The sequence below is a fragment of the Variovorax paradoxus genome, assembly GCA_016806145.1.
Lineage (GTDB): Bacteria > Pseudomonadota > Gammaproteobacteria > Burkholderiales > Burkholderiaceae_C > Variovorax.
Map to the genome: position 1 here is coordinate 165,902 of CP063166.1, position 57,054 is coordinate 222,955.

The following is a 57,054-nucleotide window of genomic DNA, read 5'->3' on the forward strand; positions in this document are numbered from 1 at the left end:
AACACGCCGCGGCCGGCGCGCTTCGCCTGGCGCTCGAACTGAGTGGCCACGCGCGCGGGCAGCTTCGGGCCGGCGACCGGGTAGTCCATCGCCTGCTCGAGCGTGACCGACGCCAGCCTGCGCAGCGGATGGCGCGGCTGCACGAAGAACGAGACCGGCACGTCGGGCAGCCGCATGGTTTCGAGGCCGCCCTGGCGCGCGAGGTCGCGCGTGTCGGCGATGAACAGGTCGATCTCGCGCCGGTGCAGCCGCTCGGCCAGGGTGGCGGTGTCGGCCACCTCGGTGCGCACCGAGAGCTGCGGATGCCGCTGCACCAGCAGCGTGAGCGCCGCGCGCCCGAGCATGCCGGCCGCGAATGGCCCCAGGCCCACCTGCAGGCTGCCGGCGGCCAGGCCCTCGAGCTGCAGCACGTCCTCCTTGAGCTGGCGCGCGTCGATGAGCAGTTCGCGGGCGCGCGCGAGCACCAGCTCGCCGGCCTGCGTGAAGCGCACCGTGCCGTAGGCGCGGTCGATCAGCCGGACCTGCAGGCCCTCCTCGAGCGCCTCGATGCTGCGCGAGAGCGCGGGCTGCGAGAGGTGCGAGGCCTGGGCCGCGCGGCCGAAGCTGCCCTGCTCGGCGAGGGCGACGAGGTGCTGGAGCTGGCGCAGCTGCATGGCGATCTTGTGTTTTTCTTCAAATCGATCGACGTATTTTGCATTTGCCAATGGTTTGGGGGCTGCCCAAAATCGCGCCACTTTCCAGCTTCGCGCCAGGCCGCACATGCATCTCCTCCACGTCTTCCCACGCGCACATCGCGCCGCCGCCGCCTGCGCCGCGCTGGCCTGCGCCATGGCCTTCGCGCAGCCTGCAGCGTCCCTCGCGCCCAAGCCACCCGAGCCCGCCACGCTGGCCGCCAATGCCGAATTCGCGAAGACGCTGCCCTTCGCCGACCGCCGCGATTTCGAGGACGCGATGCGCGGCTTCATCGGCACCGTGCCCGACGCGCTGGTGCCCGGCGCCGGCGAGCGCCCGGCATGGAGCATGAAGCCCTACGGCTTCCTGCAGGCCGACGCGCCGGCCGACAGCGTCAACCCGAGCCTGTGGCGTCAGGCGCAGCTCAATGCGATCCACGGGCTGTTCCGCGTGACCGACCGGGTCTACCAGGTGCGCGGCTTCGACATCGCGAACATGACCATCGTCGAGGGCGACAGCACGCTGATCGTCATCGACCCGCTGCTCGCCGCCGAGACCGCGCGCGCCGCGCTCGCGCTGTACTACCAGCACCGGCCGCGCAAGCCGGTCGGCATCGTGGTCTACACGCACGGCCATGCCGACCACTTCGGCGGCGTCAAGGGCGTGGTCGACGAGGCCGACGTGGCGGCCGGCAAGGTGCAGGTGATCGCGCCCTCGGGCTTCATGGAGACCGCGGTGGCCGAGAACATCCTCGCGGGCAACGCGATGAGCCGGCGCTCGCAGTACCAGTTCGGCTCGCTGCTGCCGCCGGGCGTGCGCGGCCAGGTCGACACCGGGCTGGGCAAGGCGCTGGCGCGCGGCACCGTCACGCTGATCGCGCCCACCGCCACCATCGACAAGCCGACCGAGGAGCGCACCATCGACGGCGTGCAGTTCGTGTTCCAGCTCGTGCCGGGCTCGGAAGCGCCGTCCGAGATGCTGATGTACCTGCCGCAGTTCCGCGTGCTCAACATGGCCGAGGACGTGACGCACACCATGCACAACCTCTACACCATCCGCGGCGCCGAGGTGCGCGACGGCAGCCTGTGGTCGAAGTACATCGACCAGGCGCGCGTGGCCTTCGGCGACAGGACCGACGTGCTGATCGCGCAGCACCACTGGCCCACCACCGGGCGCGAGCGCATCGTCGAGCTGCTGAAGAAGCAGCGCGACATGTACAAGTTCATCAACGACCAGTCGCTGCGGCTGCTCAACCACGGCTACACCGCGGCCGACATCGCCGAGACCCTGCGCATGCCCGCGAGCCTCGAGCAGGAATGGTCGGCGCGCGGCTACTACGGCACCCTGCGGCACAACGCGAAGGCGGTCTACCAGAAGTACCTGGGCTGGTACGACGCCAATCCCGCCAACCTCAATCCGCTGCCGCCCGTGGCCCAGGCCCGCAAGACGGTGGAGTACATGGGCGGCGCCGAGGCGGTGATCGCGCGCGCCCGTGGCGATTTCGCCAGGGGCGAGTACCGCTGGGTCGCGAGCGCGATGAGCCAGGTGGTCTATGCCGATCCCACGAACCGCGCGGCGCGCGAGCTCGGCGCCGACGCGCTCGAGCAGCTGGGCTACCAGTCGGAGGCCGGCACCTGGCGCAGCGCCTACCTGGTGGGCGCGATGGAGCTGCGCAACGGCGTGCCGAAGATCCCGTCGGGCGGCACCGCCAACGCCGACACGCTCAAGGCCGTGAGCAACGACCTGTTCTTCGACTACCTCGGCGTGCGCCTCGATGCCGCGAAGGCCGAGAGCAAGCGGCTGGTCATCAACTGGAACTTCACGGACTCGAAGCAGCAGTTCGTGCTGACGCTCGAGAACTCGGCCCTGACCCACATCGCCGGGCGGCAGCCGGATGCCGACGCCACGGTGACGCTGAGCCGCGCCACGCTCGATGCCGTGACGCTGAAGCAGACCAGCTTTCCGGCCGCGGTGCTGGCCGGCCAGGTGCGCATCGAGGGCGACCGCGCGAAGCTGGCCGAGCTGATGGCGATGCTCGACAGCTTCGAGCCGATGTTCCCGGTGGTGGAGCCGCGCTAGGACACACCGCTCACGCCTTTAGCAGCTTCAGCCGCACCAGGCTCTCGGCCGTCGCGACGATCGCCTCCTCGGCCGAGCGCGGGTTCCATCCGAGCAGCCGCCGGGCCTTCTCGCTGGTGGCGTTCATGTTCACGCCGAGCATCGGCACGACGGCCTTCATGCGCGGGTCGGTCTTCGCGCCGAGCCGCACCAGCCAGTTCGGCAGGGCCCGCGTCGACACCTTCTGTGCCGCCGCGCCCATGCGCTCGCGCAGGATGCCCGCCACGTCGGCCAGCCACAGGCTGTCGCCCGCGATCGCGAGGAAGCGCTCGCCCTTGCCGGCCGGATGCGTCATCGCGAGCAGGTGCAGGTCCGCGACATCGCGCACGTCGACGAAGCCCGAGTTGATCCTGGGCGAGCCGGGCTGGCCGTCCATCATTCCCTTGATGATCTGGATCGAGTGCGAGAAGTCGGCACCGAGCGCGGGGCCCAGCACCGCGGTCGGGTTGACGGCCGCGAGCTCGAGGCCGCGGCCTTCCTTCTCGACGAAGGCCCAGGCGGCGCGCTCGGACAGCGTCTTCGACCGCTGATAGGGCGCGACATCGCCCGCGAGGTTGCTCCAGTCCTCTTCATTGAAGGGCCGGCCCATCGGCCCATGGCCGACGCCGACCGCGCCGAAGGCCGAGGTGAGGACCACGCGCTGGACGCCCGCATCGCGCGCGGCGCGCAGCACGCGCAGGTTGCCGTCGACGGCCGGCCTGACCCAGTCCTCGTCGGTGGCATAGCTGCCCGATGGCGTGGGCGAGGCGCCGTGGATCACGTAGGTGCATCCCTTGGCGGCCTCGGCCCAGCCGGCGTCCGCGCCCAGGTCCGCGACCACGAAGCCCAGCCGCTTGCCCGGCTCGGCGCCGCCTGTCTTAAGGTGCTCGCGGACCTCCGCTTCCCGTGCGAGCGTGCGCACGGTCGTGCGGACGCGAAATCCCTGGGCCAGCAGCGCGAGGATGCAGTGCTGCGCGATGAAGCCGGTGCCGCCGGTGACCAATACCAAAGCCTGTTCCATATCCGTTCCTTGTTCGTCCTTGATTCGAGATGGGGAACGATATTTCGAGGGGCTCGGACTGTGAATGCTTGGGAGTACGCTTTGCTTGCGCGATAGTACGAAGATGAGCGCCGATCCCTTCTCCGACATCCTCAAGTTGACCCATGCGCAGAGCCTGGTGACCGGCGGCTTCACGGCCGGCGGCACCTGGGCGATCCGGTTTCCGGCGCCCGACAAGATCAAGTTCTTCGCCGTCGTGAAGGGCCACTGCTGGGTCCGCATCGAGGGGGAGCCCGAACCCGCGCGCTTCGAGACCGGCGACGTGGGGCTGCTGTCGGCGCACCGCTGGTCGATCCTGTCCAGCGATCCCGAGGCCGAGCCCGTCGATGCCATGGGCCTGTTCTCGGGCGCGGGCCGCTCCTCGGCGCAGCTCGGCGACGGCAGCGAGTTCGCGCACATCGGCGGCCATGTGCTGCTCGACCCGGTCAGCGGGCCCTTGCTGCTGAATGCGCTGCCGCCGTGGATCCATGTCCGCGCGTCGGCGCCGCAGGCCCCGGTGTTCCGCTGGCTGCTCGATCACCTGATGGAGGAGCGCACGCAGGCACAGCCGGGTGCGCAGCTCGCCGCGGCCCAGCTCGCGCAGCTGCTGTTCATCCAGATCCTGCGCGCGCACCTGGGAACCTCGGGGCCGCTGGTCGCGGGCTGGCTGCGCGCCCTGAGCGAGCCGCGCATCGCGCCGGCCCTGCGGGCCATGCACGACGATCCGGCGCGTGCCTGGCACCTGGAGGAGCTGGCCAGCGCCTGCGCCATGTCGCGCACCACCTTCGCCTCGCACTTCAAGGCCGTGGCCGGCATCGCGCCGCTGGGCTATCTGACCGAGTGGCGCATGCGCCTGGCCGAGCGCGCCCTGGGCGAGGACGACACGCCGGTCGCGCTCGTGGCGCAGAGCCTGGGCTACACCTCCGAGAGCGCGTTCAGCCATGCCTTCAAGCGCGTCACCGGGAGTTCGCCGACGGCCTACCGGCAGGCGCTGCGCGCGGGGGCGAGGGTAGGACTCACGAGCCGCGAGGCGGTGCCGCAGGAATCCTAGGCGCCCGCCGCCCCCTTCAATCGCGCGACCACTGCAGGGTCGCGTCGACGGGCACGCGCGAGGTCCTGTAGCCGTTCGCCGGATCGTCCGCATCGGCGTGGCCGAAGGAGATGCCGCACACGACCTGCTGGTCGGCGGGCAGGCCGAAATGGGCGCGGATCGCCGCGGCGTGCCGCGCCAGCGCGGCCTGCGCGATGGCCGCGACGCCGTGCGCCTCGGCCGCCAGCAGGAAGTTCGCGACCCAGCCGCCGGCGTCGACCAGCGCATAGGGCCCGAGCTCGGCCGGCACGGTGACGACCAGCACATGCGGTGCGCCGAAGAAGTCGAAGTTGCGCAGCGCCTGGGCCGCCGAGGCGTCGCGGTCGCCGCGGCGCACGCCGACGGCGTCGTAGAGCTGCAGGCCGGCTTCGCGGCGCCGCTCGAGGTGCACGCCGCGGTACCCGGCGGGAAAGGGAAAGTCGCTGGCCGGCGGCTGCGCGCGCGCCGCGGCCTGCATGGCCGCGCGGAAGCGCTCGGTGCCCGCGCCGCGCGTCACGACGATGCGCCAGGGCTGCGTGTTGCACCACGAGGCCGTGTGGCGCGCGGTCTCGAACAGGCGCTCGATGGTGGCGTCGGGCAGCGGCTCGCCCAGGAAGGCCCGGCAGCTGCGGCGGCGCGACGCGAGGTGCGCGAGGATCCGGGCTTCGGATGGGCTCAAGGCCGCCTCACTCCGCCTGGATGCCCGCATCCTTGATGCGCGTGCCCCAGGCCGCTTCCTGCTCGACCATGAAGCGCGCGAACTCCTCGGGCGGCGCGGGATAGGGCTCGAGGCCCAGCGCCGCGAAGCGTTCCTTGATCGCGGGCTTGTTGAGCGACTTGACGACTTCGGCGCTGAGCTTCGCGACGATGTCCGGCGGTATGCCGGCCGGCCCCATCAGTCCGCCCCAGGCGATGTACGAGAAGCCCGGAAAGGTCTCGCCCAGCGCCGGCAGGCCCGGCATCAGGATCGAGCCCTTGTCGGCCATCATGGCCAGCGGCCGCACCTTGCCGTCCTTGACCAGCCCCTGCGACGAGGCCAGGTCCACGAACATGAAGTCGAACTGGCCGCCCACCAGGTCGACCAGCGCCGGCGGCGTGCTGCGGTAGGGCACCGCGATCGCGGAGAACTTGCCGACGTTCATCAGGTGGGCGCCCGCCACCTGGCCGGTGGCGTTGCCGTAGCCCATGGTGTTCTTCGCGCCGCCGCGCACGGTCTTGAGGAAGTCGGCGACGTTGGTCACGGGCGAGGTGCCATTGACCACCAGCACGAACGGAAAGTTGGTGGTGCGCGCGATCGCGGTGAAGTCCTTGATCGGCGCGTAGTTGAGCTTCTTGTAGAGCCAGGGATTGGCCGAGTGGGCCGAGCTCGTGCCGAGCAGCAGGGTGTAGCCGTCGGGCGCGGCCTTGCTCACGGCCTCGGCGGCGATCGAGCCGTTGGCGCCGGGCTTGTTGTCGATCACGATCGGGGCGCCGAGTCCCTTGTGCACGTCCTCCATGAGCACGCGCGTCATCACGTCGGTGCCGCTGCCCGCGGCGAAGGGCACGACGACGCGGATCGGCTTGGCCGGATAGGGCTGGGCCGAGGCCGCGGCACAGGCCAGGGCGAGCGCGCCCGCGGCGAGCGCCTTCGCCAGGAAGGAATCCAGAATCTGCATGCGTGTCTCCTGTGCCGCTGAGGGCTTGTTGTGGGTCCGGTCGGTCGATGCGTGGCGAGCGTGGCGTGTGCCTCAGTAGGACTTGGGCAGCCCCAGCACCTTCTCCGCGATGAAGCACAGCACCAGCTCGGGGCTGATCGGCGCGATGCGCGGGATCATGATCTCGCGCAGGTAGCGCTCCACGTGGTATTCCTTCGCGTAGCCGAAGCCGCCGTGCGTCATCACCGCCTGCTGGCAGGCATTGAAGCCGGCCTCGCCGGCCAGGTACTTGGCGGCGTTCGCGGCCGCGCCGCAGGGCAGTCCGCTGTCGTACTGCCAGGCCGCCTGCATCACCATGAGCCAGGCCGCCTCGAGCTCGATCCAGTTGCGCGCCAGCGGATGCTGGATGCCCTGGTTCTGGCCGATCGGGCGGTTGAAGACCACGCGCTCGTTGGCATAGGCGGTGGCACGCTCGAGCGCGAGCTGGCCCAGGCCCACGGCCTCGGCGGCGATCAGCACGCGCTCGGGGTTCATGCCGTGCAGGATGTATTCGAAGCCGCGGCCTTCCTCGCCGATGCGGTCCTCCACCGGGATCTCGAAATCCTCGATGAACAGCTCGTTCGAGTCGACGCACTTGCGGCCCATCTTCTCGATCTCGCGCACCTCGACGCGGCTGCGGTCGAGGTCGGTATAGAACAAGGTGAGCCCGTGCGTGGGCTTCTCGACCTCTTCCAGCGGCGTGGTCCGCGCGAGCAGCAGCACCTTCTGCGCGACCTGGGCGGTCGAGATCCAGACCTTGCTGCCGTTGACCACGTAGCGGTCGCCGCGGCGCTGTGCGCGCGTGCGCAACTGGGTGGTGTTGAGGCCGGTGTTCGGCTCGGTCACGGCGAAGCAGGTCTTGACCTCGCCGCGCGCCATCGGCGGCAGCATGCGCTGCTTCTGGGCCTCGCTGCCGAACACGACCACGGGGTTGAGCCCGAACACGTTGATGTGCACCGCCGAGGCGCCCGACATCCCGGCGCCCGAGCGCGAGATGGTCTGCATCATCACGGCCGCATCCGCGATCGACAGCCCCGAGCCGCCGTACTGCTCGGGAATGCAGATGCCCAGCCAGCCGTCCTTGGCCAGGCTGTCGGCGAACGCCGTGGGGAAGCCGCCTTCCCGGTCCCTTTCGAGCCAGTAGGCATCGTCGAAACGGCGGCAGATCTTCTGGATGGAATCGCGGATGGATTCCTGTTCGGCGCTGAGCTGGAAATTCATGGACGGGCGACAGGTTGAAAACCCAATCATTCATCTATGTGTTTAATATTGACATGAGGGAGAACACCTAGACTCATCGCTGATGGAGGAGCTCTTCCTCTGAAGGCGAGCAAAAATCCGAAGTCGAAAGAGTTTGTCGCGTCAGCAAAAGCGTTTCAGGAGCTTGGCGATATTGTTCATGTATGTGTACTATTCGTACACGACAAAGAACAATCCTCAGGAGACGCATGACAGTTCCCCCCACGCCCGCGCCGCTCGCGGGCTTCCGCATCGTCGACATGAGCACGGTGCTCATGGGCCCGGTCGCGACCCAGGTGCTGGGCGACTACGGCGCCGACGTCATCAAGGTCGAGCCGCCCGAGGGCGACGTGATGCGCCACGCCGGCATGGCGCGCACGCCGCGCATGGGGGCGATGTATCTGGCGAACGGCCGCAACAAGCGCAGCATCGTGCTGGACATCAAGCAGCCGGCCGCGAAGGAGGCGCTGTTCGCGCTCTGCCGCTCGGCCGACGTGTTCATCCACAACGTGCGTCCGGCCGCAATGCAGCGCGCCGGGCTCGGCTACGAGGACCTGCGCGCGATCAATCCGTCGATCGTGTACGTCGCGCTCGTGGGCTACAGCGAGCACGGCCCCTATGCCAACCAGCCGGCCTTCGACGACATCATCCAGGCCGGCGCCGGCGTGTCGGGGCTGTTCGTGCGCGCGGGCCTGGACGAGCCGGTGTTCGTGCCGATGACCGTCGCCGACCGCGTGACCGGGCTGACCGCGGCGCACGCCACGCTGGCCGCGCTGCTGATGCGCGAGCGCACCGGCATCGGCCAGGCGATCGAGGTGCCGATGTTCGAGACGCTGGTGCAGACCGTGCTCGGCGACCATCTCAACGGACAGGCCTTCGAGCCGCCGATCGGCGAGTCGGGCTACAGCCGCCTGCTCACGCCGCACCGCCGGCCCTACAGGACGCTCGACGGCTACATCGCCGCCACGCCCTACAACGACAAGCAGTTCCGGGCCTTCTACGCCGCGATCGGCCGCGCCGACGAGATCGACAGCAATCCGCTTTTGGGCAGCCAGAGCGCGCGCGCCAGCAACTACCACGCGACCTACGCGCAGCTCGCCGAGATCATCGCCACCCGCAGCACCGACGAGTGGCTCGCGCTGTGCCGCGCACACGAGGTGCCGTGCGCGCGCGTCAATTCGATCGACGACCTGCTGGTCGATCCGCACCTCGAGGCGGTGGGCTTCTTCGAGCGCGGCGAGCATCCGTCCGAAGGCCGCATCGTGCAGATGCGGCCCAGCACGCGTTGGAGCAGCGCCGACGTCTCGATCCGGCGGCATGCGCCGCGCATCGGCGAACAGAGCGTCGAGCTGCTGGCCGAGGCCGGCTTCGATGCCGAACGCATCGACGCGATGCTGGCCGAAGGCAGCACCGTCGACGGCCGACCTGGACCGCGCGACTGAGATCCGTTTTCCTCTTCCGCTTCCACCCACGCACAGGACCCACAGGACCCACCATGGCAGGCCTCTACTTCGAGCAGTTCGAGATCGGACACATCTTCCAGCACGCGACCACGCGCACCGTCACCGAAACCGACAACCTGCTGGCGACCGTGCTGAGCATGAATCCGCAGCCGCTGCACCTGGACGTCGAGTTCGCGGCCAAGACCGAGTTCGGCCGGCCGCTGGTCAACAGCACCTTCACGCTGGCGCTGGTCATCGGCCTGTCGGTCAGCGAGACCACGCTGGGCACCACCATCGGCAACCTCGGCATGCGCGAGGTCACGTTCCCGAAGCCGGTGTTCGCGGGCGACACGCTGCGCATCGAGACCACGGTCAAGAGCAAGCGCGTCTCGAAGTCGCGGCCCGACGCGGGCATCGTCGACTTCGAGCATCGCGGCTACAACCAGCGCGGCGAGATCGTCTGCGTGTGCCAGCGCGCCGCCTTCATGCGCCGGCAGCCCGAGCCGGCCCTCGCATGACGGGCGGCTCGTCGCCGGTCGACGCGCGCGATTTCGACCTGCGCGGCCTGCTGCGCGCGGACGACTGGATCGTCTGCGGCCAGGCCGCGGCCGAGCCGCTGACGCTGACGCGGCGGCTGCTGGCGGACGACGGCGCGGCGCTGCCGTCGACGGTGTTCCTCGGCACCACCCTGTCGGCGAGCTTCGACGGCCCGGTGCCGCCAGGCATGCGCTTCGTCTCGTACGGCGCGATGGCGCGCACCTGCGGCCTGGCCGACCGCGGCCTGCTCGAGGTGCTGCCCGAGCGCTATGCCCTGCTGGCCGGGTTGTTCGCCGAGGGCACGCTGCGCGCCGACGTGGTGCTGCTGCAGGTGGCGCCGGGCGGAGCGCACCGGCCGCCGAGCCTGGGCCTGGCCAACGACTACACGCTGGCCGCCGCGCGGCGCGCCCGCGTGGTGATCGCGGAGGTGAATCCGGCCGTGCCCTGGACCCATGGCGCGGCGCTGCCGGGCGACCTGCGTGTCGATCACTGGGTCGCGGCCGATGGCCCGCCGGTCGAGCTGGCGCCGGCCCGTTCCGGGCCGGTGGAGCAGGCGATCGCGCGCCATGTCGCGGCCGCCATCCCCGAGGGCGCCACGCTGCAGACCGGCATCGGCAGCCTGCCCGATGCCGCGCTGGCCGAACTCGGCGGGCACCGCGACCTCGGCATCCATTCGGGCGTGCTCGGCGACGCCGGTGCGCGGCTCGTGCGCGCGGGCGCGGCGAACAACAGCCGCAAGGGCATCGACGCCGGCATCTCGGTGACCAACACCGTGATCGGCAGCGCCGAGCTCTATCGCTGGGTCGACGACAACCGGGCCGTCGAGGTGCGGCCCGCCTGCTACACGCACGCGGCCGAGGTCATGGCGCGACTGCATCGCCTGTGCGCGATCAATGGTGCGCTCGAGGTCGACCTCTCGGGCCAGGTCAACTGCGAGGCCATCGGCGGGCGCCAGCGCGGCGGCGTCGGCGGCCTGCTGGATTTCGCGCGCGCCGCGCGGCAGTCGCCGGGCGGGCGCGCCATCACGGTGCTGCCGGCCACCGCCGAGGGCGGGCGGCGCAGCCGCATCGTGCTCGACCTCGCGGGCAACCCGGCCACCATCGGCCGCGCGGACGTGGACCTGGTCGTCACCGAATTCGGCGCCGCCGACCTGCGTCACGCCACGCTGGACCAGCGGGCCGAGCGGCTGATCGCGATCGCCGCGCCCGCATTTCGCGAAGCGCTGGCGCGCGGCTGGCGCGCATCCATCGGGGGGAGAAGGGCATGGCACTGACGCAGGGACCGCTCGCGGGCATTCGCGTGCTCGAGTTCGCGGGCATCGGCCCGGGGCCGCTGTGCGGCATGCTGCTCGCGGACATGGGTGCCGAGGTGCTGCTGGTCGAGCGCAAGGAGGCGGCCGACATCGGGCTGCCGCGGCCGCGGCGCTTCGAGCTGCCGCACCGCGGCAAGCACTCGATCGCGATCGACCTCAAGGCGCCCGAGGGTGTGGCGCTGGCGGCCGATCTCGCCGGCGCGGCCGACGTGCTGGTCGAGGGCTTCCGGCCCGGCACGATGGAGCGGCTGGGGCTCGGCCCCGAGCCCTGCCTGGCGCGCCAGCCGGCGCTGGTCTACGGCCGCATGACCGGCTACGGGCAGGACGGCCCGATGAGCCGCGCCGCGGGCCACGACCTCAACTACATCGCGCTGGCCGGCGCGCTGCATGCCATGGGCCGGGCCGGGCAGGCGCCGACGCCGCCGCTGAACCTGGTCGGCGACTATGCGGGCGGGGCGCTGAACCTGGCCTTCGGCATCGCCTGCGCGCTGGTCGAGCGCGGCCGCTCGGGCCACGGCCAGGTCATCGATGCCTCGATGGTCGAGGGCGCGGCCCTGCTCATGACCTCGTTCTTCGGCCTCTATGCGGCCGGCATGCACGCGGCGCCGCGCGGCTGCAACCTGCTCGATTCGGGCGCGCCGTTCTACGAGGTCTACCGCTGCGCGGACGGCGCCTGGGTCGCGTTCGCCGCGATCGAGCGCAAGTTCCGCGCGGTGTTCGCCGAACGCGCCGGCCTCGCGCCCGATGCGCTCGCGGGGCTCGACGATCCTGCCACCTGGCCCGCGGCCAAGGCCATGCTCGGCGCGCTGTTCGCGGGCCGCACGCAGGCCGACTGGTGCGCGCTGTTCGAGGACTGCGATGCCTGCGTCACGCCCGTGCTCTCGCACGAGCAGGCGGTGGCGCATCCGCACAACCGGGCACGCGCGAGCTTTGTGCGGGTCGACGGCGTCGCGCAGCCCGCGCCGGCGCCGCGGCTGTCGCGCACGCCGGGCGCCATCCAGCGCCCGCCACCCGAAACCGGCGCGGGCGGCCTGGCCGTCGCGCGCGCCTGGGGCATCGGTGGCGACCGGCTCGATGGCCTCCTGCAGGCCGGCGCGGTCGCCGGCGCCCTCGATTCCCAATCCCAAGAGATGCCCTGATGCGATCCTTCCTCTTCGTGCCCGCGGACAGCCCGCGCAAGATCGACAAGTCGTTCACGAGCGCGGCCGACGCGCTGATCCTCGACCTCGAGGACGCGGTGGCGCCGCAACGCAAGGACGAGGCCCGGCGGCTCGCGCGCGAGGCCCTGGGCCGCGAGCGGGGCGGGCGCCGGGTGTTCGTGCGCGTCAATGCCTTCGACACCGGCCTCACGCTCGCCGACCTCGGCGCCGTGATGCCCGGCGGGCCCGATGGCGTGGTGCTGCCGAAGTGCGCGGGGCGCGAGGACATCGTTCGCCTCGACCACGTGCTCGACGGCATGGAGGCGGCCCTCGGGCTGCCGCCGGGCCGCACCTCGATCGTTGCCGTGGCGACCGAGACGCCGGCCGCCGTGCTGGGGCTCGCCGGCTATGCGGGAAGCAGCGCGCGGCTGTGCGGCCTGATGTGGGGCGCCGAGGACCTGGCGGGCGCGCTGGGCGCATCGTCGAACCGCACGGACGGGCGCTACCGCGCGCCGTTCGAGCTCGCGCGCAACCTGTGCCTGCTCGGCGCCGCGGCCGCCGAGGTGATGGCCATCGACGCGGTCTACACCGACTTCGCCGATACCGAGGGCCTGCGCGCCGAGGCCTCGGCCGCGCGCATCGACGGCTTTCGCGCCAAGGCGGCGATCCATCCGGACCAGTGCGCCATCGTCAACGCGGCCTTCGAGCCCTCGGAGGCCGAGCGCCGCTGGGCCCGCGCCGTGCTGGACGCGCTCGCCGCCACGCCCGCGGGCGTGGCGAGCCTCGACGGCCGGATGATCGACCGGCCGCACGAGGTGCAGGCGCGCCGCATCCTCGGCCTGGCCGCTCCGGGCGGGCCGGTGGGCTCCGGCTAGACTTCCCGCCGGTACCGAGCCCCACTCCGTCGTCAGTCAGAAGGAAATTTTCATCCGTGGATGTCAAGCAGGTCGTCAACGCCCTGGAGCTGATCGAGTTCTTCGCGACGCATCGACGGCCGGCCACGCTGGCCGAGATCTCGAAGCATTTCGGCTGGCCGCGCTCGAGCACCTTCAACCTGCTGGGCACGCTGGCCAATCGCGGCTACCTCTACGAGCCGCGCGCGCGCGAAGGCGTCTATCCGTCGCCGCGCTGGCAGCAGCTCATCGATGCGATCGAGCGCGCCGCGCCGCTGCCGCCGAGCCTGCGCACGCTGCTGGAGGCGCTGTCGAAACGCACCCAGGAGACGGCCGTGCTGGGCGCCATCAGCGGCGGCCAGGCGTTGTTCATCGACGCGGTCGAGTCGCCGCATGCCGTGCGCTATTCGGCCGCGCCCGGCAAGCTGGTGCCGCTGCACGTCACCGCCACCGGCCGCGCGCTGCTGTCGCAGCTGTCCGACGCCGACCGCGCCACAGTGCTGCGCAAGGCCGTGTTCGAGCGCTACACGCCGACCACGCTGATGAGCGTGGAGGCGGTCGAGATCGAGATCGCGCGCTCGATCCAGCGCGGATGGTTCGAGGGCGCCGCGGAGTTCACGGCCGACCTCGGCGGCGTGGCGCTGCCGCTGCAGGTGGGGCAGCGCCAGTTCGCGCTGCTGGTGGGCGGGCCGATGTTCAGGATCCAGCCGCGCCGTGAAGAGCTCGCGCGCATCATGCGCGAGGAGATCGCGGCGCACCTGCCCGACGCCGGTCTTCAGCCGAAGAACCAGTAGCAGACCGCGATCGCCGCGACCACGCCCGCCAGCTCGGCCAGCAGCGCGCAGGCCACCGTGTGCCGCGCGCGCTGGATGCCGACCGCGCCGAAGTACACGGCCAGCACGTAGAAGGTGGTCTCGGTGCTGCCCTGGATGGTGGCGGCCGCGAGCGCGGGGAAGCTGTCGACGCCCTGGCTCTTCATGGTCTCGATCAGCATCGCGCGTGCCGCGCTGCCCGAGAAGGGCTTGACCAGCGCGGTCGGCAGGGCGTCGACGAAGCGCGCGTCGAAGCCGCCCGCATGCACCAGCCAGCGCACGCCCTCGAGCGCGAGGTCGAGCGCGCCCGAGGCGCGCAGCACGCCGATCGCGCACAGCATCGCGACCAGATAGGGCAGCAGGTTCTTCGCGATGTCGAAGCCTTCCTTGGCGCCCTCGATGAAGCATTCGTAGACCTTCACGCGCTTCAGCGCGCCGGCCAGCAGGAAGGCGACGAGCACGCCGAACAGCGTGAGGTTGCCCAGCAGCGAGGAGAGCGCGGCGATGGCCGCGGCCGAGAGCGTGCCCAGCAGCGCCATGAAGCCGCCGAGCAGCAGCGCGCCGGGCAGCAGGTAGGCCAGCACCACCGGGTCCCACAGCCGGAGCCGCTGCACCGCGGCCACCGACAGCAGCCCGACCAGCGTGGAGGCGCTGGTGGCCAGCAGGATCGGCAGGAACACCAGCGTGGGATCGGCCGCGCCCTGCTGCGCGCGGTACATGAAGATGGTGACCGGCAGCAGCGTGAGCGAGGAGGCGTTGAGCACCAGGAACAGGATCTGCGCGTTGGTGGCCGTGACCGGGTCGGGGTTGAGCCGCTGCAGCTCGCGCATCGCCTTCAGGCCGATCGGCGTGGCGGCGTTGTCCAGGCCCAGCGCGTTGGCCGCGAAGTTCATGGTGATCAGGCCCAGCGCCGGATGGCCGGCCGGCACGCCGGGCATGAGCCGGCGGAACAGCGGGCCGAGCATGCGCGCGAGCCAGGCCACGAGGCCGGCCGCCTCGGCGATGCGCAGGAAGCCCAGCCACAGGGTGAGGGTGCCGAACAGCAGCACCATGACCTCGACCGCGAGCTTGGCCATCGCGAACAGGCTCTCGACCAGCGCCGCGAAGACGGCCGGGTCGCCGCCGAACAGCCAGCGGCCGAAGGCGGCCAGCGCCGCCACCAGAAAGAAACCCAGCCACAAGCCGTTGAGCACTCTTTTCCGACCCCTTTTCTTAGCCTTCTCTTACCCTCGCACGCGCCCGTGGCGCCGCGTCGATCATAGGGGTGACGTTCGTCACCGCCGCGAGCTACATTTCGAGCCATGCCCGCCACCCCGCTTCGCCGCCGCCTTGCCGTGCTCGCCCTGTGCGCCGCGGCCGCATGGATCTCGGGCTGCGCGAGCCTGCCGCCGCCGCCCGACAAGCCGCCGACCCTGGCCTTCACCGACGTGCGGCAGACCGAGCTGGGCCAGCTCGCGTACAAGGACGCGCCGGGCGGCAGCGAAACCCCGCTGTCGGGCTTCCGGCTGCTGCCCGAGGCGGCCTTCGCCTTCGACGCGCGCATCTCGCTGGCGCGCCACGCCGAGAAGTCGCTCGACGTCCAGTACTACCTGATCGAGAACGACGACGTCGGCCTGCTGTTCCTCAAGGAGCTGCGCGAGGCGGCCGCGCGCGGCGTGCGCGTGCGCCTGCTGGTCGACGACCTCTACACCGGCGGCGCGGACGAGGTCTTCAGCACCTTCTCGGCCTTCCCGAACGTGGAGGTGCGGCTGTTCAACCCGCTGCCCTCGCGCTCGAGTTCGCTGGCCACGCGGCTGGCACTGTCGATCACCGACTTCGGCCGCATCAACCACCGCATGCACAACAAGCTGCTGATCGCCGACAACAGCTTCGCGGTCTCGGGCGGGCGCAACATCGCCAACGAGTACTTCATGCGCAGCACCGCGGCGAACTTCATCGACATGGACGTGATCTCGTGCGGCCCGGTGGTGCGCCAGATGTCGGACGGCTTCGACCGCTACTGGAACAGCCCGCACGTGCGCCCGATCGAGAACATCGCGCCGCTGGCGATGACGCCCGAGGCGGCGCAGCGCCGCTTCGACGAGATCGCGCGCACGGCGGTGCCCGACGTGCCGATCCGCCCGCGCGACATCCTCGACAAGTCGCCGGTGGGCGAGCAGCTGATCACCGGCAAGCTCGACCGCTACTGGGCGCCGTTCACGCTGTTCGTGGACGACCCCGAGAAGATCACGCGCAAGCCCGAGCTGGCCTACCGCGGCAGCGTGACCGAGGGCGCGCTCGGCGTCATCGACTCGGCGCAGCACGACGTGAAGATCGCTTCGCCCTACTTCATTCCGGGCGCGCGCGGCATGGCGCAGATGAAGAAGAACATCGCCTCGGGCGCGCGCATCACGGTGATCACCAATTCGCTGGGCGCCACCGACGAGCCGCTGGCCTACGCGGGCTACGAGCGCTACCGCGCCGACATGCTGAAGATCGGCGTCAACATCTTCGAGATCGCGCCGCTGCTCAGCGGGCGCTCGGGCCAGTTCGGCGACTTCGGCAAGACCATCAGCCGGCTGCACGCCAAGCTCGCGATCGTGGACGACGAGCGCTTCTTCGTCGGCTCGATGAACCTCGACCACCGCTCGGCCGCGGTCAACACCGAGATGGGTCTGGTGATCGACAGCCCCGACATGGTCAACGACTACGACCGGCTGATGCGCACCACCGCGCGCGTCAACATCGGCTACCGCCTGCGGCTGGGGCCCGACGGCCGCCGCGTCCAGTGGCTCGAGTACGACGACGCGGGCGGCGACATCGTCCACGAGGACGAGCCCGGCGAGTTCATCTGGCTGCGCTTCAAGAACTGGCTGCTGCTGCCGATCGTGGGCGAAGAGCTGCTCTGAAACGCCTCGGCGCGCAGGCAGAATCCCCGGCTGCGGGCTCGCGCCGGGTGCTACCACCGGGTAATAATTAAGTTTAAAGTCCCTGGCGCCTTCCGCCCCGGGCCGATCCTTGCCGGATCGTCGCGGCGGCGATGCCCTGTCCCGCCTCTTCTTTCGAAAGCTTCACGGATGGACCTGACCGACGCGACCGATGCCGCCCCCGTCGACGACCTCGACGCCACCTTCGACCTGGCGCCGGTCTCGCTCTGGATCGAGGACTACAGCGCGCTGCGGCGCATGCTCGATGGCTGGCGCGCGCAGGGCGTGACCGACCTCGTCGCCTTCCTGGCCGAGGACCCGCAGCGCGTGCGCGACTGCATGGCCTCGCTGAAGGTGCTGCGCGTGAACCGCCACACGCTCGAGCTGTTCGCGGCCGAGAGCGAGGCCCATCTGCTCGGTTCGCTCGACAGCGTGTTCCGCGGCGACATGTCGGCGACCGTGGTGCACGAGCTCGACCAGCTCTGGCGCGGCCAGATGCGCTTCGAGAGCGAGACCGTGAACTACGCGCTCGACGGCCGCCGGCTCGACGTGCGGGTGCGCGCGCGCGTGCTGCCGGGCCACGAGGCGCACTGGGACCGCGTGCTGGTCGCGCTCGACGACGTGACCGAGCGCGTGGCCGCGCAGCGCCGGCAGGCCGAGAGCGAGCGCTACGCGCGCAGCCTGTTCGACCATTCGCCGGTGTCGCTGTGGGTGGAGGACTTCAGCGCGGTGCGCGGCCTGCTCGACAACCTGCGCGCGCGCGGCATCACCGACTTCACCACCTTCCTCAAGGTGCATCCCGAGTTCGTGACCCGCTGCATGCAGGAGATCCGCGTCATCGACGTGAACCACGAGACCCTGCGCATGTTCGGCGCGCCCGACCTGCGCACCCTGCTGGGCAGCCTGTCGCGCATCTTCCGCGACGAGATGCGCGAATCCTTCGCCGAGCAGCTCAACGACCTGTGGAACCACAAGACGCTGCAGCAGCGCGAGGTGATCAACTACGCGCTGTCGGGCGAGATGCTCAACATCCACATGCAGTTCGCGGTGCAGGAGGACCGGCTCGACAGCTGGGACCTGGTGCTGGTCTCGCTGGTCGACATCACCGCGCGCAAGAAGGCCGAGGCCTACCTCGAGTACCTGGGCAAGCACGACGTGCTCACGCAGCTGTGCAACCGCACCTTCTACACCGAGGAACTCAACCGGCTGGCGCGCAAGGGGCCGTGGCCGGTGTCGATCGTGGCGATCGACCTCAACGGCCTGAAGCAGCTCAACGACCAGGAAGGCCACGCCGCTGGCGACACCATGCTGCGCCGCATGGGCGAGGTGCTCGACAAGGCGGTCGACACGCCGTCCTGGCCCGCGCGCATCGGCGGCGACGAGTTCGCGGTGCTGATGCCGCAGACCGACGAGCGCGGCGCCGAGGCGATGCGCGAGCGCATCCTCGCGCTGCTGGAGCTCAACAACCAGTTCCATGCCGGCCAGAGCGGCCATGCGCTGAGCCTGGCGATCGGGCTGGCGACCTGCCATGCGGGCGATTCGCTCGAGGCCGCGCTGCAGCGCGCCGACCGCGCGATGTACGCCGACAAGGCGCTGCACTACAAGGACAGCCCGCACGAGCGCCGCGGCGGCTGAGACCGCGACGGAATTCCTAGACCGGTTGGTAATTCCGCACTCGGGGTGTATGCAAGACGACGCGCGAGACTAGAATTTCGCCATGACCGTCCCGACCGCCAAGCCCTCGTTCAAGGAGCAGATGCTGGCTGCGCGGGAAGAGGCCATCGTGCAGACCGCCAACCGGCTGCTGGCCCAGAAGGGCTTCGAATCGATGACGGTCGACGAGGTCGCGGCCTCGGTGGGCATCGCCAAGGCCAGCCTCTACAAGCATTTCCCGAGCAAGGAAGACCTGGCGGCGGCCGCCATGGTGCGGCTGATGCAGCGCACGCTCGATCTGCTCGCGTCGCTGCCGGCCGACGAGCCGCCGATCGGCAAGTTGCGCGCCACGGTGCGCTGGGCGCTCGAGCTGCAGCTCGCGGGCGAGATGCCCTCGCTGCCGCACCAGAATTCCAGCCTGCGCGCGACCCTGCTGGGCAACCGCGGCTACATCGACCGGCTGGTGACCATCAGCGACACCCTCGGCGGCTGGATCCAGGCGGCCCAGGCCGACGGCTCGATGAATCCGAAGCTGCCCGCGATCGGCGTGCTCTACACGCTCTATGCGCGCGGCTGCGATCCGGTGCTGGGTTTCCTGCAGGGCGGCGGGCAGCACAGCGACGCGCAGATCGTCGAGCTGGTGCTCTCGACCTGCTTCGACGGGCTGGCCGCGCGCTGAAGCGCGGCTCGAATTCCTAGAGCCAGTTGCCGGTGCCCTGCGGCATCTGGATCGTGGTGGCCGGATCGCTGCCGCCGACGAAGGCGCCGATCAGGATGCTCAAGATCGAGACGAACAGGCTCGCGAACAGCGCGGTCCAGAAGCCCGAGACCCGGAAGCCGCGCACCAGCGCCGCCACCAGCAGGATCATCAGCGCGTTGATCACCAGCAGGAACAGGCCGAAGGTCACCAGCGTGAGCGGCAGGGTCAGCACGATCAGCAGCGGCTTCACGACCGCGTTCGCCAGGCCCAGCAGCAGCGCCGAGATGACCAGCGCGCCGGTGCTCTCGAAAGTCAGGCCCTTGAAGATGTGGCTCGCGATCCAGAGCGAGAGCGCGGTGATGGCCCAGTGGATGAGGAAGGGAGCGAGGTTGTCGAGCATGCGCGGGCGGCCGGGGCCGAAGGGCGGTGGTTGGAGGAGAAGTGCGGGCCATCATATCGACGGCCCGCCGCCGCGGATTCAGCGGATCTCGATCAGCAGCTCGGGCCGGAAGCCCTCCTGCTCGCCCTTGCTGCGGTAGCCCAGCGGATTGGCGACCACGCGGCAGCCGTCCTTCACGTAGTCGAAGGCGCAGTGCAGGTGGCCGTGCAGCCAGAGGCTGGCTTGCGGCAGCAGCTCGTCGAGCGAATTGCAGAAGCCCGCCGTGCCGGGCGTGAGCCCGTAGCGCGGATCGGCGCTGGCCAGCGAGGGCGCGAAATGGGTGATGGCGACCGTGGTGCCGTCGAAGGGCTGGGCCAGCGCCTCGCGCAGCCAGGCCTGGCAGGTGAGCCCTTGCTCTCGCAATTCGGCCGACAGGAAGGGCACGCCGTTGCGCCGCGAGGACATCTTCCCGAGATAGAAGTCGGCCGCGCGCATCGCCTTGCCGCGCTTCTTGAGCGCCTCGGCGAGGCCGTCGGTGGGCGTCACGAGCGCATCGAAGTCGGCCCACAGCGTGGTGCCGATGAAGCGGATGCCCTCGATCACCAGCGTTTCGCGCTCGAGCCAGAGGATGCCGAGCTCCTCGCACAGCGCGCGCAGCCGGGCATGGGTCTCGTCGAAATCGAGGTTGTCGTACTCGTGGTTGCCCGGCACGTAGATCACGGGCGTCGGCCAGCCCTTTTTGGGCGAGAAGCGGCCGAGGCCGAAGTCGGGCTCCTCCAGGCGCGAGCCTTCCTGGTAGGAGCCCACGTCGCCCGCGAGCACCAGCAGGTCGGCGCCCGGCACGGGCTCGGCGTGGAAGCGCGGATGGGATTCGAGATGCAGGTCCGACAGCAGCTGCAGTTTCATCAGGGTTTCTATCTAGGTGGATCAGCCTATGCGCATCGCGCATAGATCTGGCATTTTTTAACTAGGGTTAACCCCTAATCTATGGGGCATCAACCACTGCAGCGCAGCCAAGAGCCGCGCACCATCATGTTCAGCCTCATTGCCCAAGTGGCACGTTTCTTCCGTTCCTCCGCCAATTCTGCGCCGGCCAGCCACGCCGCGACGCTGATGGAAAGCGCCGATGTGCGCGCGGGCCTCGATGCCCACCACGCGCAGGAACTGCGCGGCGCGGCAGCCGCCTGGCTGCGCGTCGTTCGCTGACCCGCGAACGATTCCGACGCCGGGCGTTTCAGCCCGGCACCTGCTGCCCGAGTATCGAGCCCGCGAAAGCGGCCGCCGCCGAGCGCAGCAGCGATTGCCGCAACCATTCGTGCGAGTGGGCGTGCTGGGCGCGCCGGTGCCAGATGGCATCCACGTGCACCGGCGGCTGGTCGAAGGGCAGGTCGCGCAGCACCAGCTGGTCGCCGATGCCCGTGACCGTCACGAAATGGCGCGGCAGCACCGTCAGCAGATCGGTGGTCGCGACCACCTGGCCAGCCGTGAAGAACTGGTTCACCGTGACCACGATGCGCCGCTCGCGCCCGAGCGCGCCCAGCGTCTGGTCGATGAAGCCGTAGGGCCGGCCCGAGAAACTCACCAGCAGGTGCCGCGCGGCGCAGTAGTCGTCGAGCGTGAGCGGCTGCTCGGCCAGCGGATGGCCGCGGCGCATCACGCATACATATTGGCCCAGGTACAGCCGCTGGGTCTCGAAGGGCACGCCCACGCCCGACTGGCCGCGCGCCGCCAGGCTCGCGATCACGGCCGGGAAGTAGCCGATCGCCATGTCGACCTCCTCGTGCTCGAGCATGCGGCGCGGGTCGCGCGTGGTCAGCGGCAGCACCCGCATCGAAATGCCCGGCGCCTCGGTCTCGGCGATCCGCACCAGGCCCGGCATCAGCTCGGCCGCGGTGGCATCGGCCATCGCCAGCAGGAAGGTGGTGTCGGCGGTGCCGGCATCGAACTCGCCCGGCGCCAGCGTGTGCTGCAGCTGGCGCAGCGCGTCGCGCACCGTGGGCCACAGCGCCAGCGCGCGCGGCGTGGGCTCCACGCCGGCACCGGCGCGGCGCACCAGCTCGTCGCCCAGCACCTCGCGCAGCCGCCGCAGCGCATTGCTCACGGCCGGCTGCGTGATCGACAGGTTGCGCGCGGCGCGCGTGAGGTTGCGCTCCGCCATCACCTCGTCGAAGACGCGAAGCAGGTTGAGGTCGAGTGTGCGGAAATTGACGTCCATCAGTCTTGTGAATGATAAACATCAGAAAGATAAAGTGGAAACTTACTAGGGCAAACCCTAATATCGAGGCATCGGAAATAGAAACACGCCTTGGAGGGCATCATGACCAGCTTCGTACACGTCGACCAACCCACCGTCCACCCCGGCGTCCAGCGCGCCGAAGTCCTGTTCGGCCACCTGAAGGCCGCACGCGGCGGCAGCAGCGCCCGTCCGCTGATCCTGCTGCTGATCGTCGCCATCGTCTCGGCCGTGCTCGTGGTGGCCGACACCATCGTCAGCCACTGGGACGAAGGCGCGCTGCTCGCGGCCTGGGCCCTGGTCTGCGCCGGCGCCTTCGCGGTGATCGCGCTGTTCGCCGGTTCGCTGGCCAACGGTGCCAACAAGCTGGGCGCCACCTGGCTGGCCGCTTCGCGCCGCCGTGCCGCGGCCCGCGCCGACGCCCGCTTCCTCGAAACCGCGCACAGCGACCCGCGCGTGATGGCCGAACTGCAAGCCGCCGTCTGGCGCCAGCAGTCGGAAGGCACGGCGAGCGTGGCCGATGCGGCCCGGATCGACGCGCTGGCCGGCGCTGCCGCCCGTACGCAATCGGCTCGCATGCCCACGCTGTACGAAGCGATGCGCCGCATGAACAGCTCGCGCTACTACTGATCGGCGATCGCGCCCACGAAAAAGCCGCCCGAGGGCGGCTTTTTCGTGTCTGGAGCGCACCCCTCGCGGGGCGCGTCCACCTCAGGCCGCGAGGCGCTGCTCGATCGCCGCCTTGGTCGCGGGCAGTTCCTTCGGCAGGTGATGCGCCAGTTGCTCGAACAGCTCGTCGTGCAGCTTGAGCTCGGCCTGCCAGGCGGCCTTGTCGATGCTGGTGACGGTGGCGAACTGCTCGGCGCTGAAGTCCAGGCCGGTCCAGTTGAGGTCCTCGTAGCGCGGGCTCACGCCGGTGATGTGGTCGACGCCGTCGGCCTTGCCTTCGATGCGGTCGATCATCCACTTGAGCACGCGCATGTTCTCGCCGTAGCCGGGCCAGACGAACTTGCCGTCGGCGCCCTTGCGGAACCAGTTGGTGGTGTAGATGCGCGGCAGCGTGGCGCCCGAGGCCTGCAGCTTCTTGCCCAGGTCGAGCCAGTGCTGGAAGTAGTCGCTCATGTTGTAGCCCATGAACGGCAGCATCGCGAACGGATCGCGGCGCACCACGCCCTGCTGGCCGGCGGCCGCGGCGGTGGTTTCCGAGCCCATGGTCGCGGCCATGTAGACGCCCTCGACCCAGTTGCGGGCCTCGGTCACCAGCGGCACGGTGGTCGAGCGGCGGCCGCCGAAGATGAAGGCGTCGATCTTCACGCCCTTCGGATCGTCCCAGGCATCGTCGAGCGCGGGGTTGTTGGTGGCGGCCACGGTGAAGCGCGCGTTCGGATGGGCGGCCTTGGCGCCGGTTTCCTTGGCGATCTGCGGCGTCCAGTCCTTGCCCTGCCAGTCGATGCAGTGCGCGGGCGCGTCGCCCATGCCTTCCCACCAGACGTCGCCGTCGTCGGTCAGCGCCACGTTCGTGAAGATCACGTCGCGGTCGAGGCTGGCCATGCAGTTCGGGTTGGTCAGGTCGTTGGTGCCCGGGGCCACGCCGAAGTAGCCGGCCTCGGGGTTGATGGCGCGCAGCGTGCCGTCGGCCTGGGGCTTGATCCAGGCGATGTCGTCGCCGATGGTCGTGACCTTCCAGCCGTCGAACCCAGCCGGCGGGATCAGCATCGCGAAGTTGGTCTTGCCGCAGGCGCTCGGGAAGGCGGCGGCCACGTGGTGCTTCTTGCCCGCGGGGCTGGTCACGCCCAGGATCAGCATGTGCTCGGCGAGCCAGCCTTCGTCGCGGCCCATGTTCGAGGCGATGCGCAGCGCGAAGCACTTCTTGCCCAAGAGCGCGTTGCCGCCGTAGCCCGAACCGAAGCTCCAGATCTCGCGCGTCTCGGGGTAGTGGACGATGTACTTGGTCTTGTTGCAGGGCCAGGCGACGTCCTTCTGGCCGGCCTCGAGCGGCGCGCCCACGGTGTGCACGCAGGGCACGAACTCGCCGTCGGCGCCCAGCACCTCGTACACGGCCTTGCCCATGCGGGTCATGATCTTCATGTTGACCGCGACGTAGGGGCTGTCGGACAGCTCGATGCCGATGTGCGCGATCGGCGAGCCCAGCGGGCCCATGCTGAAGGGCACGACGTACATCGTGCGGCCCTTCATGCAGCCGTCAAAAAGCGGCTGCAGAGTGGCGCGCATCTCGGCCGGGGCCATCCAGTTGTTGGTGGGGCCGGCGTCTTCCTTGTTGGCGGAGCAGATGTAGGTGCGGTCTTCGACGCGCGCCACGTCGCTCGGGTCGGAGGAGGCGAGGAACGAGTTCGGGCGCTTGGCGGGATTGAGCTTCTGGAAGGTGCCGGCGTCCACCAGCTGCTGGCAGAGGCGGTCGTACTCTTCGTTGCTGCCGTCGCACCAGTAGATGGATTCGGGTTTGCACAGCGCGGCCATGTCGGCCACCCAGGCAATCAGCTTGGCGTTCTTGACGTAGGCGGGCGCCTGAATGCCAAGGCCCTTCGTGGGTGCGTTCATCGGAAATCTCCTAAGTTGAAAAATCGTCTTTCCGAACGGTGCGCCACGCCGCAAAGGCGTGGAGGTCCGTTTGAGAAAACGTTTCGGCTCGGGAGAGGAGGATGCGTCAGCGCGGGCCGCACGACCCGCGGACGAGAGCGCAAATGCCTGTCAGGCGAGGAAGACGGCGATCGATGCGAGCAGCAGCATCAGCACGCCGCCGGCGATCGGCAGCACGATCGGCATCAGGTGAACGATCGACTCGACCGTGTCTTGCTCGACGGCAGCGCCGTGCGCGGGCTCGACAGGAGTGGGGTGGGACATCGGGAATACCTCTGATACTTTGAATGACACGAACTGGTGGCATTTTACCGGTGGGGTGCATGCGCGCGGTCTAGGGGGTTGCGAGACCCCTGGAACCAGACGTAACCGGACGGCCGGGCCAGGGTCAGTGCTGCTCCTGCGCCTCGAAGCCCGCCGTGGCCAGCGCTTCCAGCACGCTGGCCAGGTGTTCGCGGCCGCGGGTCTGCAGCACCAGCTCGATGTCGACGTTCTGCGCCGCCAGCATGGTGAAGGCGCGCTGGTGGTGGACCTCGTCGACGTTAGCGCCCGCTTCGGCCACGGTGGCCGTGATCTGGGCCAGCGAGCCCGGCACGTCGCGCGCGCTGACGCGCACCCGCGCGAGCCGGCCGGCGCGCACCATGCCGCGCTCGATGATGGCCGCGAGCAGCAGCGGATCGATGTTGCCGCCCGACAGCACCAGGCCCACGCGCTTGCCCTTGAAGCGTTCGGGATGCCGGATCAGCGCGGCCAGCCCGGCGGCGCCGGCGCCTTCGACCAGCGTCTTCTCGATTTCGAGCAGCATCAGCACGCCCTGCTCGATGTCGCCTTCGTCCACCAGCACCAGGTCGTCGACATGACGCGCGATGATCTCGCGCGTCAGCACGCCCGGCGTGCCGACCGCGATGCCCTCGGCGATGGTGCTCTTGCCCTGCGGATGCTGCGTGCCCTGGACCGCGTTGACCATGGCCGGGAAGCGCGTGGTCTGCACGCCCACGATCTCGATGCCGGGCTTGAGCGCGCGCGCGGCCACCGCCATGCCCGCGATCAGTCCGCCGCCGCCGACCGACACCACCAGCGTGTCGAGCTCGGGCTCGGCCGCGAGCATCTCGAGCGCCACCGTGCCCTGGCCGGCGATGATGGCCTCGTCGTCGTAGGGATGCACGAAGGCCAGGCCCTCGCGCTGCGCGAGTTCGACCGCATGGGCGCGCGCCGCGTCGAGCGTGTCGCCGTACAGCACCACCTCGGCGCCGAAGCCGCGCGTGCGCTCGATCTTCACGCCGGGCGTGAAGCGCGGCATCACGATCAGCGCGCGCAGCCCGAGCCGCTGCGCGTGATAGGCCACGCCCTGCGCATGGTTGCCGGCCGACATCGCGATCACGCCGCGGGTGCCGCTCTCCGACAGGTCGACCAGCTTGTTGCAGGCGCCGCGTTCCTTGAACGAGGAGGTGAACTGCAGGTTCTCGAACTTGAGGAACACCTGCGCGCCCACGATCTCCGAGAGCGTGCGCGATTCCACGCAGGGCGTGTCGAGCACCTGTCCCGAAAGGCGTGCCGCGGCACGGCGTATTTCTTCGATTTCGACCATGGCGCGCATTGTGGACGGAATCGGACACCAGGGTTTTTACCCTTTCGGCGTCTTCCCGAAGCCAAAAGTCTGCGTTATGGTCTGGCCGGTAATTCCCCTCTCTGGAGGTTCGTCCGATGGTCAAGCGTGCGGGTGTCGATGTCGTGGCTGCTGCGGTTCGCGGGCAGGCATTGCCGTCGCCCGGTCTCAAGGAAGCACCGGTGCTCGAGCTCATGTGCTCGCACTTCGTGCTCACGCTCGCCGCCAAGCAGGGGCCGCGCTTCAACGTGCGGCGCGACATCAACGGATTGCTCTCGCTGACCGGCCGCCACCTGGTGTGGCCGGCCGCGGTGCTGCAGCGGCTGCGCGAATTCCTCGGCCGCCGCTGCGCGGGCAACGAGGCCTGGAAGGGCGTCGAGAACCTCGACGGCCGCACGCTGCTCGAGCGCCACGGCGTCTGGCGCGGCCCGTACGAGGAAGGCACGCTGTTCTTCTACCTCGACGAGTACGCGAAGGACCAGCCCAAGGACCTGCTCTCGGTGCTGGCCGTCACGCGCGACTGGCTCACGCATGCGCTGCGCAAGCAGTCCACGCTGGTCGAGAAGAACATCGATGCGCTCGCGGGCCTGCTGCAGCTCAACAAGGCCGAGCGCGCGCTGCTGCTGTACGGCACGCTCGCGCGCTACCAGCGCGACCTGCGCTCGCTGCTGGTCGAGTTCAAGGTCAACAACGCGCCCGAGGCCTATGCCGCGATCGCCGACATCGCGGGCGTGAACGCGAGCGAGGTCGGCGAGGCGCTGCGCGCCGGCTCGCGGCTCGAGCGCATCGGGCTGGTCGAGAACCTGATCTCCGAACACAACATCACCGACCTCGCCGACCTGATGAAGGTCAGCGAGAAGCTGCCGCCGGTGCTGATGCGCGAGTACCGCGACCACAACGAGCTGATGGCCGTGTTCACGCGGCCCTCGGCCAAGAGCGCGCTGCTGCCCAACGACTTCTCCTTCGTCGACGAGGAGGTGCGCGTGCTCGTGACGCTGCTGCGCGCGGCGGTCGCGCGCAAGGAGCTCGGCGTGAACGTGCTGCTCTACGGCCCGCCCGGCACCGGCAAGACCGAGCTCGCCAAGGTGGTGGCGCAGGCCGCGGGGCTCGAGCTGTTCGAGGTCGAGTACGCCGACCGCGACGGCAACTCGCTGTCGGGCCGCGACCGCTACCGCTCGCTGCAGATCGCGCAGGTCTTCCTCAAGGGCAGCGCCCAGGCCGCGCTGCTGTTCGACGAGGTCGAGGACGTGTTCCCGCCGATCAGCACCGAGGCCGCGCAGTACATGGCGCGCGCCGAACAGATTCCCGCGCCGGCCAACGGCAGCGTCAGCGGCAAGGCCTGGGTCAACCAGATCCTCGAAGCCAACCCGGTGCCCACGCTGTGGGTCACCAACCGCATCGAGCAGATCGATCCCGCGTTCCGGCGCCGCTTCGCCTACCACCTCGAGCTCAAGTCGCCGCCGCCGGGCGCGCGCGAGCAGCTCGTGAAGAAGACGCTAGAGGGCGTGACGGTGTCCGAGGCCTTCACCGCCAAGCTGGCCGGGCGCAAGGGCCTGACGCCCGCGCAGATCCGCACCGCGGTGCGCTTCGCGGGCCTGGCCCAGACCGACGACGCCTCGGTCGAGGCGCTGATCGAACGCCAGCTGCGCAATGCCGACCTCGCGCTGGGCACCACCGACACCGGCCGCGGCGAGCGCCGCACCGTGACCACCTACGACCTCGACATGCTCAATGTCGAGACCCGCTTCGAGATCCCGCGCGTCGTCGAGGCGCTGAAGGCGCGCGGCCACGGCACGCTGTGCTTCTACGGCGCGCCCGGCACCGGCAAGACCGCGCTCGCCGAGCACATCGCCAAGGCCATCGCGCGGCCGCTGATCGTGCGCCAGGCCAGCGACCTCATGAGCAAGTACGTCGGCGAGACCGAGCAGAACATGGCCGCCATGTTCCGCGAGGCCGAGAGCGAGAAGGCCGTGCTGCTGCTCGACGAGGCCGACAGCTTCCTGCAGGACCGCCGCGGTGCCCAGCGCACCTACGAGGTCACCGAGGTCAACGAGATGCTGCAGGGCATGGAGCGCTTCAACGGCATCTTCGTGTGCACCACCAACCTGCTCGACCGGCTCGACCAGGCTGCGCTGCGGCGCTTCACCTTCAAGATCAAGTTCATGCCGCTGACCGCGGCGCAGCGCGAGCGCATGTTCGTGACCGAGGCGCTCGCGGGCGATGCGTCGCTGCTCACGGGCGAGGTCCGCGCGCGGCTGACGCAGCTTTCGCAGCTGTGCCCCGGCGATTTCGCGGCGGTGAAACGCCAGACCGATATCCTGGCGACCGAGTTCTCGGCGGCCGAATTCCTCGACCAGCTCGAGGCCGAGCACCGCATCAAGCCCGAAGTGCGCGAATCGCGCGGCATGGGTTTCGTGCAGTAGCGGCCCCGCACGGCCGGAGCGCAGCAAGAACAAGGGCGGAAGGGAAGCCGCCGACAGGCCGGGAGCCACGTGCTTTCCGGGTTCCAGACGTCCGCCCGCGTCCGCGGGCCCGCATGAGGGAGATTTCGATGAGCTTTCGCAACCCAGGCCGTGCGCGGCCACACGCCGGGGCTTCGAGCCGCTGGGCCCTGGCCGGTGCGCTGGCCCTCGCGGGGCTGCTCGCCGGCTGCGGCGGTGGGGGCGGCGGCGGAGGCGGGGGCCTGCCGTTCCTGCCGGGAACGGGGACCGGAACCGGAACGCCCGGCACGGGCGACGACGACGCGATCGTCGCCTCCTCGAGCGTGGCCGGCCAGTGCGCCGCGCCACGTCCCGGCATCAATCCGGCCACCGGCCTCGGCTACCCCGACCGCGCCGGCTCGCTGGCGATCGAGAAGCGCTGGGTGCGCGCCTGGATCGACGAAACCTACCTCTGGTACAACGAGGTGCCGACCACGCTGAAGGCGGCCGACTACGCGACGCCGGTGGCCTACTTCAACGTGCTGAAGACCCCGCTCACCACGGCCTCGGGCCGCGCCAAGGACCGCTTCCACTACGTCTACGACACCGAGGTCTACCGCCAGCTCTCCGAGGCCGGTGTCTCGGCCGGCTACGGCATCGAGTTCGCGTTCGTGCGCAACTCGCGCCCGCGCGACCTGCGCGTGGCCTTCACCGAACCGAACTCGCCGGCGGCCAACGCCGGCATCGCACGCGGCGCCAAGATCCTCGAGGTCGACGGCATCAGCGTGGTCAACAGCACCAACACCACCGCCATCAACAACGCGCTGTCGCCCGCCGCGCTCGGCGAGTCGCACAGCTTCAGGCTCGAGGAGGCCGGCGGCGCCACGCGCACCGTCACGCTGGCCGCGGCCCAGATCACGCGCACGCCGGTGCAGAACGTGAAGACCGTCGACACGGCGAGCGGCCGCGTCGGCTACCTGCTGTTCAACGACCACATCACGACCTCCGAGGCGCAGCTGATCGCGGCCATGAACAAGTTCAAGGCCGACGGCGTGCAGGACCTCGTGCTCGACATGCGCTACAACGGCGGCGGCCAGCTCAACATCGCGAGCCGGCTCGCCTACATGATCGCCTCGCCGGCCGCCACCGCGGGCAAGACCTTCGAGCGGCTCGCCTTCAACAACAAGAATCCGTTCGGCTTCCAGGCGCCGCTGCCCTTCCTCGGCACCTCGCGCAACAGCCTGCCGCTGCCGCAGCTCGGCCTGTCGCAGGTCACGGTGCTCACCAGCCCCGACACCTGCTCGGCCAGCGAGTCGGTCATCAACGGCCTGCGCGGCGTGGACGTCCGTGTCAACCTCGTGGGCGGCACCACCTGCGGCAAGCCCTACGGCTTCTATCCGCAGGACAACTGCGGCACCACCTACTTCGCGATCCAGTTCCAGGGCGTGAACAACAAGGGCGCCGGCGACTACGGCGACGGCTTCGCGCCCAACTGCACGGTGGCCGACGACTTCACGCATGCGCTGGGCGATACCAGCGAGGCGCGCTTCTCGGCCGCGCTCGCGCTGCGCAGCACCGGCAGCTGCCCGGTGCCGGTCGCCGCCGCGGCGCGCGCCGCGCCGGAACTCGAGAAGGCGGACGCGGCACAGGACACGGGTCCGATGCTGCTGCTGCGCTCGTCGCTGCGCGAGAACCGGCTGATCGAGACCGACTGATCCACCGGCCGGCGCCCTTCTCGCCGAACCGACGAACGGGCCCGACGGGCCCGTTTTCGCGTGTCCGAACGCGCCGGCCGCGCCCCATCCTCCTCGCGGAAAACCCCTAGGCCACGGCCCTTGCCTGTGCCGTGCCCTCGCGCCCAGAATTCAGCAAACGTTTGCGCAAACGTTTTCGTTCGAGCGACCGTTCGACGGTTTCCCCCTCAAGACAACCACTATTCCAAGGAGAGAGAGATGCAGATGCCCAGAAGACGATGGATCGTTTCGGCCCTGTCGGTCGCGGCGCTCACCGCCTGCGGCGGCGGTGGCGGCAACGGCTTCGCGTTCGTGCCGACCGGCAGCGCGCCGCCGCCCCCACCGCCTCCGCCGCCGCCGCCGCCGCCCCCTCCGCCGGCGCGCAAGATCATCATCGACAGCGACTACAACACCATGAGCGACGACGGCCAGCTCGGCGCCATGGCCGCGCAGCTGCAGGCCGAGGGCAAGGTCGACGTGCTGGGCATCAGCGTGGTGTCGGGCAACAAGTGGCTGCGCCAGGGCGTGGCCGAGGCGCTGAAGTCGGTCGAGCGGCTCGGCGTGGGCGATCGCATCGGCGTCTACGTGGGCGAGAACTACGCGCTGAACCACACCAAGGCCGACATCGACGCCGAGATGAAGGCCGGTGCCGGCGGCGACGGCTACCTGGGCGCCTGGAGCTCGCCCGAGCCCAAGAGCGACGCCGAGCTGGTGCCGATCCCCGACGGCTTCGCCACCCACACCAAGGTGCAGGCCAAGGGCGCGGTCGACTTCCTGATCGACGCCATCAAGGCGAATCCGAAGGAGGTCAGCATCCTCGCGATCGGCCCGCTCACGAACATCGCGCTGGCCGCCAAGCGCGCGCCCGAGATCGTGCCGCTGATCAAGGAGATCATCTACATGGGCGGCGCTGTCCACGTGGCCGGCAACACGACCAAGACGGCCGAGTTCAACTGGTGGTTCGACCCCGATGCGGCGCAGTACGTGGTGCGCCTGCCGATCCCGCAGGTGGTGCTGCCGCTGGACGTGACCGACACCGTGCTGATGACCAAGGCCATCTACGACAAGATCGCGCACCCGGCCACGCCCACGCCGGTCACCGAGGTCTTCCGCAAGGAATGGTTCGCGGACTCGTTCGAGACCAAGCCCGGCTACACCTCGAACATCTGGGACACGCTGACCATCGCCTACCTGCTCGACCCGAGCTACGCGACCGAGGTCAGCGAGGAGTACGTCGACGTGATCGCCAAGCCCGGCGATCCCGAGAACGGCCGCTCGGTCGGCTATGCCACGCCGCCCGCGGGCGTGGCGCTGCAGAAGATGAAGGTGGTGAAGAAGTTCGACAACGCGCGCTTCTACGATCTCTACGTCGACCTGCTCACGCGGCCGGTGCCGGTGAAGCTGCCGGTCGCGAACTGAGGCCGGCTAGAACGCCGAGCACACCCGCAGCACCTCGCTGCCGTAGGCCTCGAGCTTCTTGGTGCCGATGCCGCTGATGCCCTTCAGGTCCTCGAGCGTGGCCGGCGCCCGCTCGGCGATCGCGGCCAGCGTGGCGTCGTGGAAGATCACGTAGGCCGGCAGGTTGTGCTCGCGCGCCACCTCGGCGCGCCAGGCCTTGAGCGCGTCGAAGCGCGACTGGCCCTGCGCGTCGAGCGTGGCCGCGGCCGGCGAGGGCGCGCCGCGCGCGGTCTTCTCGCGCCGCGCCTTGCCGCCGCGAGCCGTCGACGAGGAGATCGATTCGCGCAGCGACACCGTGGTCTCGCCGCGCAGCACCGCGCGCGAGCCCTCGGTGAGCTTGAGCGTGTTGTAGGCCTCGGCGTCGACCGCCACCGCGCCGATCGCGATCAGCTGGCGCAGCACGCCGCGCAGCTGCACCTCGCTGAATTCCGCGCCGAGCCCGAAGGTGCTGATGCGTTCGTGGCCGAACTGCTTGACCTTCTCGGTCTCCTTGCCGCGCAGGATGTCCATCACGTGGCCGGCGCCGAAGCTGATGCCGCTTTGCTGCTGCACGCGGTAGACGGTGGACAGCAGCTTGCGCGCTGCGTCGGTGCCGTCCCAGACCTGCGGCGGCGCGATGCAGTTGTCGCAGTTGCCGCAGGGCGTGCTCTGCTCGCCGAAGTAGCCCAGGAGGCGCACGCGCCGGCAGTCGCTGGCCTCGGCCAGCGAGAGCAGCGCGTCGAGCTTGCCGCGCATCACCTGCTTGAATTCCTCGCCGGCCGGGCTCTCGTCGATCATGCGGCGCTGGTTCACCACGTCCTGCAGGCCGTAGGCCATCCAGGCCTGGGCCGGCTCGCCGTCGCGGCCCGCGCGGCCGGTCTCCTGGTAGTAGCCCTCGATGTTCTTGGGCATGTCGAGGTGGGCCACGAAGCGCACGTCGGGCTTGTCGATGCCCATGCCGAAGGCGATGGTGGCGCACATCACGATGCCTTCCTCGCGCAGGAAGCGGTCCTGGTGCAGCTGGCGCACCGAGGCGTCGAGCCCCGCGTGGTAGGGCAGGGCGTTGATGCCCGCGTCGCGCAGCGCCACCGCCACGTCTTCCACGCGCTTGCGCGACTGGCAATAGACCACGCCGGCATCGCCCTCGTGCTCGCGCTCGATGAAGCGCAGCAGCTGCGTGGTGGCTTCCTTCTTCTCGACGATGGTGTAGCGGATGTTCGGCCGGTCGAAGCTCGAGACGAACTGCTGCGCCTGCTCGAGCTGCAGCCGCTCGACGATGTCGGCGCGCGTGAGCGCGTCGGCGGTGGCGGTCAGCGCGATGCGCGGCACGCCCGGGTAGCGCTCGTGCAGCACGGTCAGCGCGCGGTACTCGGGACGGAAGTCATGGCCCCACTGGCTCACGCAATGCGCCTCGTCGATCGCGAACATCGACAGCTTGCCGCGCGCGGCCAGCGCGTCCATCAGCTCGAGGAAGCGCGGCGTGGTCACGCGCTCGGGGGCGGCGTACAGCAGCGTGACCTCGGCGCGCGCCATGCGGCGCTCGACGTCCTGCGTCTGCTGCCAGTCGAGCGTGGAATTGAGGAAGGCCGCGTCCACGCCGGCCTCGTGCAGCGCGCCGACCTGGTCGTGCATCAGCGCGATCAGCGGCGACACCACCACCGCGATGCCGTGCCCGGCGCGCTGGCGCGCGATCGCGGGGATCTGGTAGCACAGCGACTTGCCGCCGCCGGTGGGCATCAGCACCAGGGCGTCGCCGCCGCCGGTCACGTGGTCGACGATCGGGGCCTGCGGACCGCGGAAGGCGGCGTAGCCGAAGACCTCGTGCAGGATCTGCGCGGGGTCGGCGGAAGGTGAATTGGACAAGGCGGCGGGCTGGGTGGCGACGGAAGGGGTCGATTGTCGCCGCAGCGCAGCAGGCGCGCCGCCGCGGTCGCGGGCCCGGGCGCGACCGCCCGTCGGCCTGGGTGGCGGCCTCGACGCGCGGCCCGGCTGGCACGCCGCTTGCAAGCGATCGGCATTCGCCTGAAATGCCTGTATAGACAGCATTCTGGTGCATGCCTCGGACGGTCCGCACCAATACAAGGTGCGCTCCACGACGGCTTGCACCGTTCCCACCGCAGCTTTTTCGGGTTATCCTGTATATACAGGGGTGTTCAGGCGAATGACACTGCGGCCGCGCACCACGGAAAGCTCCGACGGAGCGCTGCCAGCCGATTCAATTGACGCTTCACACGAACAGGAGGGCCTCGATGGCCAAGACAGTCGCAAAGATCGCCACGCTGCTGGCAGCCGGTGCATGCATCGCGGGCGCGGCCGGGGGCGCCGCCGCCCAGACCAGGATCACGCTCGGCATGTCGGGCTGGACCGGCTTCGCGCCGCTGTCGCTGGCCGACAAGGCCGGCATCTTCAAGAAGAACGGGCTCGACGTGGAGCTCAAGATGATCCCGCAGAAGGACCGCCACCTGGCGCTGGCCTCGGGCGCGATCCAGTGCGCCGCCACCACCGTCGAGACGCACGTGGCCTGGAACGCCAACGGCGTGCCGATCGTGCAGATCTTCCAGATGGACAAGTCCTACGGCGCCGACGGCATCGCGGTGCGCAACGACGTCAGGGGCTTCTCCGACCTCAAGGGCAAGACCGTCGGCGTGAGCGCGCCCGGCACCGCGCCGTACTTCGGCCTGGCCTGGATGCTGTCGAAGAACGGCATGAACATCAAGGACGTGAAGACGGTGTCGCTCGAGCCCCAGCCGGCCGCGCAGGCCTTCGTCGCGGGCCAGAACGATGCCGCCATGACCTACGAGCCCTACCTGTCGACCGTGCGCGCCAACCCGCAGGCCGGCAAGATCCTCGCGACCACGCTCGACTACCCGATGGTGATGGACACCGTGGGTTGCGCGCCGACCTGGCTCAAGGCCAACGCCAAGGCCGCGCAGGCGCTGACCGACTCGTACTTCGAGGCGCTCGAGATGATCAAGTCCGACCCGGCCAAGTCCAACGAGCTGATGGGCAGCGCGGTCAAGCAGAGCGGCGAGCAGTTCGCCAAGTCCTCGGCCTACCTGCGCTGGCAGGACAAGGCCGCGAACCAGAAGTTCTTCAGCGGCGAGCTGACCCAGTTCATGAAGGAGTCAGTGCCGATCCTGCTGGAGGCCGGCGTGATCCGCAAGGCGCCCGAGGACCTGGCCGTGACCTTCGACGCGAGCTTCATCAAGTAAGCCACCCCAGCCACAACGACGAAGCGCCACGCATCGCCCGCCATGGAAGCGACGACCGCCATCCCCTCCGCGCCAGCCGCTTCCGCGGCGGCCTCCGTTCCCCCCGCCGCCGTGCCCTCCGCCGCCGTGCCCTCCGCGCGGCGCCGGCGCGCGATGGCGCCGCTCGAACCCGTGAGCCCGCGCGCGCGGTGGATGCTGGGCGTCGGCTTCTTCGTGCTGTTCTTCGCCGTCTGGGCCTTCTTCACGCTCGGCGGCTTCGTCTCGCCGACCTTCCTGGCCAGCCCGGTCACGATGGTGCGCGAAGGCTGGCTGCTGTTCACCGAGTACAACTTCATCCAGGACATCGGGATGACGGTGTGGCGCGTGGTCGGCGGCTTCGTGCTGGCCTCGGTCATCGCCGTGCCGCTGGGCATCGCGATGGGCGCCTACAAGCCGATCGAGGCCTTCCTCGAGCCCTTCGTCTCGTTTTGCCGCTACCTGCCGGCCTCGGCCTTCATTCCGCTGCTGATCCTCTGGGCCGGCATCGGCGAGAGCCAGAAGCTGCTGGTGATCTTCATCGGCTCGGTGTTCCAGGTGATCCTGATGGTGGCCGTGACCGTGGGCAGCGCGCGCAAGGACCTGGTGGAGGCCGCCTACACGCTGGGCGCCAGCAGCCGGGGCATCGTGCGCCGCGTGCTGATCCCGGGCGCCGCGCCCGGCATCGCCGAGACCCTGCGCCTGGTGCTGGGCTGGGCCTGGACCTACGTCATCGTGGCCGAGCTCATCGGCTCCTCCTCGGGCATCGGCCACATGATCACCGACAGCCAGGCGCTGCTGAACACCGGCCAGATCATCTTCGGGATCATCGTCATCGGCGTCATCGGCCTCGTGTCCGACTTCGCCTTCAAGGCCGTCAACCGCCGCCTCTTCGCCTGGAGCACGCTGTGAGCACCCTCGTCAAGCCCGCCCAGTTGTCGATCCGCGGCGTCTCGCGCACCTTCACCGGCACGCGTGGCCAGCGCACGCAGGCGCTGCTGCCGGTCGACTTCGAGGTGCGCGAGAACGACTTCGTCACCATCCTCGGCCCCTCGGGCTGCGGCAAGTCCACCCTGCTGCGGATCGTCGCGGGGCTCGACTTCCCGACCACCGGCGAGGTGCTGCTCGACGGCCAGCCGATCGAGGGTCCGGGCGCCGACCGCGGCGTGGTGTTCCAGAGCTACACCCTGTTCCCCTGGCTCACGATCGCGCAGAACATCCGCTTCGGCCTGCGCGAGCGCGGCATGAGCGAGGCCGAGCAGAAGGAGCGCAGCGAGTTCTTCATCGCCAAGGTCGGCCTGCGCGGTTTCGAGAACCACTATCCCAAGCAGCTCTCGGGCGGCATGCAGCAGCGCACCGCGATCGCGCGCGCGCTGGCCAACGATCCCAAGATGCTGCTGCTCGACGAGCCCTTCGGCGCGCTCGACAACCAGACCCGCGTGCTGATGCAGGAGCTGCTGTTGGGCATCTGGGAATCGGCGCAGAAGACGGTGCTGTTCGTCACGCACGACATCGACGAGGCCATCTTCATGGCCAACCGCGTGGCCGTGTTCAGCGCCCGGCCCGGCCGCATCAAGACCGAGATCGCGGTCGACTTCCCGCATCCGCGCCACTACACGATCAAGACCTCGCCCGAGTTCATGGAGATCAAGGCCCGGCTGACCGAGGAGATCCGCGCCGAGTCGATGGCGGCGGCGGAGCATTGAGACCGATGAAGCGCGACCTGCCGTCCTCCGCACCGAACCCCGCCGGCGCGCCCGCGGCCGCGCCGTCGCTCGCGCTCTATGCGCAGGTCAAGGACCACATCTCGCGCAAGATCCAGGACGGCACCTGGCCGCCCGGCCACCGGCTGCCGTCCGAGCACGAGCTGGTGGCGCAGTTCGCCATCTCGCGCATGACCGCCAACCGCGCGCTGCGCGAGCTCTCGGAGCAGGGCCGCATCGTGCGCGTGGCCGGCGTGGGCAGCTTCGTGGCCGAGAACAAGCCGCAGTCCACGCTGCTGCAGATCGCCAACATCGCGAGCGAGATCCGCCAGCGCGGCCACGACTACCGCTGCGAGTTCATCGCGCTCGAGCGCATCGCCGCCTCGCCCGACATCGCCGTGTGGCTCGACCTGCGGCCCGGCGAGTCGGTGTTCCACACCGTCTGCCTGCACCTGGAGAACGGCACGCCGGTGCAGATCGAGGACCGCTACGTCAATCCGCGCGCCGTGCCCGAGTTCCTCGACCAGGACTTCTCGGTCGTCTCGCCCGGCGAGTACCTGGTGCGCAACGTGCCCTTCGACCAGATCGAGCACGTGGTCGACGCGGTGCTGCCCACCGCCGAGCAGGCCGAGCGCCTCGACATGCCGCCGGCCGACCCCTGCCTGCTGCTGACCCGCCGCACCTGGACCCGCGACCTGCCCGTGACGCTGGTGCGCTGCCTGCACCCGGCCTCGCGCTACCGGCTCGGCAGCCGCTTCCGCGTCGACGGCAACCAGGCCTTCGGCTGAATCCACGCACGCCAACCCGGCCTTCGATTTTTTTCGCACCTACTTGTATATACAGGATCGCACCATGAAGCTTGCTCCCAACGCCGCCACCGAACCGCTCGTGCTCTCGCCCGGCGAGGTCGACCTGCCCGCGCTGCGCCGCATCCATGCGGGCGGCGCGCGGCTCGAGCTCGCCGGCGCCGCGCGCGCCGGCCTGCTGGCCGCCCAGGCCACGGTGCGCCGCATCGTCGAGGCCGGCGAGGTGGTCTACGGCATCAACACCGGCTTCGGCAAGCTCGCGCAGACCATCATTCCGCCCGAGCGCCTGGCCGAGCTGCAGCGCAACCTCGTGCTCTCGCACAGCGTGGGCACCGGCGCGCCGCTGCCCGACGGCGTGGTGCGGCTGGTGCTCGCCACCAAGGCCGTGAGCCTGGCGCGCGGCCATTCGGGCGTGCGGCCCGAGATCGTCGACGCGCTGCTCGCGCTGTTCAACGCGGGCCTCCTGCCGCGCATCCCGAGCAAGGGCTCGGTCGGTGCCTCGGGCGACCTCGCGCCGCTGGCCCACATGGCCTGCGTGCTGATCGGCGAGGGCGAGGTCGGCACGCCCGAGGGCGAGACCATCGGCGGCACCGAGGCCATGCGCCGCATCGGCCTCGCGCCCTTCGTGCTCGGCCCCAAGGAAGGCCTGGCGCTGCTCAACGGCACGCAGGTGTCGACCGCGCTCGCGCTGGCGGGCCTGTTCGGCGCCGAGGACGTGTTCGCGGCCGGCCTGATGGCGGGCGCGCTCTCGCTCGAGGCGATCCAGGGCTCGATCAAGCCCTTCGACGAACGCATCCACGCCGCGCGCGGCCAGCCGGGCCAGATCGCGGTGGCGGGTGCGGTGCGCGCGCTGCTCGAGGGCAGTGACATCGTGCCTTCGCATGCCGACTGCGGTCGCGTGCAGGACCCGTACTCGATCCGCTGCGTGCCACAGGTCATGGGCGCCTGCCTCGACAACCTCGCGCATGCGGCGCGGGTGCTGCGCATCGAGGCCAACGCGGCCTCGGACAACCCGCTGGTCTTCAGCGACACCGGTGACGTGATCTCGGGCGGCAACTTCCACGCCGAGCCCGTGGCCTTCGCGGCCGACATCATCGCGCTGGCGGTGAGCGAGATCGGCGCCATCTCCGAGCGCCGGCTCGCGCTGCTGCTCGACTCGGGCCTCTCGGGCCTGCCGCCCTTCCTGGTGCGCGACGGCGGCGTCAACTCCGGTTTCATGATCGCGCAGGTCACGGCCGCGGCGCTGGCCTCCGAGAACAAGTCGCTGGCCCACCCGGCCAGCGTCGACAGCCTGCCGACCTCGGCCAACCAGGAAGACCACGTGTCGATGGCCACCTTCGCGGGCCGCCGCCTGGCCGAGATGGTCGACAACACCGCGGTGGTGGTCGGCATCGAGGCCATGGGCGCCTGCCAGGGCATCGAGCTCAAGCGCAACGCCGACACTCCGCGCAGCTCCGCGCTGGTCGAGGCCGAGTTCGCCGCCATCCGCGAGCGCGTGGCCTTCATCGAGCAGGACCGCTTCATGGCGCCCGACGTGGAAGCCATGCGCCTGTGGGCCCGCCGCGGCGACTGGGCCGCGCCGCTGGCCGCCGTGCTGCCGAGCCGCGCCTGAACCTTCCCCCGATTCCTCGTCCGACCTTCCTTGCCAACGAAAGGACTCCCGCCATGAACGCACCCGACAAATTCATCGCCGCCAACGCCGCCACCGGCGCCGATCCGCGCCACGACCCCACGCGCGTGATCCGCGCCCCGCGCGGCAGCCAGCTGAACTGCAAGAGCTGGCTCACCGAGGCGCCGTTCCGCATGCTGCAGAACAACCTCGACCCCGAGGTGGCCGAGCGGCCGCAGGACCTCGTGGTCTACGGCGGCATCGGCCGCGCCGCGCGCAACTGGGAATGCTTCGACCAGATCCTCGCCTCGCTGAAGGAGCTCGAGGACGACGAGACCCTGCTGATCCAGTCGGGCAAGCCGGTGGGCGTGTTCAAGACGCACGAGAACGCGCCGCGCGTGCTGCTCGCCAACTCGAACCTGGTGCCGCAGTGGGCCAACTGGGAGCACTTCAACGAGCTCGACCGCAAGGGCCTCTTCATGTATGGCCAGATGACGGCCGGCAGCTGGATCTACATCGGCAGCCAGGGCATCGTGCAGGGCACCTTCGAGACCTTCGTCGAGGCCGGCCGCCAGCATTACGACAACAGCCTCGCGGGCAAGTGGATCCTCACGGCCGGCCTTGGGGGCATGGGTGGCGCGCAGCCGCTCGCGGCCACGCTCGCGGGCGCGGTGTCGCTCAACATCGAGTGCCAGCAGTCGAGCATCGACTTCCGCCTGCGCACCCGCTATGTCGACAAGCAGGCGCGCGACATCGACCATGCGTTCGAACTCATCAAGCAGCACTGCGACGCCAAGGAAGCGGTGTCGATCGCGCTGCTGGGCAACGCGGCGGAGATCCTGCCGGAACTGGTGAAGCGCGCGAAGGCCGGCGGCCTCAAGCCTGACCTCGTGACCGACCAGACCTCGGCGCACGACCTGATCAACGGCTACCTGCCCGCGGGCTGGAGCGTGGCGCAATGGCAGGCCGCGATGAAGGACGAGTCGCAGCATGCCGCGCTCAAGAAGGCGGCCGCGCAGTCGTGCGCGGTGCACGTGCAGGCCATGCTCGACTTCCAGGCCATGGGCATCCCGACCGTCGACTACGGCAACAACATCCGCCAGGTGGCCTTCGACGAGGGCGTGAAGAACGCCTTCGACTTCCCGGGCTTCGTGCCGGCCTACATCCGGCCGCTGTTCTGCGAGGGCAAGGGCCCGTTCCGCTGGGTCGCGCTCTCGGGCGATCCCGAGGACATCTACAAGACCGACGCCAAGATCAAGGAGCTGTTCCCCGAGAACACCCACACGCACCGCTGGCTCGACATGGCGCGCGAGCGCATCAGCTTCCAGGGCCTGCCCGCGCGCATCTGCTGGCTCGGCCTCGGCGAGCGCCACAGGGCCGGCCTGGCCTTCAACGAGATGGTGAAGTCGGGCGAGCTCAAGGGCCCGATCGTGATCGGCCGCGACCACCTCGACACCGGCTCGGTCGCCAGCCCCAACCGCGAGACCGAGGCGATGAAGGACGGCACCGATGCCGTGAGCGACTGGCCGCTGCTCAATGCGCTGCTCAACACCGCGGGCGGCGCCACCTGGGTCAGCCTGCACCACGGCGGCGGCGTGGGCATGGGCTACTCGCAGCATTCGGGCGTGGTGATCGTCTGCGACGGCACCGATGCCGCCGCCAAGCGCATCGAGCGCGTGCTGTTCAACGACCCCGCCACCGGCGTGATGCGCCATGCCGACGCGGGCTACGACATCGCCGTGGCCACCGCGAAGAAGCAGGGCCTGAAGCTGCCGATGATCAAGGGCTGAGCATGGCCGGCGGCACGCAGCGCTTCTCGCGCGCCACCTTGCCCGTCACGCCGTGGAAGAACGGCGGCGGCACCACGCAGGAGATCGCCTGCTGGCCGGCCGGCGCCGGGCTCGAGGACTTCGGCTGGCGCGCGAGCATCGCCCGCATCGCGCAGGCCGGGCCGTTCTCGCGCTTCGCGGGCATCGACCGCTCCATCATGCTGCTCGAGGGCGACGGCGTGCGGCTGCGCTCGGCCGACGGCGCCATCGACCACTCGCTCGACGCGCCGCACCGGCCCTTCGCCTTCAGCGGCGACACCGCGCTCGACTGCACGCTGCTGGGCGGCGCCTCGAGCGATTTCAACGTGATGACCCGCCGCGGCGCCTGGCGCGCCGAGGTGCGCGTGCTCGACGGCGCCACCGCGCTCGAGGCCGCGCCGCACGGCGTGCTGCTCGCGCTGCGCGGCGGCTGGCGGCTCGATGCCGGCGGCACGGCGTGCCGCGAAGGCGAGGGCCTGTGCTGGTCCGACGCACCGCGCGCCTGGCAGCTCGCGCCCGAGGACGCGACGGCACGCCTCGTGGCCGTGCGCATCGTTCCCGCTTGAATCATGAAATACCAACAGCCGGACGCAGAGGACGCGAAGAATCCGCGAAGGTCGCGAAAAAGAAAGTCGAAATTTTCATGAATTCCTTTCGCGTCCTTCGCGCAACCTTCGCGTCCTCTGCGTCCAGAAGTCCGCTTTCCTGCAACGTGACTGGCTCGCGGCGCATTGCATCGGATCACTGACATGACCCTCTCCCATCCTTCCGCCGACGGCCTCTGGACCGGCCTGCGCCTCGCGCCGGGCGCCGCGCCCGGCATCGAATCGGACGATGCCGCCCTCGTCGTCGCGCAGGGCACGATCCGCTGGGTCGGCGCGCGCGCCGCGCTGCCGGCCGAGTACGCGGCATTGCCCGTGCACGACGGCGGCGGCGCGCTGGCCACGCCGGGCCTGGTCGACTGCCACACCCACCTGGTCTACGGCGGCCAGCGCGCCAACGAGTTCGCGATGCGGCTCGCGGGCGCGAGCTACGAGGAGGTGGCGAAGGCCGGCGGCGGCATCGTGTCCTCGGTGCGCGCCACGCGCGAGGCCGACGAAGACACGCTGTTCGCCCAGGCCGCGCCGCGTCTCGAGGCACTGCTCGCCGACGGCGTCTGCGCGATCGAGATCAAGTCGGGCTACGGCCTCGCGCTCGCGCACGAGCGCAAGCAGCTGCGCGTGGCGCGGCGGCTCGGCGAGCACTACGGCGTGACGGTGCGCACCACCTTCCTCGGCGCCCATGCGCTGCCGCCCGAGTACGCGGGCCGCAGCGGCGAGTACATCGAGCTGGTGTGCCGCGAGATGCTGCCGGCGCTCGCGGCCGAGGGGCTGGTCGACGCGGTCGACGTGTTCTGCGAGCGCATCGCCTTCTCGCTCGCCGAAACCGAGCGCGTGTTCCAGGCCGCCCGGGCGCTGGGCCTGCCGGTCAAGCTGCATGCCGAGCAGCTCTCGGACATGGGCGGCGCCGCGCTGGCCGCGCACTACGGCGCGCTGTCCTGCGACCACATCGAGCACCTGTCGGCCGAGGGCATCGAGGCGATGCGCGCGGCCGGCACCGTGGCCGTGTTGCTGCCCGGCGCCTACTACACGCTGCGCGACACCCACCTGCCGCCGATCGAGGCGCTGCGCGCCGCGGGCGTGCCGATGGCGGTCTCGACCGACCACAACCCCGGCACCTCGCCCGCGCTGAGCCTGCTGCTGATGGTCAACATGGCCTGCACCCTGTTCCGCCTCACCGTGCCCGAGGCGCTGGCCGGCGTCACGGTGCATGCGGCGCGCGCGCTCGGCCTGGCGGCCACGCATGGCGCGATCGCCGCGGGCCGGCCCGCGAACTTCGTTCTCTGGTCGGTGCGCGACGCGGCCGAGCTCGCCTACTGGTTCGGCCAGCGACCCGTGCGCACCGTGGTGCGGCAGGGCCGTATCGCCGTCGAAGCCGTGGGAGCCTCGGCATGACGCGCGCGCTGTTCGCGGCCGATGCGCTGCTGCCCACCGGCTGGGCGAAGAACGTGCTGCTGGCATGGAACGAGGCCGGCCAGCTCGTCGAGACGAGAGCCGATGCCGACAAGCCCGCCGCTGCCGACACCGCCAGCGGCCCCGTGATCCCCGGCATGCCCAACCTGCATTCGCACGCCTTCCAGCGCGCCTTCGCGGGCCTGACCGAGCACCGCGCCGAACAGCAGGACAGCTTCTGGAGCTGGCGCACGCTGATGTACCGCTTCGCCGCGCGCCTCGGCCCGCGGCAGATGGAGGACATCGCGACCTGGCTCTATGCCGAGATGCTCGAGGCCGGCTACACCAGCGTCTGCGAGTTCCAGTACGTGCACCACGACGCCGACGGCAAGCCCTATGCCGACGACGCCACGCTGAGCCGCGCGCTGCTGCGCGCCGCCCACAAGACCGGCATCGGCTTCACCCTGCTGCCGGTGCTCTACCAGACCAGCGGCTTCGGCGGCCTGCCGCCCAACGAGGGGCAGCGGCGCTTCATCCGTTCCACCGACTCGATGCTGCGGCTGCTCGAGGCACTCAAGCCCGCCTGCGACGCGCAGGGCGCGCGGCTCGGCCTCGCGCCGCACTCGCTGCGCGCGGTGCCGCCCGAGGCGTTGCGCGAGGCGCTCGCGGGGCTCGATGCGATCGAGGCCGGTGCGCCGGTCCACATCCACATCGCCGAGCAGACCAAGGAGGTCGACGACTGCATCGCCTGGAGCGGCCAGCGCCCGGTGGCGTGGCTGCTCGACCATGCGCCGGTCGACGCGCGCTGGTGCCTGGTGCATGCCACGCACATGGACGCCGACGAATACCGGCGCGGTGCCAGGAGCGGCGCGGTCGCCGGCCTCTGCCCGACCACCGAGGCCAACCTCGGCGACGGCCTGTTCGACTTCGCGGCCTGGCGCCAGCACGGCGGCGCGTGGGGCCTGGGCTCCGACAGCCATGCCTGCGTCGATGCGGCCGAGGAGCTGCTGATGCTCGAGTACGGCCAGCGCCTGCGCACGCGCCAGCGCAACGTGGGCGCGACCGCGGCGCAGCCACACGTGGCGACCGCGCTCACCCTGCAGGCGGTGCAGGGCGGCGCGCAGGCCGCGGGCCGCGCCATCGGCGGCCTCGCGGCGGGCCAGCAGGCCGACTTCGTGGTGCTCGATGCGCAACGGCTCGCGCTGCAGGGGCTGCCGGCGCCCGACATGCTGTCGGCGCACGTCTTCGCAAGCCACCGCACCAGCGCGATCGACGCCGTATGGGTGGCGGGCCGCCCGCGCGTTGCCGCCGGACGCCATGCGCTGCATGCCGAGGCCGCGTCGGCCTTCGTGGCCGCGCGCACCCAACTGCTCCAAGACTGAGGAACCCCATGCCATGACTTTCGCCACCACCGAACCGGCCTTCCGCTTCCGCCAGGGCACGCGCCCGCTGCTGATCTCGATGCCGCACGTGGGCACCCACGTGCCGGGCGCGCTGCTCGCGCGCTTCACCGAGGAGGCGCGCCACGTGCCCGACACCGACTGGCACCTCGAGCAGCTCTACGACTTCGCCGACGAACTCGGCGCCTCGGTGCTGGTGGCCACGCACTCGCGCTACGTGATCGACCTCAACCGTCCGCCCGACGGCGCCAGCCTCTACCCGGGCCAGAGCGTCACCGGCCTGTGCCCGGTCGACACCTTCGACGACACGCCGCTGTACGCCGCGGGCGACCTGCCCGGCGAGGCCGAGATCGCCGCGCGCCGCGATGCGATCTGGCAGCCCTACCACGCGCAGCTCGCGGCCGAATTGGCGCGACTCAAGGCCGCGCACGGCACCATCGCGCTGTGGGACGCGCACTCGATCCGCTCGGTGCTGCCGCGCTTCTTCGAGGGCAAGCTGCCCGACCTCAACCTCGGCACCGCCGACGGCAGGAGCTGCGACCCCGCGCTCGCCGCCACCTTGCTGGGCATCGCGACGTCGAACCCCGGCTACACCGGCGTGCTCAACGGCCGCTTCAAGGGCGGCCACATCACGCGCCAGTACGGCAACCCCGCGGGTGGCGTGCACGCGGTGCAGCTCGAGATGACGCAGTCGAGCTACATGCAGGAGGCGCTGCCCTTCGCCTACCTGCCCCAGGTGGCGGCCGGCGTGCAGCCGCAGGTGCGCCGCATGCTCGAGGCGGTGCTCGACTTCGTCGAAGGCCGCGGGTGAGCCAGCAGTGAGCGACGAGGCCTTTCTCGCCGCGCTCGGCGAAGCACTGGGCGCCGGCCAGGTGCTGCGCGGCGAGGCCATCGCAGAGCGCCATCGCAGCGACTGGAGCGGCGTTGCGCCCGTGCTGCCGCTGGCGCTGGTTCGGCCGCGCGACACGCGCGAGGTGTCGGCCGTGCTGCGCCTTTGCAGCGAGCATCGCGTGCCCGTGGTGCCGCAGGGCGGGCTCACCGGGCTGGCCGGCGCGGCGGTGCCGCGCGCGGATGCGATCGCGCTCTCGCTCGAACGCATGAACGCCATCGAGTCGCTCGATGCCGCCGCCGGCACGCTGACCGTGCAGGCCGGCGCCACCCTGCAGTCGGTGCAGGAGGCGGCCGCCGCGCAGGGCCTGCTGTTCGGCGTTGACTTCGGCGCGCGCGGCTCGTGCCAGATCGGCGGCGCGCTGTCGACCAACGCGGGCGGCAACGGCGTGCTGCAGTTCGGGATGATGCGCGAACAGGCGCTGGGCCTGGAGGTGGTGCTGGCCGACGGCCGCGTGCTGCCGATGCTGCGGCCCATGCTCAAGAACAACACCGGCTACGACCTCAAGCAGTTCTTCATCGGCGCCGAGGGCACGCTGGGCGTGATCACGCGCGCGCTGCTGCGGCTGCATCCGGCACCGCGCGCCAAGGCCACCGCGCTGGTCGCGCTGCCGGACTTCGAGGCCGCGCTGGCGCTGCTGCGCCGGATCGGCGCACGCTTTCCGGGTGCGCTGGCGGCCTTCGAGCTGATGTGGCGCGACTTCGTGCAGACCTCGCTGCGCTGGCAGCAACTGCGCGAGCCCTTCGACGCGGTGCATCCGCTGGTGGCGCTGGTCGACGTGGCCGGCGAGGACGAGGCCGCGCTGCGCGAGGCGCTCGAGGCGGCGCTGGCCGGCGCGATGGAGGAGGGCGCGGCGGTCGATGCCGTCATCGCCCAGTCGCAGTCGCAGGCGCGTGCCTTCTGGAAGATCCGCGAGGCCACGGCCGAGCTGCCGGTGCACATGCATCCGCCGATCAACCTCGACGTGAGCCTGCCGATGGCCGCCATCGGCCGCTTCGCCGACGACTGCCGCGCGGCGCTCGATGCACGCTGGCCCGGGCACCATTCGCTGTTCTTCGGCCATGTGGGCGACAGCAACCTGCACGTGACCACCGACGGCCAGGCCATCGGCGGCGAGGCCGAGGCCTTCGAGCGCATGGTGTACGCGCAGGTCGAGGCCCGCGGCGGCAGCATCTCGGCCGAGCACGGCATCGGCCTGCACAAGAAGCCCTACCTGGGCGCGAGCCGCACTCCCGACGAACTGGCCGCCATGCGCGCCATCAAGCAGGCGCTCGACCCCCTCCACCTGCTCAACCCCGGCAAGGTATTCGACCTGTGAACACGACCGCCATCCATGCCCTCGCGCGGCCCGAAGTCGCGCCGCTGCCGGCCTACAACGCCGGCCTGTCCTCGGAGGCCGTGCGCGCGCGCTACGGCGTCGACGAGATCGCGCGGCTCGCGAGCAACGAGAACCCCTATGGCGCGAGCCCCGCGGTGGCGCGCGCGCTGGTCGACCTGGCGGCGCGCGCGGGCACCTACCCCGATGCCCACTGCACCGCGCTGCGTGCCGCGATCGCCGAGCGCTGCGGCGCGCAGCCCGCGGAACTGGTGATCGGCAACGGCTCGGAGGACATCCTCCAGATGCTGTGCCAGGCCTTCCTGGGCCCCGGCGACCGCGTGCTCACGCAGCGCCCGGCCTTCGGCCTGCACGAGATCTATCCGCGCATGATGGGCGCGCAGGTCGAGCTGCTCGCGCTCACGCCCGAACTGGGCTTCGACATCGAGGCCTGGTGCGCGGCGCTCGCGCGCGGCCCCAAGCTGGTGATGCTGGCCAATCCCTCGAACCCGGTCGGCTGCATGTTCGACACGCAGGACTTCGAGCGGCTGCTGGCCGCCGTGCCCGCGGGCACGCTGCTGGTGGTCGACGAGGCCTACTACGAATACGCGCGGCTCGCGCCCGGTTACCCCGACGTGCTCGCGCGGCTGCGCGGCGACGCGGTGGCCTTCCCGTGGATCGTGCTGCGCACCTTCTCCAAGGCCTGGGGCCTGGCGGGCCTGCGCGTGGGCTACGGCATCGCGTCCGACGCGGCGCTGGTGCAGCTGCTCGACCGCGTGCGCACGCCGTTCAACGTGAACCTCGCGGCGCAGGCCGCGGCGCTCGCGGCCTGGGGCGACGAGGCCTGCATGACGGAGGCCGTGGAACGGACCGTGCGGCTGCGCGACGCGCTGGCCGCGCATCTGCGCGCGCGCCGCTGGCCGGGGCTGCGCATCGCGCCGTCGGCGGCCAACTTCCTGTTCATCGACCTGGGCCGGCCCAACGGGCCGGTCAACGAGGCGCTGCTGGCGCGCGGCATCATCGTCAAGCCGTGGAAGGAGTCGGGTTTCGAGCGCTTCATCCGCGTCTCGGTCGGCGCGCCGCATGAGCTCGAGCGTTTCGTCGCGGCGATGGACGAGATCATGTCGAAGGTGCCATGAGGCTCTTTCGCGGCTGGGGCGTCGTCGCGGCGGCCCATGTGCTGCTGGCGGCCTGGGCGATCCGGGCCCGGCCGCAGGAGCTCGGCCTGCTGGCGCTGCTGTCGGTCGGCTGCCTCGCGCGTGCGGCCCGGCACGCGCCGGCCTGAAGTCCCGAAGACCGCTTCGGCGGTGCGGCGGGGGCGCGTTTTCTACAATCCGGACCCATGAAGCCGATCGTCTACACCCGTGCCCAGCAACTGCCCGAGATCCTCGGGCGCCGCATCGCCATCCTCGATGGCGCCATGGGCACCATGATCCAGCGCTTCAAGCTCACCGAGGCCCAGTACCGCGGCGAGCGCTTCAAGAATTTCGAGCGCGACGTGAAGGGCAACAACGAGCTGCTGTCGCTGACCCGGCCCGACGTCATCTCCGACATCCACGAGGGCTACCTCGCAGCCGGCGCCGACCTGATCGAGACCAACACCTTCGGCGCGACCACCGTCGCGCAGGAGGACTACAAGATGGCGCACCTGGCGCGCGAGATGAACCTCGAGTCCGCGAAGCTGGCGCGCGCCGCCTGCGACAAGTACGCCACGCCCGACAAGCCGCGCTTCGTGGCCGGCGCCCTCGGCCCGACGCCCAAGACCGCGAGCATCAGCCCCGACGTCAACGATCCGGGCGCGCGCAATGTCGATTTCGAGGCCCTGCGCGCCGCCTACTACGAGCAGACCGAGGCGCTGGTCGAGGGCGGCGCCGACGTGATCCTGGTCGAGACCATCTTCGACACGCTCAACGCCAAGGCCGCGCTGTTCGCGGTCGACGAGTATTTCGAGAACAGCGGCGAGCGCCTGCCGCTGATCATCAGCGGCACCGTGACCGACGCCTCGGGCCGCATCCTCAGCGGCCAGACCGTGACCGCCTTCTGGCACAGCGTGCGCCATGCGCGGCCGCTGGCCATCGGCCTGAACTGCGCGCTGGGCGCGGCGCTGATGCGCCCCTACATCCAGGAACTGGCGCGCGTGGCCGACGACACCTTCATCAGCTGCTACCCGAACGCCGGCCTGCCCAACCCGATGAGCGACACCGGCTTCGACGAGACGCCCGACGTGACCTCGCGCCTGCTGCACGAGTTCGCGGCCGAGGGGCTGGTCAACATCGTCGGCGGCTGCTGCGGCACCACGCCCGACCACATCGCGGCGATCGGGCGCGCGGTGTCGCCGGTGGCGGGGCGGCTGCTGAACAATGCGGCGGGGTTCTACAAGGAAGCGGCTTGAGCCCGGGCCCGTAGCCTCGCGTTTCAGGACGCGATAGGCACCGACACCCCGGCAGCCTGCCGCTCGCGCGAAATCAGCGCCACGAAGCGCTGCGCCCCCAGCCCCAGCGGCCGTTCGCGCGACCACACCACGTCCACCCACAGGTTCAGGCCGTTGCTGAGGTTCTCGAGCGGGATCTCGACCAGCGCGCCCGCCGCCACGTGCGGCCGCACGAAATTGCGCGGCAGCCAGCCCCAGCCGACGCCGGCGGTGATCAGGCTCAGGGCGGCCAGCGCGTTGTCGGTGCGCCAGAGGTGGCGCGCGAACACGCTGCGCGGGTCCATGGTCGCGACGAGGTCGCGGCCGGCCACCACGATCTGGCGGGTGGCGATCAGGTGCTCCTCGCGCAGGCGGCCGCCGGGCGCGGCGGCCAGCACCGGGTGGCCCGGCGCCATCACCGCGACCATGGTGTCGCTGCCCACCTCCTGGAAGCCCTCGCGGCCGTCGAGGCTGGGCCGCTCGAACACCAGCGCGAGCTGGGCCCGGCCGCTGTGCAGCAGCGCCAGCGCGTCGGCCTGCGGCGCGGCCAGCACCTCGACCTGCAGCAGCGGGTACTCGTGCGCCAGCTCGGCCAGCGCGCCGCTCCAGGGCGCGGCCAGCAGCTCGGGCGCGATCGCGAGCGTGAGCCGCTCCTCCAGCCCCTGCGTGAGCGCCAGCGCCTGCGCGTCGAGCTGGCGCAGCTGCGCCGCCAGCGCGCGCGCCTGCGGCTCGAGCGAGCGCGCGGCGGCCGTGGGCCGGGGCTCGCGGCCCTTGCGGTCGAACAGCTGCAGGTCGAGCTCGGCCTCGAGGTGGGCGATGGCCATGCTGACCGCCGACGGCACACGGCGCAGCGCGCGGGCGGCGGCCGAGAAGGAGCCGTGGTCGATCACGGCCAGGAAAACTTCGACGCTCTCGCTGGAGAAGCTCATGGCGGTTTTCGGATGGACCTATCAATAAAACTGAAATAAGTTGACTTTTTATATCAGCAGAAGACACATAAAGTCCAGGCATTGCAGTCACACAACAAGCCAAAGAGAAAGTCCGTCATGCAGGGAATCCAGCGCCGCATCGTCTACATCACCCTCTACGAAGGGATCGCCATCGTGGCCGCCAGCGCCGGGCTGGCGCTGCTGACGGGCGCCGGCCTCGGCCATTCGGGCGCGCTGGCGGTGGCGGCCTCGGTCATCGCGGTGATCTGGAACCTGATCTTCAACAGCCTGTTCGAGCGCTGGGAGGCGCGCCAGGCGGTGCGCGGGCGCAGCATCAAGCGCCGCATCGCCCATGCCATCGGCTTCGAGGGCGGCCTGATCGGCCTACTGGTGCCGATGTTCGCCTGGGGCCTGGGCATCTCGCTGTGGCAGGCGCTGGTGATGGACCTCGGGCTGGTGATCTTCTTCCTGGTCTACACCTTCGTCTTCAACTGGGCCTTCGACCGCGCCTTCGGGCTGCCGGCGTCGGCGGCGCCGGTCGCGCAGGCGGCCTGAACCCGCGCCGATAGACCCGCGCGCCGGCCGCGCCACCGGCAGCCGGTAAAATCGCCACCCCTTCCAAGGAGCGTTGCAGCGGCGGCGCGCGGCACCCCCGGTCCGCGCACCCGCCGTCAGGCTTGGAAGGCGCCTTCTCGCAGAACCTGCCCGGAAGGCCCGGTTGCAACGACGCTCACCTGACGTGTCTTCCCCTGCCCAGGTGAGCCCCATGAGCGATGTTCCCGCGCCTTCCGTTCCTCCCATGAAGCTGTCCGGTCTCGAACCGGTGGCCATCGGCGAGGGCTCCCTGTTCGTCAACATCGGCGAGCGCACCAACGTCACCGGCTCCAAGGCCTTCGCGCGCATGATCCTCAACGGCCAGTTCGAGGATGCGCTGGCCGTCGCGCGCCAGCAGGTCGAGAACGGCGCGCAGGTGATCGACATCAACATGGACGAGGCCATGCTCGACAGCAAGGCCGCGATGGTGCGCTTCCTCAACCTGATCGCCAGCGAGCCCGACATCGCGCGCGTGCCGGTGATGGTCGACAGCTCGAAGTGGGAAGTGATCGAGGCCGGCCTGCGCTGCATCCAGGGCAAGGGCATCGTCAACTCGATCTCCATGAAGGAGGGCGTGGACAAGTTCAAGCACGAGGCCCGCCTCGTGAAGCGCTACGGCGCGGCCGCCGTGGTGATGGCCTTCGACGAGAAGGGCCAGGCCGACACCTACGCGCGCAAGATCGAGATCTGCGAGCGCGCCTACCGCATCCTGGTCGACGAGGTGGGCTTCCCGCCCGAGGACATCATCTTCGACCCGAACATCTTCGCGATCGCCACCGGCATCGAGGAGCACGACAACTACGCGGTCGACTTCATCAACGCCGTGCGCTGGATCAAGCAGAACCTGCCGGGCGCCAAGGTCTCGGGCGGGGTGTCGAACGTGAGCTTCAGCTTCCGCGGCAACGACCCGGTGCGCGAGGCGATCCACACCGTGTTCCTGTACCACGCGATCCAGGCCGGCATGGACATGGGCATCGTCAACGCCGGCATGGTCGGCGTCTACGACGACCTCGAACCCGAGCTGCGCGAGCGCGTCGAGGACGTGGTGCTCAACCGCCGGCCCGACGCCGGCGAGCGCCTGGTCGAGGTGGCCGAGAGCGCCAAGAGCGGCGCCAAGGACGACAGCAAGAAGCTCGAGTGGCGCGGCACGCCCGAGCAGCCGGTGCACGTCAACCAGCGGCTGTCGCACGCCATGGTGCACGGCATCACCGACTTCATCGTGGAAGACACCGAGGAGGCCTACCAGCAGATCCTCGCCAAGGGCGGCCGTCCGCTGCACGTGATCGAGGGGCCGCTGATGGACGGCATGAACATCGTGGGCGACCTGTTCGGCCAGGGCAAGATGTTCCTGCCGCAGGTGGTGAAGTCGGCGCGCGTGATGAAGTCGGCCGTGGCCCACCTCATCCCCTACATCGAGGAGGAGAAGCGCCAGGACGAGGCCGCGGGCCGCGACGTGCGCACCAAGGGCAAGATCATCATCGCCACCGTGAAGGGCGACGTGCACGACATCGGCAAGAACATCGTCACCGTCGTGCTCCAGTGCAACAACTTCGAGGTGGTGAACATGGGCGTGATGGTCCCGTGCCACGAGATCCTCGCCAAGGCGAAGGTCGAGGGCGCGGACATCGTGGGCCTGTCGGGCCTGATCACGCCGAGCCTGGAAGAGATGCAGTACGTGGCCGGCGAGATGCAGAAGGACGACCACTTCCGCATCAGGAAGATCCCGCTGCTGATCGGCGGCGCCACCACCAGCCGCGTGCACACGGCCGTGAAGATCGCGCCGCACTACGAAGGCCCGGTGGTCTACGTGCCCGACGCCTCGCGCAGCGTGAGCGTGGCGCAGTCGCTGCTGAGCGACCAGGCCGCGGCCTACATCGGCGAGATCAACGCCGACTACGAGAAGGTGCGCACGCAGCACGCCAACAAGAAGCAGGTGCCGCTGTGGCCGCTGGCCAGGGCGCGCGCCAACAAGACGCCCATCGACTGGTCGAACTACGTGCCGCCCGCGCCCAAGTTCATCGGCCGGCGCGTGTTCCGCAACTTCGACCTGACCGAGCTCGCGAAGTACATCGATTGGGGCCCGTTCTTCCAGACCTGGGACCTCGCGGGCCCGTTCCCGGCCATCCTCAAGGACGAGATCGTCGGCACCGAGGCCGTGCGCGTCTACGCCGACGGCCAGCGCATGCTCAAGCGCCTGATCGAGGGCCGCTGGCTCAGCGCGAGCGGCGTGATCGGCTTCTGGCCGGCCAACACCGAGAACGACGACGACATCGTGCTCTACACCGACGAGTCGCGCAGCGAGGCCGCGCTCACCTGGTACGGCCTGCGCCAGCAGACCGAGAAGCAGGAGATCGAGGGCACGATGCGCCCGAGCCGCTGCCTGGCCGACTTCGTCGCGCCGCGCGAGAGCGGCCTGAAGGACTACGTGGGCATGTTCGCCGTGACCGCGGGCCTGGGCGTGGAGAAGAAGGAGAAGTACTTCGTCGACGACCTCGACGACTACTCCGCGATCATGCTCAAGGCGCTGGCCGACCGGCTGGCCGAGGCCTTCGCCGAGGCCATGCACCACCGCGTGCGCACCGACCTCTGGGGCTACGCGGCCGACGAGGCGCTGAGCAACGAGCAGATGATCGCCGAGAAGTACCGCGGCATCCGCCCCGCGCCCGGCTACCCGGCCTGCCCCGACCACAGCGTGAAGAAGCCGATGTTCGACCTCCTGAACTGCACGGACATTGGCATGAGCCTGACCGAAAGCCTCGCTATGATGCCGGCCGCCAGCGTGTCGGGGTTCTACCTCGGGCACCCCGACAGCACGTACTTCAACGTAGGCAAAATCGGCCATGACCAGCTGCAGGACCAGGCGGTGCGCCGCAAGGCGAGCGAATCCGAACTGGAACGGCTGCTGGCGCCCAACCTCTGACGGCGCGCGGCGGGCCCTTCCGTTCCCCCGCGCCGCCGCCATCCACGCCGCCCGCCCCGCGGGCCGCTGAACCGATCCAGGCTTCCGGGGGATTCCCATTCAGACACTGCTCTTCATCCTCGCGCACCATGCGGCGCTGGCCCTCTTCGTGGCCGGCGCCTGGGGCTTCGGTGCCACCGTGCTGGCGCGCTTCGGGGCGCCCGCGCGCCGCGACGCCTGGCTCGAGGGCGCGATCGCGACCACGCTCGGCGTCGGCCTGTTCATCGTCGCCTTCCAGGCGCTGGCCATCGCCGGCGCGCTGCGCCAGGGCGCGGTGCTCGCGCTGCTGGGCGCCGGCATCGTGCTGGCGCTGCTGCGGCTGCCCGGCTGGCGCCGCGAGCTGAAGGCGCGCGCCGCGCTCGCGCCCGCGCAGCCGGCGCCGACCCTCGGCGAGAAGTGCGCGTTCGCCGCGCTGCTGCTCGTGGGCCTGCCCACGCTGTTCTCGCCGCTGGCGCCGCCGGTGGCCTTCGACGAGGTGATGTACCACCTGCCGTATGCGCGCCAGGTCGCGCAAAGCGGCACGCTGGGCGTCTACGAGTGGCTGCGCTACCCCTGGTTCCCCTACAACTACGACCTGCTCTACGCCGCCGCGCTGACGGTCTACGACGACGTCTTCACCCACTTCATCCACGGCCTCGCGGGCTGGCTGTCCGTGCTGATGATCTACCGCCTCGGCCGGCTGCACGCCAACCGCTACATCGCCTGCATGGGTGCTGGCATCTGGCTCGCGCTCGGCGACTACCCCAACTCGTACATCGACATGGGCGTGGCGCTGTTCGTGCTCGCGGCCTTCGTCGCGCTGTGGTGGTGGGACGAGGGCCACGTACTCGAACCGGCGCCCGGCGGGCCGCGCCACGGGCGCGCGCGCTGGCTGCTGCTGGCCGCCTTCTTCCTCGGCGTGGCGGCGGGCTCCAAGTACCAGGCGCTGATCTTCCTGCCGCTGGTGGCGGTGTTCGTGGCGCGGCGCGAGCGCCGGCCGCTGCCGTGGCTCGCGGCCCTCGGGCTGTTCCTGGCGCCGTGCATCTACTGGTATGCGCGCAACTACCTGCAGACCGGCGATCCGTTCAACCCGATCGGCGCGCGCGTGTTCGGCTTCACCAACTGGAACATGGCCGACTACACGCAGCAGCTGGCCGACGTGCGCGACCACGCCAACATGCCCAACGGCCTGTTCTGGCCGCTGCTGCTGGTGCCGTTCAGCCCGCTGTGGCGCCCGGGTCCGGTGCGCGCGGCCTTCGTGTTCTGCCTCTACTCGCTCGTGATCTGGGTCGCGACCTCGCGCTATCCGCGCTACATGATGGCCTCGTTCCCGCTGCTCGCGCTGATGGCCGCCGTGGGCTGGCACACGCTGCTGGGCTGGGCCGGTGCCTTCGTGCGGCGCCGGCTGCCGGCGCTCGCGCGCGGGCGCACGCCGGGCGTCTTCGGCGGGCTGCTGATGGTGGTGCTCGCGGGCTTCGCGCTCGCGCATTCGGTGCGCGACGTGCGCATGATCTCGCCCACGCCCGCCTCGCGCGAGGCCTTCCTCGCCCAACGCGTGCCCGGCTACGAGGTGCTGAGCCAGCTGCGCGCCAACCCCGTGGGCCGGCTCTACCAGGTCGGCCTCAACGACTCGATCTACTTCGCGCCCAACCCGGTGTGGGGCGACATCTTCGGGCCCTTCCGCTACTCGGACTACCTGTACCTGCCGGCCGACCAGCTCGCGCGCAAGCTGGCCTCGCAGCAGTTCGGCTCGATCGTGATCCAGACCGCGCTCGCGCCCTACGTCCACACCAAGCCCGACTTCGACAAGTACTTCAGCCTGATCGTCGAGAAGGATGGTGTGAAGGCCTACCGCATACTCGCGCCCACGCCATGACGACCGCCGACCGCCTCGCTTCCTCCACGGCCGCCGCCGCGCTCTCGCCGCTGCCGCCGGCGCTGCGCATCGCCGCCATCATCCCCTGCTACAACGAGGCGCTGGCCATTCCCAAGGTGGTGGCCGACTTCCGTGCCGACCTGCCCGAGGCGCAGATCCACATCTTCGACAACAACTCCACCGACGGCACCGCCGAGGTCGCGCGCGCCCATGGCGCGCACGTCGTGCACGTGCCGCTGCGCGGCAAGGGCAACGTGGTGCGGCGCATGTTCGCCGACGTGGAGGCCGACATCTACGTCATGGTCGACGGCGACGCCACCTACGACCTCTCGACGGTGCGCGAGATGATCCGCATGCTGGTCGACCAGAAGCTCGACATGGTGGTGGGCGCGCGCGTCGACGACCAGAGCGATGCCCAGACCTACCGCCGCGGCCATCGGCTGGGCAACCAGATGCTGACCGGCGCGGTCGCGGGCCTGTTCGGCGGCAGCTTCACCGACATGCTGTCGGGCTTTCGCGTGTTCTCGCGCCGCTACGTAAAGTCCTTTCCCGCTCTGGCCAAGGGCTTCGAGATCGAGACCGAACTCACCGTGCACGCGCTCGAGCTGCGCATGCCCTACGCCGAGGTGCCCTCGGTCTACCGCTCGCGGCCCGAGGGCTCGGTGAGCAAGCTGTCGACCTACCGCGACGGCTGGCGCATCCTCGTCACCATCTCCAAGCTGTTCGTGAGCGAGCGGCCGCTGATGTTCTTCGCGATCCTCGCGGGCCTGCTCGCGCTGGCCGCGGTGGGGCTCGCGATCCCGCTCGCGATGACCTTCTGGGAGACCGGCCTGGTGCCGCGCCTGCCCACGGCCGTGCTGGCCACCGGCCTGATGCTCAGCGCGATGCTCGCGCTGGTCTGCGGCGCGGTGCTGCACACCGTGACCATCGGCCGGCAGGAGGCCAAGCGGCTGCGCTACCTCGCCATGCCCGCGGCCGGTTCCGAGTCGTGGCAAGACGGCGCCTGCGGCTGAGGCGATGAGGCAGGTCGGGCGCCAGTTCCTGCTGTTCGCCGTGGCCGGCGTCGTGGGCTTCGGTGTCGACGTGGCGGTGCTGTACCTCGCCGCGCCGCTGCTGGGCTGGTACGGCGCGCGCGTGCTGTCCTTCCTCGCGGCCGCCACCACCACCTGGGTGATGAACCGCCACCTGGCCTTCGGCGACCGCCATGCCGGCACCAGCCTGTGGCGCGAGTACCTGGGCTATCTCGCGACCATGCTCGGCGGCGCGGTCGTGAACTACGGCGCCTACGTGCTGGTGCTGCATTCGGCGAGCGGCCGCTGGGCGCCGATGCTCGGCGTGGCCGTGGGCAGCGGCGCGGGCATGGTCGTGAACTTCCTCGCCGCGCGCTATTTGGTCTTCAAGACACGGCGCTCGCCCTGAGCGCCGCGCGCCTCAGTGCGCGCCCGACACCACCACCGGGATCTCGGTCGCCGGCGGCGTGTTGCGGCTGCGGCCGCAGCGCACGATGCCGTCGATCATCACCATGCCCACGCCCGGGATGTCGCCGAGCTGCACGCTCTCGAGCAGGCCCGGCGCGGGCGAATGCTGCGCGCGGTCCATGAACACGAAATCGGCATCGCGGCCGACCTCGATCAGGCCGCAGTTGAGCTTGCGGATCTTCGCGGTGTTGCCGGTGGCGAAGCAGAACACCAGCTCGGCCGGGATGTTCGCGATCGACGACAGCATCGCGACCATGCGCAGGATGCCCAGCGGCTGCACGCCCGAGCCCGCGGGACCGTCGGTGCCGAGGATCACGCGGTGCGGGCACTTGAGTTCGAGCGCCGCCTTGGCCGCCGCGATCGCCACCTTCTCGTTGCCGTTGTGCACGATCTCGATCGCGCGCGAGCTCTTCTCGCAGAGCTCGCACACGTGGGCCTCGGGCAGCGAGGTGTGGCCGCCGTTGATGTGGCCGATGACGTCGGCGTCGGCCT

50 protein-coding genes and 1 riboswitch (2 of these 51 only partly in view) are annotated in these 57,054 nt (G+C 70.3%); of the genes, 35 read left to right on the forward strand and 15 right to left on the reverse strand.

What is annotated here, in order from left to right:
• On the reverse strand, positions 1–653 hold the 5' portion of the coding sequence (locus tag INQ48_00840; protein QRF57845.1) for a LysR family transcriptional regulator. Its footprint begins 271 nt before the window's first position; only the first 653 of its 924 coding nucleotides appear in the window; its start codon is at positions 651–653; its stop codon lies off the left edge, out of view.
• 175 nt (positions 654–828) lie between these two features.
• On the opposite strand from INQ48_00840, the gene INQ48_00845 reads away from it, so the two are divergent.
• Positions 829–2,751 (forward strand): MBL fold metallo-hydrolase, encoded by a 1,923-nt coding sequence (locus tag INQ48_00845; protein ID QRF60562.1) that lies wholly within the window; start codon positions 829–831, stop codon positions 2,749–2,751.
• A gap of 10 nt (positions 2,752–2,761) precedes the next feature.
• On the opposite strand, the gene INQ48_00850 is transcribed toward INQ48_00845, so the two are convergent.
• Positions 2,762–3,790 (reverse strand): aldehyde reductase, encoded by a 1,029-nt coding sequence (locus INQ48_00850; protein ID QRF57846.1) that lies wholly within the window; start codon positions 3,788–3,790, stop codon positions 2,762–2,764.
• Positions 3,791–3,854: 64 nt separating this feature from the next.
• Here INQ48_00850 and INQ48_00855 point away from each other — a divergent pair, with 64 nt between their 5' ends.
• A complete protein-coding gene (locus INQ48_00855; protein ID QRF57847.1) occupies positions 3,855–4,859 on the forward strand; it encodes an AraC family transcriptional regulator in 1,005 nt (334 codons plus the stop codon).
• 16 nt (positions 4,860–4,875) lie between these two features.
• Here the strand turns inward: INQ48_00855 and INQ48_00860 are convergent, their stop codons facing one another.
• From INQ48_00860 to INQ48_00870, 3 genes are all read right to left on the reverse strand, one after another.
• A complete protein-coding gene (locus INQ48_00860) occupies positions 4,876–5,586 on the reverse strand; it encodes a nitroreductase (GenBank protein ID QRF57848.1) in 711 nt (236 codons plus the stop codon).
• Positions 5,564–6,532: a tripartite tricarboxylate transporter substrate binding protein gene (locus INQ48_00865; protein QRF57849.1), complete on the reverse strand. Its 969-nt coding sequence runs from the start codon at positions 6,530–6,532 to the stop codon at positions 5,564–5,566. Before INQ48_00865 ends, INQ48_00860 begins: the two co-directional genes overlap by 23 nt.
• 72 nt (positions 6,533–6,604) lie before the next feature.
• On the reverse strand, positions 6,605–7,771 hold the full coding sequence (locus INQ48_00870; GenBank protein ID QRF57850.1) for an acyl-CoA/acyl-ACP dehydrogenase: 1,167 nt from the start codon (positions 7,769–7,771) through the stop codon (positions 6,605–6,607).
• Between the two features lie 227 nt (positions 7,772–7,998).
• On the opposite strand from INQ48_00870, the gene INQ48_00875 reads away from it, so the two are divergent.
• From INQ48_00875 to INQ48_00900, 6 genes are read left to right on the forward strand one after another with little or no spacing between them, the layout of a single operon-like run.
• Positions 7,999–9,231, forward strand: a complete 1,233-nt coding sequence (locus tag INQ48_00875) for a CoA transferase (GenBank protein ID QRF57851.1) — start codon at positions 7,999–8,001, stop codon at positions 9,229–9,231.
• Positions 9,232–9,284: 53 nt separating this feature from the next.
• A complete protein-coding gene (locus INQ48_00880; protein ID QRF57852.1) occupies positions 9,285–9,749 on the forward strand; it encodes a MaoC family dehydratase in 465 nt (154 codons plus the stop codon).
• The gene (locus INQ48_00885; GenBank protein ID QRF57853.1) at positions 9,746–11,041 is read left to right on the forward strand and encodes a 4-hydroxybutyrate CoA-transferase; all 1,296 of its coding nucleotides are present in this window, start codon (positions 9,746–9,748) and stop codon (positions 11,039–11,041) included. The genes INQ48_00880 and INQ48_00885 overlap by 4 nt, the downstream gene beginning before the upstream one ends.
• Positions 11,032–12,219: a CoA transferase gene (locus INQ48_00890; GenBank protein QRF57854.1), complete on the forward strand. Its 1,188-nt coding sequence runs from the start codon at positions 11,032–11,034 to the stop codon at positions 12,217–12,219. Before INQ48_00885 ends, INQ48_00890 begins: the two co-directional genes overlap by 10 nt.
• Positions 12,219–13,094, forward strand: coding sequence for a CoA ester lyase (locus INQ48_00895; protein ID QRF57855.1), 876 nt, complete (start codon positions 12,219–12,221; stop codon positions 13,092–13,094). Before INQ48_00890 ends, INQ48_00895 begins: the two co-directional genes overlap by 1 nt.
• Before the next feature lie 56 nt (positions 13,095–13,150).
• Positions 13,151–13,906, forward strand: coding sequence for an IclR family transcriptional regulator (locus INQ48_00900; protein QRF57856.1), 756 nt, complete (start codon positions 13,151–13,153; stop codon positions 13,904–13,906).
• Here INQ48_00900 and INQ48_00905 read toward each other — a convergent pair.
• The gene (locus INQ48_00905) at positions 13,888–15,117 is read right to left on the reverse strand and encodes a spore maturation protein (protein QRF57857.1); all 1,230 of its coding nucleotides are present in this window, start codon (positions 15,115–15,117) and stop codon (positions 13,888–13,890) included. The two genes, INQ48_00900 and INQ48_00905, sit on opposite strands and share 19 nt — an antisense overlap.
• A 108-nt stretch (positions 15,118–15,225) precedes the next feature.
• Here INQ48_00905 and INQ48_00910 point away from each other — a divergent pair, with 108 nt between their 5' ends.
• The 3 genes from INQ48_00910 to INQ48_00920 all read left to right on the forward strand — a co-directional run bounded on the left by INQ48_00910 (position 15,226) and on the right by INQ48_00920 (position 19,162).
• Positions 15,226–16,812, forward strand: coding sequence for a phospholipase D family protein (locus INQ48_00910; protein QRF57858.1), 1,587 nt, complete (start codon positions 15,226–15,228; stop codon positions 16,810–16,812).
• Positions 16,813–16,980: 168 nt separating this feature from the next.
• On the forward strand, positions 16,981–18,465 hold the full coding sequence (locus tag INQ48_00915; protein QRF57859.1) for a diguanylate cyclase: 1,485 nt from the start codon (positions 16,981–16,983) through the stop codon (positions 18,463–18,465).
• Between the two features lie 121 nt (positions 18,466–18,586).
• On the forward strand, positions 18,587–19,162 hold the full coding sequence (locus INQ48_00920; GenBank protein ID QRF60563.1) for a helix-turn-helix transcriptional regulator: 576 nt from the start codon (positions 18,587–18,589) through the stop codon (positions 19,160–19,162).
• 16 nt (positions 19,163–19,178) lie between these two features.
• On the opposite strand, the gene INQ48_00925 is transcribed toward INQ48_00920, so the two are convergent.
• On the reverse strand, positions 19,179–19,583 hold the full coding sequence (locus INQ48_00925; protein ID QRF57860.1) for a phage holin family protein: 405 nt from the start codon (positions 19,581–19,583) through the stop codon (positions 19,179–19,181).
• 78 nt (positions 19,584–19,661) lie between these two features.
• Positions 19,662–20,468 (reverse strand): metallophosphoesterase, encoded by an 807-nt coding sequence (locus INQ48_00930; GenBank protein QRF57861.1) that lies wholly within the window; start codon positions 20,466–20,468, stop codon positions 19,662–19,664.
• 126 nt (positions 20,469–20,594) lie between these two features.
• Between INQ48_00930 and INQ48_00935 the strand changes: the two genes are divergently transcribed.
• Complete coding sequence (locus tag INQ48_00935) at positions 20,595–20,768, forward strand: hypothetical protein (protein ID QRF57862.1); 174 nt, start codon at positions 20,595–20,597, stop codon at positions 20,766–20,768.
• Between the two features lie 28 nt (positions 20,769–20,796).
• Here INQ48_00935 and INQ48_00940 read toward each other — a convergent pair whose 3' ends face one another.
• On the reverse strand, positions 20,797–21,777 hold the full coding sequence (locus tag INQ48_00940; protein ID QRF57863.1) for a LysR family transcriptional regulator: 981 nt from the start codon (positions 21,775–21,777) through the stop codon (positions 20,797–20,799).
• Between the two features lie 102 nt (positions 21,778–21,879).
• On the opposite strand from INQ48_00940, the gene INQ48_00945 reads away from it, so the two are divergent.
• A complete protein-coding gene (locus tag INQ48_00945) occupies positions 21,880–22,425 on the forward strand; it encodes a hypothetical protein (protein ID QRF57864.1) in 546 nt (181 codons plus the stop codon).
• A gap of 81 nt (positions 22,426–22,506) precedes the next feature.
• On the opposite strand, the gene INQ48_00950 is transcribed toward INQ48_00945, so the two are convergent.
• From INQ48_00950 to INQ48_00960, 3 genes are all read right to left on the reverse strand, one after another.
• Positions 22,507–24,354, reverse strand: coding sequence for a phosphoenolpyruvate carboxykinase (GTP) (locus INQ48_00950; protein ID QRF57865.1), 1,848 nt, complete (start codon positions 24,352–24,354; stop codon positions 22,507–22,509).
• Between the two features lie 150 nt (positions 24,355–24,504).
• Positions 24,505–24,657, reverse strand: a complete 153-nt coding sequence (locus tag INQ48_00955; protein ID QRF57866.1) for a hypothetical protein — start codon at positions 24,655–24,657, stop codon at positions 24,505–24,507.
• A gap of 124 nt (positions 24,658–24,781) precedes the next feature.
• Positions 24,782–25,981, reverse strand: a complete 1,200-nt coding sequence (locus INQ48_00960) for a threonine ammonia-lyase (GenBank protein QRF57867.1) — start codon at positions 25,979–25,981, stop codon at positions 24,782–24,784.
• 116 nt (positions 25,982–26,097) lie between these two features.
• On the opposite strand from INQ48_00960, the gene INQ48_00965 reads away from it, so the two are divergent.
• The 3 genes from INQ48_00965 (at position 26,098) to INQ48_00975 (ending at position 31,571) form a co-directional block, all read left to right on the forward strand.
• Complete coding sequence (locus INQ48_00965) at positions 26,098–28,422, forward strand: AAA family ATPase (GenBank protein ID QRF57868.1); 2,325 nt, start codon at positions 26,098–26,100, stop codon at positions 28,420–28,422.
• Positions 28,423–28,550: 128 nt separating this feature from the next.
• On the forward strand, positions 28,551–30,134 hold the full coding sequence (locus tag INQ48_00970; GenBank protein ID QRF57869.1) for a peptidase S41: 1,584 nt from the start codon (positions 28,551–28,553) through the stop codon (positions 30,132–30,134).
• 243 nt (positions 30,135–30,377) lie between these two features.
• Positions 30,378–31,571 carry a nucleoside hydrolase gene (locus INQ48_00975; protein ID QRF57870.1) on the forward strand — a complete coding sequence of 398 codons (1,194 nt, stop codon included), beginning with the start codon at positions 30,378–30,380 and terminating at the stop codon, positions 31,569–31,571.
• A gap of 6 nt (positions 31,572–31,577) precedes the next feature.
• Here INQ48_00975 and recQ read toward each other — a convergent pair whose 3' ends face one another.
• On the reverse strand, positions 31,578–33,416 hold the full coding sequence (gene recQ, locus INQ48_00980; GenBank protein QRF60564.1) for a DNA helicase RecQ: 1,839 nt from the start codon (positions 33,414–33,416) through the stop codon (positions 31,578–31,580).
• 422 nt (positions 33,417–33,838) lie between these two features.
• Here recQ and INQ48_00985 point away from each other — a divergent pair, with 422 nt between their 5' ends.
• The 14 genes from INQ48_00985 (at position 33,839) to INQ48_01050 (ending at position 48,729) form a co-directional block, all read left to right on the forward strand.
• A complete protein-coding gene (locus tag INQ48_00985) occupies positions 33,839–34,801 on the forward strand; it encodes an ABC transporter substrate-binding protein (GenBank protein QRF57871.1) in 963 nt (320 codons plus the stop codon).
• A 42-nt stretch (positions 34,802–34,843) separates the two neighbouring features.
• Positions 34,844–35,728, forward strand: coding sequence for an ABC transporter permease (locus INQ48_00990; protein ID QRF57872.1), 885 nt, complete (start codon positions 34,844–34,846; stop codon positions 35,726–35,728).
• Entirely contained in the window at positions 35,725–36,522 is a 798-nt protein-coding gene (locus INQ48_00995) for an ABC transporter ATP-binding protein (protein ID QRF57873.1), read from the forward strand. Before INQ48_00990 ends, INQ48_00995 begins: the two co-directional genes overlap by 4 nt.
• Positions 36,523–36,527: 5 nt before the next feature.
• On the forward strand, positions 36,528–37,307 hold the full coding sequence (hutC, locus tag INQ48_01000) for a histidine utilization repressor (GenBank protein ID QRF57874.1): 780 nt from the start codon (positions 36,528–36,530) through the stop codon (positions 37,305–37,307).
• Positions 37,308–37,371: 64 nt separating this feature from the next.
• Positions 37,372–38,937 (forward strand): histidine ammonia-lyase, encoded by a 1,566-nt coding sequence (gene hutH / locus INQ48_01005; protein ID QRF57875.1) that lies wholly within the window; start codon positions 37,372–37,374, stop codon positions 38,935–38,937.
• 53 nt (positions 38,938–38,990) lie between these two features.
• The gene (locus tag INQ48_01010; protein ID QRF57876.1) at positions 38,991–40,724 is read left to right on the forward strand and encodes a urocanate hydratase; all 1,734 of its coding nucleotides are present in this window, start codon (positions 38,991–38,993) and stop codon (positions 40,722–40,724) included.
• 2 nt (positions 40,725–40,726) lie between these two features.
• Positions 40,727–41,308 (forward strand): HutD family protein, encoded by a 582-nt coding sequence (locus tag INQ48_01015; GenBank protein ID QRF57877.1) that lies wholly within the window; start codon positions 40,727–40,729, stop codon positions 41,306–41,308.
• Positions 41,309–41,491: 183 nt separating this feature from the next.
• Positions 41,492–42,736 carry an imidazolonepropionase gene (locus tag INQ48_01020; protein ID QRF57878.1) on the forward strand — a complete coding sequence of 415 codons (1,245 nt, stop codon included), beginning with the start codon at positions 41,492–41,494 and terminating at the stop codon, positions 42,734–42,736.
• On the forward strand, positions 42,733–44,115 hold the full coding sequence (locus INQ48_01025; GenBank protein QRF57879.1) for a formimidoylglutamate deiminase: 1,383 nt from the start codon (positions 42,733–42,735) through the stop codon (positions 44,113–44,115). The genes INQ48_01020 and INQ48_01025 overlap by 4 nt, the downstream gene beginning before the upstream one ends.
• A gap of 13 nt (positions 44,116–44,128) precedes the next feature.
• Positions 44,129–44,944, forward strand: a complete 816-nt coding sequence (gene hutG / locus INQ48_01030) for an N-formylglutamate deformylase (GenBank protein ID QRF57880.1) — start codon at positions 44,129–44,131, stop codon at positions 44,942–44,944.
• Positions 44,945–44,951: 7 nt separating this feature from the next.
• Positions 44,952–46,340: an FAD-binding oxidoreductase gene (locus tag INQ48_01035; GenBank protein QRF57881.1), complete on the forward strand. Its 1,389-nt coding sequence runs from the start codon at positions 44,952–44,954 to the stop codon at positions 46,338–46,340.
• Positions 46,337–47,476, forward strand: coding sequence for a histidinol-phosphate transaminase (locus tag INQ48_01040; protein QRF57882.1), 1,140 nt, complete (start codon positions 46,337–46,339; stop codon positions 47,474–47,476). Before INQ48_01035 ends, INQ48_01040 begins: the two co-directional genes overlap by 4 nt.
• Positions 47,473–47,622 carry a hypothetical protein gene (locus INQ48_01045; protein ID QRF57883.1) on the forward strand — a complete coding sequence of 50 codons (150 nt, stop codon included), beginning with the start codon at positions 47,473–47,475 and terminating at the stop codon, positions 47,620–47,622. Before INQ48_01040 ends, INQ48_01045 begins: the two co-directional genes overlap by 4 nt.
• 57 nt (positions 47,623–47,679) lie before the next feature.
• Complete coding sequence (locus tag INQ48_01050; protein QRF57884.1) at positions 47,680–48,729, forward strand: homocysteine S-methyltransferase family protein; 1,050 nt, start codon at positions 47,680–47,682, stop codon at positions 48,727–48,729.
• A gap of 23 nt (positions 48,730–48,752) precedes the next feature.
• Here INQ48_01050 and INQ48_01055 read toward each other — a convergent pair whose 3' ends face one another.
• Positions 48,753–49,676 carry a LysR family transcriptional regulator gene (locus tag INQ48_01055; GenBank protein QRF57885.1) on the reverse strand — a complete coding sequence of 308 codons (924 nt, stop codon included), beginning with the start codon at positions 49,674–49,676 and terminating at the stop codon, positions 48,753–48,755.
• 117 nt (positions 49,677–49,793) lie between these two features.
• Between INQ48_01055 and INQ48_01060 the strand changes: the two genes are divergently transcribed.
• The 5 genes from INQ48_01060 (at position 49,794) to INQ48_01080 (ending at position 56,503) form a co-directional block, all read left to right on the forward strand.
• Positions 49,794–50,231 (forward strand): PACE efflux transporter, encoded by a 438-nt coding sequence (locus tag INQ48_01060; GenBank protein ID QRF57886.1) that lies wholly within the window; start codon positions 49,794–49,796, stop codon positions 50,229–50,231.
• Positions 50,232–50,290: 59 nt separating this feature from the next.
• A riboswitch (S-adenosyl-L-homocysteine riboswitch) is annotated at positions 50,291–50,415 on the forward strand.
• Positions 50,416–50,475: 60 nt separating this feature from the next.
• Positions 50,476–53,190: a methionine synthase gene (gene metH, locus INQ48_01065; protein QRF60565.1), complete on the forward strand. Its 2,715-nt coding sequence runs from the start codon at positions 50,476–50,478 to the stop codon at positions 53,188–53,190.
• 106 nt (positions 53,191–53,296) lie between these two features.
• Entirely contained in the window at positions 53,297–55,084 is a 1,788-nt protein-coding gene (locus INQ48_01070; protein QRF60566.1) for a hypothetical protein, read from the forward strand.
• Positions 55,081–56,097, forward strand: a complete 1,017-nt coding sequence (locus INQ48_01075; protein ID QRF57887.1) for a glycosyltransferase — start codon at positions 55,081–55,083, stop codon at positions 56,095–56,097. The genes INQ48_01070 and INQ48_01075 overlap by 4 nt, the downstream gene beginning before the upstream one ends.
• Before the next feature lie 4 nt (positions 56,098–56,101).
• Entirely contained in the window at positions 56,102–56,503 is a 402-nt protein-coding gene (locus tag INQ48_01080; GenBank protein QRF57888.1) for a GtrA family protein, read from the forward strand.
• A gap of 12 nt (positions 56,504–56,515) precedes the next feature.
• Here INQ48_01080 and INQ48_01085 read toward each other — a convergent pair whose 3' ends face one another.
• Positions 56,516–57,054, reverse strand: the end of a protein-coding gene (locus INQ48_01085) for an amidohydrolase family protein (protein ID QRF57889.1). 661 nt of this gene lie beyond the right edge of the window; the window shows 539 of its 1,200 coding nt (coding positions 662–1,200); its start codon lies off the right edge, out of view — the gene reads right to left on this strand; the stop codon is at positions 56,516–56,518.

Bases quoted from the DNA above. Each gene is read 5' to 3' on its own strand.
- INQ48_00845 (QRF60562.1), top strand. From the start codon at position 829: ATGGCCTTCGCGCAGCCTGCAGCGTCCCTCGCGCCCAAGCCACCCGAG.
- INQ48_00850 (QRF57846.1), bottom strand. From the start codon at position 3,790: ATGGAACAGGCTTTGGTATTGGTCACCGGCGGCACCGGCTTCATCGCG.
- INQ48_00855 (QRF57847.1), top strand. From the start codon at position 3,855: ATGCTTGGGAGTACGCTTTGCTTGCGCGATAGTACGAAGATGAGCGCC.
- INQ48_00860 (QRF57848.1), bottom strand. From the start codon at position 5,586: ATGCGGGCATCCAGGCGGAGTGAGGCGGCCTTGAGCCCATCCGAAGCC.
- INQ48_00865 (QRF57849.1), bottom strand. From the start codon at position 6,532: ATGCAGATTCTGGATTCCTTCCTGGCGAAGGCGCTCGCCGCGGGCGCG.
- INQ48_00870 (QRF57850.1), bottom strand. From the start codon at position 7,771: ATGAATTTCCAGCTCAGCGCCGAACAGGAATCCATCCGCGATTCCATC.
- INQ48_00875 (QRF57851.1), top strand. From the start codon at position 7,999: ATGACAGTTCCCCCCACGCCCGCGCCGCTCGCGGGCTTCCGCATCGTC.
- INQ48_00880 (QRF57852.1), top strand. From the start codon at position 9,285: ATGGCAGGCCTCTACTTCGAGCAGTTCGAGATCGGACACATCTTCCAG.
- INQ48_00885 (QRF57853.1), top strand. From the start codon at position 9,746: ATGACGGGCGGCTCGTCGCCGGTCGACGCGCGCGATTTCGACCTGCGC.
- INQ48_00890 (QRF57854.1), top strand. From the start codon at position 11,032: ATGGCACTGACGCAGGGACCGCTCGCGGGCATTCGCGTGCTCGAGTTC.
- INQ48_00895 (QRF57855.1), top strand. From the start codon at position 12,219: ATGCGATCCTTCCTCTTCGTGCCCGCGGACAGCCCGCGCAAGATCGAC.
- INQ48_00910 (QRF57858.1), top strand. From the start codon at position 15,226: ATGCCCGCCACCCCGCTTCGCCGCCGCCTTGCCGTGCTCGCCCTGTGC.
- INQ48_00915 (QRF57859.1), top strand. From the start codon at position 16,981: ATGGACCTGACCGACGCGACCGATGCCGCCCCCGTCGACGACCTCGAC.
- INQ48_00920 (QRF60563.1), top strand. From the start codon at position 18,587: ATGCTGGCTGCGCGGGAAGAGGCCATCGTGCAGACCGCCAACCGGCTG.
- INQ48_00925 (QRF57860.1), bottom strand. From the start codon at position 19,583: ATGCTCGACAACCTCGCTCCCTTCCTCATCCACTGGGCCATCACCGCG.
- INQ48_00930 (QRF57861.1), bottom strand. From the start codon at position 20,468: ATGAAACTGCAGCTGCTGTCGGACCTGCATCTCGAATCCCATCCGCGC.
- INQ48_00935 (QRF57862.1), top strand. From the start codon at position 20,595: ATGTTCAGCCTCATTGCCCAAGTGGCACGTTTCTTCCGTTCCTCCGCC.
- INQ48_00940 (QRF57863.1), bottom strand. From the start codon at position 21,777: ATGGACGTCAATTTCCGCACACTCGACCTCAACCTGCTTCGCGTCTTC.
- INQ48_00945 (QRF57864.1), top strand. From the start codon at position 21,880: ATGACCAGCTTCGTACACGTCGACCAACCCACCGTCCACCCCGGCGTC.
- INQ48_00950 (QRF57865.1), bottom strand. From the start codon at position 24,354: ATGAACGCACCCACGAAGGGCCTTGGCATTCAGGCGCCCGCCTACGTC.
- INQ48_00955 (QRF57866.1), bottom strand. From the start codon at position 24,657: ATGTCCCACCCCACTCCTGTCGAGCCCGCGCACGGCGCTGCCGTCGAG.
- INQ48_00960 (QRF57867.1), bottom strand. From the start codon at position 25,981: ATGGTCGAAATCGAAGAAATACGCCGTGCCGCGGCACGCCTTTCGGGA.
- INQ48_00965 (QRF57868.1), top strand. From the start codon at position 26,098: ATGGTCAAGCGTGCGGGTGTCGATGTCGTGGCTGCTGCGGTTCGCGGG.
- INQ48_00970 (QRF57869.1), top strand. From the start codon at position 28,551: ATGAGCTTTCGCAACCCAGGCCGTGCGCGGCCACACGCCGGGGCTTCG.
- INQ48_00975 (QRF57870.1), top strand. From the start codon at position 30,378: ATGCCCAGAAGACGATGGATCGTTTCGGCCCTGTCGGTCGCGGCGCTC.
- INQ48_00985 (QRF57871.1), top strand. From the start codon at position 33,839: ATGGCCAAGACAGTCGCAAAGATCGCCACGCTGCTGGCAGCCGGTGCA.
- INQ48_00990 (QRF57872.1), top strand. From the start codon at position 34,844: ATGGAAGCGACGACCGCCATCCCCTCCGCGCCAGCCGCTTCCGCGGCG.
- hutC (QRF57874.1), top strand. From the start codon at position 36,528: ATGAAGCGCGACCTGCCGTCCTCCGCACCGAACCCCGCCGGCGCGCCC.
- hutH (QRF57875.1), top strand. From the start codon at position 37,372: ATGAAGCTTGCTCCCAACGCCGCCACCGAACCGCTCGTGCTCTCGCCC.
- INQ48_01010 (QRF57876.1), top strand. From the start codon at position 38,991: ATGAACGCACCCGACAAATTCATCGCCGCCAACGCCGCCACCGGCGCC.
- INQ48_01015 (QRF57877.1), top strand. From the start codon at position 40,727: ATGGCCGGCGGCACGCAGCGCTTCTCGCGCGCCACCTTGCCCGTCACG.
- INQ48_01020 (QRF57878.1), top strand. From the start codon at position 41,492: ATGACCCTCTCCCATCCTTCCGCCGACGGCCTCTGGACCGGCCTGCGC.
- INQ48_01025 (QRF57879.1), top strand. From the start codon at position 42,733: ATGACGCGCGCGCTGTTCGCGGCCGATGCGCTGCTGCCCACCGGCTGG.
- hutG (QRF57880.1), top strand. From the start codon at position 44,129: ATGACTTTCGCCACCACCGAACCGGCCTTCCGCTTCCGCCAGGGCACG.
- INQ48_01045 (QRF57883.1), top strand. From the start codon at position 47,473: ATGAGGCTCTTTCGCGGCTGGGGCGTCGTCGCGGCGGCCCATGTGCTG.
- INQ48_01050 (QRF57884.1), top strand. From the start codon at position 47,680: ATGAAGCCGATCGTCTACACCCGTGCCCAGCAACTGCCCGAGATCCTC.
- INQ48_01055 (QRF57885.1), bottom strand. From the start codon at position 49,676: ATGAGCTTCTCCAGCGAGAGCGTCGAAGTTTTCCTGGCCGTGATCGAC.
- INQ48_01060 (QRF57886.1), top strand. From the start codon at position 49,794: ATGCAGGGAATCCAGCGCCGCATCGTCTACATCACCCTCTACGAAGGG.
- metH (QRF60565.1), top strand. From the start codon at position 50,476: ATGAAGCTGTCCGGTCTCGAACCGGTGGCCATCGGCGAGGGCTCCCTG.
- INQ48_01075 (QRF57887.1), top strand. From the start codon at position 55,081: ATGACGACCGCCGACCGCCTCGCTTCCTCCACGGCCGCCGCCGCGCTC.
- INQ48_01080 (QRF57888.1), top strand. From the start codon at position 56,102: ATGAGGCAGGTCGGGCGCCAGTTCCTGCTGTTCGCCGTGGCCGGCGTC.